The organism is Ottowia thiooxydans (assembly GCF_040548795.1).
GTDB classification, from domain to species: domain Bacteria; phylum Pseudomonadota; class Gammaproteobacteria; order Burkholderiales; family Burkholderiaceae_C; genus Ottowia; species Ottowia thiooxydans_A.
The window spans coordinates 628,390-684,307 of record NZ_JBEPSH010000001.1 but is presented as its reverse complement, the minus strand read 5'-3'; the positions used below and the strand labels follow the sequence as shown (position 1 = coordinate 684,307).

At 57.0% G+C, this 55,918-nt stretch carries 55 protein-coding genes (2 of these 55 running past the window's edge); 25 read left to right on the top strand and 30 right to left on the bottom strand.

Annotated elements, in window-relative coordinates:
• The 4 genes in view from ABIE13_RS03155 to ABIE13_RS03140 are tightly spaced (at most 56 nt apart) and all read left to right on the top strand, a layout consistent with a single transcriptional unit that may run on beyond the window.
• Positions 1 to 137, top strand: partial view of a DNA polymerase III subunit delta' gene (locus tag ABIE13_RS03155; protein WP_354441052.1) — the 3' portion only. It extends 862 nt beyond the left edge of the window; the window shows 137 of its 999 coding nt (coding positions 863-999); its start codon lies off the left edge, out of view; the stop codon is at positions 135 to 137.
• Between the two features lie 6 nt (positions 138 to 143).
• The gene (locus tag ABIE13_RS03150) at positions 144 to 485 is read left to right on the top strand and encodes a PilZ domain-containing protein (protein WP_354441050.1); all 342 of its coding nucleotides are present in this window, start codon (positions 144 to 146) and stop codon (positions 483 to 485) included.
• Between the two features lie 56 nt (positions 486 to 541).
• A complete protein-coding gene (locus ABIE13_RS03145; RefSeq protein WP_354441048.1) occupies positions 542 to 1,348 on the top strand; it encodes a TatD family hydrolase in 807 nt (268 codons plus the stop codon).
• Positions 1,345 to 2,013, top strand: a complete 669-nt coding sequence (locus ABIE13_RS03140; protein WP_354441046.1) for an ankyrin repeat domain-containing protein — start codon at positions 1,345 to 1,347, stop codon at positions 2,011 to 2,013. Before ABIE13_RS03145 ends, ABIE13_RS03140 begins: the two co-directional genes overlap by 4 nt.
• A 33-nt stretch (positions 2,014 to 2,046) precedes the next feature.
• On the opposite strand, the gene ABIE13_RS03135 is transcribed toward ABIE13_RS03140, so the two are convergent.
• Both ABIE13_RS03135 and ABIE13_RS03130 read right to left on the bottom strand, forming a co-directional pair.
• Positions 2,047 to 2,829 carry a 4'-phosphopantetheinyl transferase family protein gene (locus ABIE13_RS03135; protein ID WP_354441044.1) on the bottom strand — a complete coding sequence of 261 codons (783 nt, stop codon included), beginning with the start codon at positions 2,827 to 2,829 and terminating at the stop codon, positions 2,047 to 2,049.
• Complete coding sequence (locus ABIE13_RS03130) at positions 2,829 to 3,596, bottom strand: metallophosphoesterase (RefSeq protein ID WP_354441042.1); 768 nt, start codon at positions 3,594 to 3,596, stop codon at positions 2,829 to 2,831. Before ABIE13_RS03130 ends, ABIE13_RS03135 begins: the two co-directional genes overlap by 1 nt.
• A 191-nt stretch (positions 3,597 to 3,787) precedes the next feature.
• Between ABIE13_RS03130 and ABIE13_RS03125 the strand changes: the two genes are divergently transcribed.
• Positions 3,788 to 4,156, top strand: coding sequence for a DUF3703 domain-containing protein (locus ABIE13_RS03125; RefSeq protein ID WP_354441041.1), 369 nt, complete (start codon positions 3,788 to 3,790; stop codon positions 4,154 to 4,156).
• Positions 4,157 to 4,203: 47 nt separating this feature from the next.
• On the opposite strand, the gene ABIE13_RS03120 is transcribed toward ABIE13_RS03125, so the two are convergent.
• Positions 4,204 to 6,111: a hypothetical protein gene (locus ABIE13_RS03120; RefSeq protein WP_354441039.1), complete on the bottom strand. Its 1,908-nt coding sequence runs from the start codon at positions 6,109 to 6,111 to the stop codon at positions 4,204 to 4,206.
• 262 nt (positions 6,112 to 6,373) lie between these two features.
• Between ABIE13_RS03120 and ABIE13_RS03115 the strand changes: the two genes are divergently transcribed.
• Entirely contained in the window at positions 6,374 to 6,640 is a 267-nt protein-coding gene (locus tag ABIE13_RS03115; protein WP_354441038.1) for a hypothetical protein, read from the top strand.
• 268 nt (positions 6,641 to 6,908) lie between these two features.
• Here ABIE13_RS03115 and ABIE13_RS03110 read toward each other — a convergent pair whose 3' ends face one another.
• Positions 6,909 to 7,886 (bottom strand): adenylate/guanylate cyclase domain-containing protein, encoded by a 978-nt coding sequence (locus ABIE13_RS03110; protein ID WP_354441036.1) that lies wholly within the window; start codon positions 7,884 to 7,886, stop codon positions 6,909 to 6,911.
• Between the two features lie 275 nt (positions 7,887 to 8,161).
• Between ABIE13_RS03110 and ABIE13_RS03105 the strand changes: the two genes are divergently transcribed.
• A complete protein-coding gene (locus ABIE13_RS03105; RefSeq protein WP_354441034.1) occupies positions 8,162 to 8,515 on the top strand; it encodes a hypothetical protein in 354 nt (117 codons plus the stop codon).
• 20 nt (positions 8,516 to 8,535) lie between these two features.
• On the opposite strand, the gene ABIE13_RS03100 is transcribed toward ABIE13_RS03105, so the two are convergent.
• Together ABIE13_RS03100 and tadA are read right to left on the bottom strand one after the other, a co-directional pair.
• Positions 8,536 to 9,519 (bottom strand): LD-carboxypeptidase, encoded by a 984-nt coding sequence (locus tag ABIE13_RS03100; protein WP_354441032.1) that lies wholly within the window; start codon positions 9,517 to 9,519, stop codon positions 8,536 to 8,538.
• 160 nt (positions 9,520 to 9,679) lie between these two features.
• Positions 9,680 to 11,062 carry a tRNA adenosine(34) deaminase TadA gene (gene tadA / locus ABIE13_RS03095; RefSeq protein ID WP_354441030.1) on the bottom strand — a complete coding sequence of 461 codons (1,383 nt, stop codon included), beginning with the start codon at positions 11,060 to 11,062 and terminating at the stop codon, positions 9,680 to 9,682.
• A gap of 144 nt (positions 11,063 to 11,206) precedes the next feature.
• On the opposite strand from tadA, the gene ABIE13_RS03090 reads away from it, so the two are divergent.
• The 8 genes from ABIE13_RS03090 (at position 11,207) to ABIE13_RS03055 (ending at position 19,421) form a co-directional block, all read left to right on the top strand.
• Entirely contained in the window at positions 11,207 to 12,322 is a 1,116-nt protein-coding gene (locus ABIE13_RS03090; protein ID WP_354441029.1) for a DUF72 domain-containing protein, read from the top strand.
• Between the two features lie 89 nt (positions 12,323 to 12,411).
• Complete coding sequence (pabB, locus tag ABIE13_RS03085; RefSeq protein WP_354441027.1) at positions 12,412 to 14,169, top strand: aminodeoxychorismate synthase component I; 1,758 nt, start codon at positions 12,412 to 12,414, stop codon at positions 14,167 to 14,169.
• Between the two features lie 106 nt (positions 14,170 to 14,275).
• Positions 14,276 to 14,812, top strand: coding sequence for a TIGR02444 family protein (locus ABIE13_RS03080; protein WP_354441026.1), 537 nt, complete (start codon positions 14,276 to 14,278; stop codon positions 14,810 to 14,812).
• A 175-nt stretch (positions 14,813 to 14,987) separates the two neighbouring features.
• Positions 14,988 to 16,460 (top strand): UbiD family decarboxylase, encoded by a 1,473-nt coding sequence (locus ABIE13_RS03075; protein ID WP_354441025.1) that lies wholly within the window; start codon positions 14,988 to 14,990, stop codon positions 16,458 to 16,460.
• Between the two features lie 53 nt (positions 16,461 to 16,513).
• Entirely contained in the window at positions 16,514 to 16,951 is a 438-nt protein-coding gene (locus ABIE13_RS03070) for a hypothetical protein (protein ID WP_354441023.1), read from the top strand.
• Positions 16,948 to 17,619, top strand: coding sequence for a UbiX family flavin prenyltransferase (locus ABIE13_RS03065; protein ID WP_354441021.1), 672 nt, complete (start codon positions 16,948 to 16,950; stop codon positions 17,617 to 17,619). Before ABIE13_RS03070 ends, ABIE13_RS03065 begins: the two co-directional genes overlap by 4 nt.
• Positions 17,612 to 18,406: a DUF169 domain-containing protein gene (locus ABIE13_RS03060; protein ID WP_354441019.1), complete on the top strand. Its 795-nt coding sequence runs from the start codon at positions 17,612 to 17,614 to the stop codon at positions 18,404 to 18,406. The genes ABIE13_RS03065 and ABIE13_RS03060 overlap by 8 nt, the downstream gene beginning before the upstream one ends.
• Positions 18,407 to 18,440: 34 nt before the next feature.
• Positions 18,441 to 19,421, top strand: coding sequence for a Bug family tripartite tricarboxylate transporter substrate binding protein (locus ABIE13_RS03055; protein ID WP_354441244.1), 981 nt, complete (start codon positions 18,441 to 18,443; stop codon positions 19,419 to 19,421).
• 116 nt (positions 19,422 to 19,537) lie between these two features.
• Here ABIE13_RS03055 and ABIE13_RS03050 read toward each other — a convergent pair whose 3' ends face one another.
• Complete coding sequence (locus ABIE13_RS03050) at positions 19,538 to 20,518, bottom strand: Bug family tripartite tricarboxylate transporter substrate binding protein (RefSeq protein WP_354441018.1); 981 nt, start codon at positions 20,516 to 20,518, stop codon at positions 19,538 to 19,540.
• A gap of 239 nt (positions 20,519 to 20,757) precedes the next feature.
• On the opposite strand from ABIE13_RS03050, the gene ABIE13_RS03045 reads away from it, so the two are divergent.
• From ABIE13_RS03045 to ABIE13_RS03020, 6 genes are all read left to right on the top strand, one after another.
• The gene (locus ABIE13_RS03045; protein ID WP_354441016.1) at positions 20,758 to 21,546 is read left to right on the top strand and encodes an enoyl-CoA hydratase/isomerase family protein; all 789 of its coding nucleotides are present in this window, start codon (positions 20,758 to 20,760) and stop codon (positions 21,544 to 21,546) included.
• A gap of 192 nt (positions 21,547 to 21,738) precedes the next feature.
• Entirely contained in the window at positions 21,739 to 22,884 is a 1,146-nt protein-coding gene (locus tag ABIE13_RS03040) for an acyl-CoA dehydrogenase family protein (protein ID WP_354441015.1), read from the top strand.
• 3 nt (positions 22,885 to 22,887) lie between these two features.
• Positions 22,888 to 23,976, top strand: a complete 1,089-nt coding sequence (locus tag ABIE13_RS03035; RefSeq protein ID WP_354441013.1) for an MBL fold metallo-hydrolase — start codon at positions 22,888 to 22,890, stop codon at positions 23,974 to 23,976.
• 21 nt (positions 23,977 to 23,997) lie between these two features.
• The gene (locus ABIE13_RS03030; protein WP_354441242.1) at positions 23,998 to 26,139 is read left to right on the top strand and encodes an acetate--CoA ligase family protein; all 2,142 of its coding nucleotides are present in this window, start codon (positions 23,998 to 24,000) and stop codon (positions 26,137 to 26,139) included.
• Positions 26,140 to 26,218: 79 nt separating this feature from the next.
• Positions 26,219 to 26,944 (top strand): GntR family transcriptional regulator, encoded by a 726-nt coding sequence (locus tag ABIE13_RS03025; RefSeq protein ID WP_354441011.1) that lies wholly within the window; start codon positions 26,219 to 26,221, stop codon positions 26,942 to 26,944.
• A gap of 135 nt (positions 26,945 to 27,079) precedes the next feature.
• Positions 27,080 to 27,838 carry a sulfite exporter TauE/SafE family protein gene (locus ABIE13_RS03020; RefSeq protein ID WP_354441009.1) on the top strand — a complete coding sequence of 253 codons (759 nt, stop codon included), beginning with the start codon at positions 27,080 to 27,082 and terminating at the stop codon, positions 27,836 to 27,838.
• A 45-nt stretch (positions 27,839 to 27,883) separates the two neighbouring features.
• On the opposite strand, the gene ABIE13_RS03015 is transcribed toward ABIE13_RS03020, so the two are convergent.
• Genes ABIE13_RS03015 through ABIE13_RS02990 form a run of 6 tightly spaced genes read right to left on the bottom strand, consistent with a single transcriptional unit; the run spans position 27,884 to position 35,461 of the window.
• Positions 27,884 to 28,378 (bottom strand): MgtC/SapB family protein, encoded by a 495-nt coding sequence (locus ABIE13_RS03015; RefSeq protein ID WP_354441008.1) that lies wholly within the window; start codon positions 28,376 to 28,378, stop codon positions 27,884 to 27,886.
• A 9-nt stretch (positions 28,379 to 28,387) separates the two neighbouring features.
• Entirely contained in the window at positions 28,388 to 29,386 is a 999-nt protein-coding gene (locus ABIE13_RS03010) for an SDR family oxidoreductase (protein ID WP_354441006.1), read from the bottom strand.
• A 39-nt stretch (positions 29,387 to 29,425) separates the two neighbouring features.
• The gene (gene pdeM, locus ABIE13_RS03005) at positions 29,426 to 30,097 is read right to left on the bottom strand and encodes a ligase-associated DNA damage response endonuclease PdeM (protein ID WP_354441004.1); all 672 of its coding nucleotides are present in this window, start codon (positions 30,095 to 30,097) and stop codon (positions 29,426 to 29,428) included.
• Positions 30,094 to 32,778, bottom strand: coding sequence for a ligase-associated DNA damage response DEXH box helicase (locus tag ABIE13_RS03000; protein WP_354441003.1), 2,685 nt, complete (start codon positions 32,776 to 32,778; stop codon positions 30,094 to 30,096). Before ABIE13_RS03000 ends, pdeM begins: the two co-directional genes overlap by 4 nt.
• Positions 32,766 to 34,436 carry an ATP-dependent DNA ligase gene (locus ABIE13_RS02995; RefSeq protein ID WP_354441001.1) on the bottom strand — a complete coding sequence of 557 codons (1,671 nt, stop codon included), beginning with the start codon at positions 34,434 to 34,436 and terminating at the stop codon, positions 32,766 to 32,768. Before ABIE13_RS02995 ends, ABIE13_RS03000 begins: the two co-directional genes overlap by 13 nt.
• The gene (locus ABIE13_RS02990) at positions 34,433 to 35,461 is read right to left on the bottom strand and encodes a ligase-associated DNA damage response exonuclease (protein ID WP_354441000.1); all 1,029 of its coding nucleotides are present in this window, start codon (positions 35,459 to 35,461) and stop codon (positions 34,433 to 34,435) included. The genes ABIE13_RS02995 and ABIE13_RS02990 overlap by 4 nt, the downstream gene beginning before the upstream one ends.
• 266 nt (positions 35,462 to 35,727) lie before the next feature.
• On the opposite strand from ABIE13_RS02990, the gene ABIE13_RS02985 reads away from it, so the two are divergent.
• On the top strand, positions 35,728 to 36,318 hold the full coding sequence (locus ABIE13_RS02985) for a hemerythrin domain-containing protein (protein ID WP_354440998.1): 591 nt from the start codon (positions 35,728 to 35,730) through the stop codon (positions 36,316 to 36,318).
• A gap of 25 nt (positions 36,319 to 36,343) precedes the next feature.
• Here the strand turns inward: ABIE13_RS02985 and ABIE13_RS02980 are convergent, their stop codons facing one another.
• Positions 36,344 to 38,479, bottom strand: a complete 2,136-nt coding sequence (locus tag ABIE13_RS02980; RefSeq protein ID WP_354440996.1) for a sigma-54-dependent Fis family transcriptional regulator — start codon at positions 38,477 to 38,479, stop codon at positions 36,344 to 36,346.
• A 453-nt stretch (positions 38,480 to 38,932) separates the two neighbouring features.
• Between ABIE13_RS02980 and exaC the strand changes: the two genes are divergently transcribed.
• Together exaC and ABIE13_RS02970 are read left to right on the top strand one after the other, a co-directional pair.
• Entirely contained in the window at positions 38,933 to 40,456 is a 1,524-nt protein-coding gene (gene exaC, locus ABIE13_RS02975) for an acetaldehyde dehydrogenase ExaC (RefSeq protein WP_354440995.1), read from the top strand.
• 179 nt (positions 40,457 to 40,635) lie between these two features.
• Entirely contained in the window at positions 40,636 to 41,013 is a 378-nt protein-coding gene (locus tag ABIE13_RS02970) for a DUF779 domain-containing protein (protein ID WP_354440994.1), read from the top strand.
• Between the two features lie 44 nt (positions 41,014 to 41,057).
• On the opposite strand, the gene ABIE13_RS02965 is transcribed toward ABIE13_RS02970, so the two are convergent.
• The 4 genes from ABIE13_RS02965 to ABIE13_RS02950 form a co-directional block, all read right to left on the bottom strand.
• Positions 41,058 to 41,630: a class I SAM-dependent methyltransferase gene (locus tag ABIE13_RS02965; protein ID WP_354440993.1), complete on the bottom strand. Its 573-nt coding sequence runs from the start codon at positions 41,628 to 41,630 to the stop codon at positions 41,058 to 41,060.
• Between the two features lie 337 nt (positions 41,631 to 41,967).
• The gene (locus ABIE13_RS02960) at positions 41,968 to 43,224 is read right to left on the bottom strand and encodes an MFS transporter (RefSeq protein WP_354440992.1); all 1,257 of its coding nucleotides are present in this window, start codon (positions 43,222 to 43,224) and stop codon (positions 41,968 to 41,970) included.
• A 152-nt stretch (positions 43,225 to 43,376) separates the two neighbouring features.
• A complete protein-coding gene (locus ABIE13_RS02955; RefSeq protein WP_354440991.1) occupies positions 43,377 to 43,838 on the bottom strand; it encodes a MaoC family dehydratase in 462 nt (153 codons plus the stop codon).
• An 81-nt stretch (positions 43,839 to 43,919) separates the two neighbouring features.
• Positions 43,920 to 44,459, bottom strand: a complete 540-nt coding sequence (locus ABIE13_RS02950; RefSeq protein ID WP_354440989.1) for a PaaI family thioesterase — start codon at positions 44,457 to 44,459, stop codon at positions 43,920 to 43,922.
• Between the two features lie 60 nt (positions 44,460 to 44,519).
• Here ABIE13_RS02950 and ABIE13_RS02945 point away from each other — a divergent pair, with 60 nt between their 5' ends.
• Complete coding sequence (locus ABIE13_RS02945) at positions 44,520 to 44,981, top strand: MarR family winged helix-turn-helix transcriptional regulator (protein ID WP_354440987.1); 462 nt, start codon at positions 44,520 to 44,522, stop codon at positions 44,979 to 44,981.
• A gap of 114 nt (positions 44,982 to 45,095) precedes the next feature.
• Here the strand turns inward: ABIE13_RS02945 and ABIE13_RS02940 are convergent, their stop codons facing one another.
• The 12 genes from ABIE13_RS02940 to ABIE13_RS02885 all read right to left on the bottom strand — a co-directional run.
• Positions 45,096 to 45,341, bottom strand: coding sequence for a hypothetical protein (locus ABIE13_RS02940; protein ID WP_354440986.1), 246 nt, complete (start codon positions 45,339 to 45,341; stop codon positions 45,096 to 45,098).
• Positions 45,342 to 45,414: 73 nt separating this feature from the next.
• Positions 45,415 to 46,200: a tRNA-uridine aminocarboxypropyltransferase gene (locus tag ABIE13_RS02935; protein WP_354440984.1), complete on the bottom strand. Its 786-nt coding sequence runs from the start codon at positions 46,198 to 46,200 to the stop codon at positions 45,415 to 45,417.
• Entirely contained in the window at positions 46,197 to 46,802 is a 606-nt protein-coding gene (locus ABIE13_RS02930; RefSeq protein WP_354440982.1) for a class I SAM-dependent methyltransferase, read from the bottom strand. The genes ABIE13_RS02935 and ABIE13_RS02930 overlap by 4 nt, the downstream gene beginning before the upstream one ends.
• A 657-nt stretch (positions 46,803 to 47,459) precedes the next feature.
• Entirely contained in the window at positions 47,460 to 47,879 is a 420-nt protein-coding gene (locus tag ABIE13_RS02925; protein ID WP_354440981.1) for an NUDIX hydrolase, read from the bottom strand.
• Positions 47,880 to 47,993: 114 nt separating this feature from the next.
• A complete protein-coding gene (locus ABIE13_RS02920; RefSeq protein ID WP_354440979.1) occupies positions 47,994 to 48,653 on the bottom strand; it encodes a hypothetical protein in 660 nt (219 codons plus the stop codon).
• Between the two features lie 26 nt (positions 48,654 to 48,679).
• The gene (locus ABIE13_RS02915; protein ID WP_354440978.1) at positions 48,680 to 49,063 is read right to left on the bottom strand and encodes a hypothetical protein; all 384 of its coding nucleotides are present in this window, start codon (positions 49,061 to 49,063) and stop codon (positions 48,680 to 48,682) included.
• Complete coding sequence (locus tag ABIE13_RS02910; RefSeq protein WP_354440976.1) at positions 49,050 to 49,898, bottom strand: DUF3325 domain-containing protein; 849 nt, start codon at positions 49,896 to 49,898, stop codon at positions 49,050 to 49,052. Before ABIE13_RS02910 ends, ABIE13_RS02915 begins: the two co-directional genes overlap by 14 nt.
• Positions 49,895 to 50,197 (bottom strand): iron transporter, encoded by a 303-nt coding sequence (locus ABIE13_RS02905; RefSeq protein WP_354440974.1) that lies wholly within the window; start codon positions 50,195 to 50,197, stop codon positions 49,895 to 49,897. Before ABIE13_RS02905 ends, ABIE13_RS02910 begins: the two co-directional genes overlap by 4 nt.
• Positions 50,194 to 51,867, bottom strand: coding sequence for a PepSY-associated TM helix domain-containing protein (locus tag ABIE13_RS02900; protein ID WP_354440972.1), 1,674 nt, complete (start codon positions 51,865 to 51,867; stop codon positions 50,194 to 50,196). Before ABIE13_RS02900 ends, ABIE13_RS02905 begins: the two co-directional genes overlap by 4 nt.
• A gap of 125 nt (positions 51,868 to 51,992) precedes the next feature.
• Positions 51,993 to 54,416 carry a TonB-dependent siderophore receptor gene (locus ABIE13_RS02895; RefSeq protein ID WP_354440970.1) on the bottom strand — a complete coding sequence of 808 codons (2,424 nt, stop codon included), beginning with the start codon at positions 54,414 to 54,416 and terminating at the stop codon, positions 51,993 to 51,995.
• Positions 54,417 to 54,597: 181 nt separating this feature from the next.
• On the bottom strand, positions 54,598 to 55,731 hold the full coding sequence (locus ABIE13_RS02890; RefSeq protein ID WP_354440968.1) for a FecR family protein: 1,134 nt from the start codon (positions 55,729 to 55,731) through the stop codon (positions 54,598 to 54,600).
• A 105-nt stretch (positions 55,732 to 55,836) separates the two neighbouring features.
• Positions 55,837 to 55,918 carry the 3' portion of a sigma-70 family RNA polymerase sigma factor gene (locus ABIE13_RS02885; protein WP_354440967.1) on the bottom strand. Its footprint extends 467 nt past the window's final position, so only the last 82 of its 549 coding nucleotides appear in the window; the start codon falls outside the window, past its right edge; the stop codon is at positions 55,837 to 55,839.

The window sequence follows — 55,918 nt, the reverse complement described above, 5'->3', positions numbered from 1 at the left end:
TGCCCCTGGGCGCACTTACCCGGTGGTGGGGACAACTCGTTCAGTCCGCAAGAAGCGCCGAACATCCATTGAATCCAGGCTTGGCTGCAGAGTCTCTGGTCAGTTCGGCGCGCGAAGCATTAAACTCCAGGCATTGAACATCTATGGCACGTCCTAGCGTCATCCAGCTCGCCATCAAGGAAAAAGCAGCTTTATACGTTGCTTATATTCCCATGTTCACTGAAGGGGGCATCTTTATTCCCACGGCGCGTGAGCATCGACTGGGGGAAGAGGTCTATCTACTCCTGTCACTGCCTGATGATCCGCAGCGCTACCCGGTGGCTGGGAAAGTCGCCTGGATCACGCCGGCAGATGCGGCAGGCAACCGCACTCAAGGCGTTGGCATTCGCTTTCCAAAGGACGAAAAGTCCGCTCAACTCAAAGCAAAGATCGAGGAAATCCTGGGGGCTTCACTCACGTCGGAGCGACCCACGCAGACTATCTGAAACAAGTTCAGGTCGTTAGGCACGGTTCAGTGGGCGCCACGGTTTTTTAGGTTTTCATGTTTACCGATTCACACTGCCATCTCACTTTTCCGGAGCTCAGCGCTGACATGCCGGGCTTGCGCGCCGCCATGGCGCAGGCTCAGGTCACCCGCGCGCTGTGCGTCAGCACCACTATGGAAGAGTTTCCCCAGGTGCACGCCTTGGCCAAGGCCTACGACAATTTCTGGGCTACCGTGGGTGTCCATCCTGACAATGAAGACGTCCTGGAGCCCACTGAAGACGATCTGGTGGATGCTGCTGCGCTAGAACGCGTGGTCGCCATTGGAGAAACCGGGCTCGATTACTATCAAATGGAAGAACGCAAAGGCGGCCGCTCCATCACCGACATGGAATGGCAGCGAGAGCGCTTTCGCACACACATTCGAGCAGCGCAGCGCACCCGCTTGCCGCTGGTCATTCACACGCGTGCAGCATCTGAAGATACGCTGGCTATCTTGCGCGAGGAGGGGGAGGGCGCGGGGGCCTCAGGTGCAGGAGGTGTTTTTCACTGTTTCACCGAAACACGTGAGGTTGCCAAAGCCGCGCTTGATATGGGTTTTTATATTTCCCTGTCCGGCATTGTTACGTTCAAAAGCGCCAAGGAACTTCACGAAGTGGCACGCATGGTGCCAGATGACCGTCTTTTGATCGAGACAGATTCTCCTTATCTCGCGCCGGTGCCTTTTCGCGGCAAAACCAATTCGCCCGCTTATGTTCCGTATGTCGCAGCGCATCTGGCTCAGCTGCGTGGCACCAGCGTAGACCACATTGCAGCGCAGACAAGCGCCAATTTCACTAGTTTGTTTCCTAAGGTTGTCTCATGAAAAGTACCGCAATTCGCTGCCTACTGGCTTTTTGCATGATCCTGATGGCGCCTATGACCTGGGCGAACGACGCAGATTCATTCATCCGCGCCATCAAGCAGGACAATGACATCGCTATGCGCAATTTGCTGGCGCGAGGCTTTGACCCCAACACCAAAGACGAGCGCGGCGTACCAGGCCTGTATATGGCTTTGCAGGAAGGTTCGCTCAAGGTTGCACGGTTGCTGATCGACTCTTCCCGTCTCAAGCCCGAAACACGCAATCCCACCGATGAGAGCCCACTCATGATGGCGTCCTTCAAAGGCTATCTGGAGTTGGCACAGCGGTTGATACAAAAGGGTGCCGACGTCAACAAGCCCGGTTGGACCCCACTTCACTATGCAGCCACCAACGGCCAGTTGAAGCTCATGGAACTGCTGCTTGAAGAGCACGCTTTCATCGATGCAGAATCACCGAACGGAACCACCCCTTTGATGATGGCGGCGTCCTATGGCGCTCCTGAAGCCGTCAAGCTGCTGATACAGGCCGGTGCTGATCTGCGTATGCGCAATCAGCAGGGCCTGACCGCCCTGGATTTTGCGCAAAAAGCGGAGCGTCCAGACGCGGTTGAGCTTCTCACCGCTGCATTGCGGGCCAGTCCATCCTCTTCGAAAGGAAAGTGGTAACCAACACTGCCCGCAAAGGGGGCAGGCAGGCTTTTAGACTGACATCCTCAGCGTTTGCACCTCTAACGGGGTGAATTCGTCCATGGTTGCCATTCGGCGGAATTTCAGCGCTCTGACCCCTTTAGCGGGTTTCTCCGTGCAAATGGCCAGTTGATAGTTTTCTGGCAACCGCAATTGCCAAAACTGCCATCGTCCGGCGTCATCGCCAAGAACGGGATCAGTGCGCAGACTGACGGTTTCGGGAGTTGGAAACGCGAAACTGAAGCGATCAAGTGGAATAGACAGGCCCATACCACGCGCTTTGATATAGGACTCCTTGAGAGTCCAATAATCAAAAAACCTTTGAGACTGCAGTTCAAGGCCCAGGCTCGCAAGCTCTGCGGCCTCAACGGGAGAAAAGAAGCGCTCGGCCACGCCCAACGCAGCTTTCCTGTCAAGATGCTCCACATCGACACCCATTTCGAATGCCCGGCAAACGGCCAGCACAATCAATCCACCGGTGTGCGATAAATTGAATCGAAGTCCACTGGCCTGCGTGTGCAAACCTGAAATTTCAGGGCGCCCATAGGCATTGTTTTCAAAATTCCATGCCTTCGGGGCGACGTCGGCGTAGCGAGAGAGCACCTTTCGCACCATGGCGCGAGTCACCAGGTAACGGAGGCGATCATCTCCAAAATGAAACCGGGCCTGTTGCTCGCGCTCTGCAGGATTCAATAGCTCAAGCAGGGCAGGGTCGTCGTTCTGGAACTCGCCGTAGTAGGCCAGCCAAAGGTCTACGTGAGCGCCCTGACTTTCGCAGAACTTTGAAGAGTTCATCAAAACCAAGCCTCCTCAATGCAAACCAATTGCTTGGCCGTGATGCGCGTTTCCTGGGGTGTTCCGAACGCATTATTGACATACCGAACGCCTTCCAACTCCACAGACTGGTTGATGTGGCTGTGACCATAAACATGTATCGACGGATCTAGCTGACGCAATTGCTTTTCCAGCCGTGTGGTGCCCAACACCGGGTCCAGAATGCGATGCCGAGCGGAAACGAATGAAGGAATCAGGTCTATCCGCGGCAAAAAATGAGAAACGGTAATTCGCATACGGGCACTGTCTGCACTCGGAACGACGTTGAGCTTTTCGAAATAAGCAGCGACGTCTTCCATCTGGAACCCAGTTGGCCAGCGGCAGGCCCGGTAATCGGTCCATCCTCGAAGCAGTTCACGACCTGGCTCGCCGAAGGAATAGTCATACCAGCCCAAGAGCGGTACGACCAGCAATTGTCCGTGTCGAACTATATCCATCGTTGCTCCGCATTGGATGGCTGTATGCCTTACCTGCTCGAATTTCTCCAGAGAGTCTATGGCCGGTGTCTGCCCGATCACCCAAAGATCATGGTTCCCAGGTACGAAAAGAACCTGCCGAAACCGCTGAGCCAGAGCCGTCAAGCATTCATCAAGCAACTCGCGTTTGTGGCTGACATCTCCAGCGAGAATTAGCAGGTCGTCTACATACTCACCTCGAGAAAGCTGGTGAACCCAGGCCATATTGGGTTGGTAGTCGGCGTGTATGTCTGAAAGGGCGAATATTCGCATCCTGCGATTGTGGCCTGTAAGGCCGTCCATAGCGTGTGCACCAGCTCGAATTCACTCATTTCACCCCGTGAGGCGTCCAGCATGATGCCATCTGGCCTTAGGCGGTTCTAGTTAAGCCGGGGGTTGACTCTGAAGTTACTACAAGGTTTTTAATAGCTGCGATCAACAGCAACATCAGGTCTGGAAGAAGTTTGAACACCTTCGGCAAAAGAATTAGACCTGCAGTGGATGCAGAATTGGCCATCGCCAAATCCTTGGAAGCCTCGGCAAGGGCTGAATCCAGCTTCAAACACCTTGAGCGTGCTCACGTCCTTGGTCAAGCATCTACGGTGCAACATGTACGGGTCCACTTCGAAATGTTGCGCTGGGCTTGGAGAAAGGGCAGGGCCTCAGAAGCTCTGGGCCAGGTCATTCGCATCATCGGCGCAGCCACCAAGACGGCTGCAGGGTGGGTGCCAACTGGCAATACAGGCGGAGCCAATGTCAGCCCGTTCAAGGTCATGCCAGTACCGCAGGACTTGAAAGAAATTATCCGATCTGCAGCGAAACCCAACACGTGACTTAGTCAGGGAAAGAAACGCAGAGCCTGCTTTCGCCTACTGAAACTTCAACGAGCCACCGAACCTCTCCTCTTGCCCGTATCCTTCGCTTGATAGTACGCTCCGCACTGCCAACCTTTTGCCCTGGGAGGCATTTCGCCATGGTTCCCAGTTGTGCGACATACACACGTTGTTTTCTCGGTAACGGTCATGAAGCCCCTGGCATTTTCTTCTTGAATCTGCTGGGCGACGACTTTCAAGACAGCATCGCATGCCGCCACGCGAGTATCCGCTACTCTGGTGTTTCCCAGCCAGGGGGATTTCGGCAAATTCCAAGCGGAGGAGGCATCTGGATAGAGTTCATAGGGATTGGTTTCCAGCACCGGCGGAAACGCTTGTGAATCCTGTGACTGACTACCAGGTGTCCTCGGGTTTTGTGGATCAGAGCGAGCTGCCAACACCAAGTTCTGCGGTCCTGTGCCTGTACTCGTACTTGTCGTCAACTGCTGTGCTTGCTGCACAGCTTGAGCAGCCAACTGCTGCTTTTGTTGTTCAATTTGAGCACGCAATTGTTGTCTATCTTGTTCGGCACGAGCAAGCAACTTTTGGTTTTCCTGGCGAGCCTTCTCCGCTGCCAAAGCTCTTCGTTGCTGCTCTTCCAAGCCTTGCTGCACATTGACCGACATTGATTGTGCAGATCGAATATCTCGAGTGGCGCCCTGGATGCCACCTGCTTGACCGTTCGTAGCCACGTCAGCGAGAAACCCACCGGTCATACGCAATTTTTCGGCGTCTCCTACGCCCTGAGCACTCCCAATGACCGCAGCACCTATTAAGCCTGCGATTAACTGGGATGTATTGCCCGTATTTTGACGTCCCCGAGCCTCGTTCTGAGTGGGGCCGACGCGTTTACCGACCTTCCATTCTCCTTCGTAGCGATCTCCGTCTGCATACCGCATTTCACCCCAGCCATCAAATTCCCCATTCAAAAAGTCGCCTTCGTATCGTTTACCGGATGGCCAAGTATGAACCCCTTTTCCGGATGGTTTGCCGCCTGAAAACTGCCCCTCGTAGCGCTGTCCACTTGGATAAACCAGATTTCCATAGCCGGATTCTTCCCCGTTGAGGAAGTTGCCCTCATAACGCTGACCGGAAGGCCATGTATAAACACCCTTGCCCGCTCGCTTCCCCTCTAAAAATTGCCCTTCATAGCGCTCACCACCTTCGTACAGCTTGGAGCCATGCCCGCTTTCTCTTCCATCCAAAAATTCGCCTTCGTATCGTTGCCCTGTCGGCCAGGTTAAAACCCCTTTACCTGCCATTTTCTCATTCACAAACTGACCTTCATAGCGCTGGCCATTAGCGTAGAACATGACTCCGTGGCCGTGTACTTTTCCGCCCGCCATTTGCCCCTCATACCGATGTCCGGCTACAAATTTCATGATGCCCCGGCCGTGTGGAAATCCGGCATGAAAATCGCCATCGTAATGCTGACCATTGGTCCAGGAATATATGCCTTTCCCCGACATTTCTCCTGCTATAAATTCTCCTTCATACCGATTCCCACTCTGAAACTTCATGGCGCCATACCCGTGTTCCTTCCCATCTAGATAATCGCCCTCGTAACGCTGGCCATCTGGCCAGGTATATATTCCCTTGCCAGTCCGCCTACCATTTAAAAACTGACCCTCGTAGCGTTGCCCACTTGCTGAAACAATGACCCCATGACCGGTCCGCTGGTTGTCGACATAAGTTCCCTCAAAGCGTTGACCGTTCGGGGAAGTCATGACCGCGTGCCCGTGGAATTGTTTGTTGCGTACGCCTCCTTCATACCGTATTCCATTCTCAAAAAGATAGACACCTTTTGAACTGGCTTCGTCGTACATGAGCCATTTGTCCTGTGCATTTGCGCAAAGAATCAGGCTAAACGTTAGAAAAAGCGCATGGATTGCACGAGCGGCGAAATTCTGAGCCATATATTGCGGACGGATTTTGGGATGGGTACGAGCCTATGCTGTGGGCCAACACATGTCTATCACCCGTTCGGGTGATATGGACGTCAGCAGGGCGCGCACAAGCAGTGAGTGGAGCAGGGTGGTTCTTGACTTTAAGCGCAAGCTCCACTCGTACGATTGCAGCACCATTACAAACTCTTTTGGTCGCCAAGAAGCCGTGAAGGGTGGGACTAAGGTGAGGTGTTACCTTACCCCCACGCCTAAAAGCAACCGGAACCGCCTGGTGCTTCGCCGCCGTATCCACCCCACAAGCGGGGCCCTTCGGCGGCTGCGCTCCTGGCTTTCCAACATTGATGGCTTGAAGCCTGGACAACTGGCTTATGGCCTGGCTACCGATTTCCGCGCGTCGATGGAGCATGGACCACGACTTGGTGTCATGCGGGTTAAGGCCATGGCCTTCAGGCCTCCAGAGCTTGCCAGCGGTGATGTGCCAGCCTTGCCAGTCCAGCTCGTAGCGCAGGTGCAGCCGCCTCAGCTTGAAGGCTGCTAACGGCACCGGATGGTGGCCAGACTCCCAGTTATGCAAACAGCACTCGGTGACATGAAGGAACTTCGCGCAGTCCTAGCGTGACATGCCCATGCAGCGGTACATCGAGCGAAGCTTACGGCCTTGGCTGACGCGGGTTTCCCGTACGTGCAGGGGTATCTGTCGTGTTAGAATTACTTCATACGATGTGTATTATGTAAAGTCTCATGCGCAATGAAAAGGCCAGAGTCTCAGTCTGGCCCTTCAGCAGCTCCCTGTTGAGCCGGAACACTTAGTCTGCCCACCCTTTGCCCGAATTCACGCTGAACGTCAGCGTCGGCGCGCTGAAGTCTGTAAATGGTGCACCTAGCGCCATCTCTCCGCTTGAATGCAGGATGTATTGGGTACGGCGAAGCTGAATCTCGGAGCCCACCTTGCCGGAAAAACGGAGCCAGGTGCCGTAGCTGCTAAGGTCTGTCAGTACAAAGGCGCCGTTGAGCCACTCTATCCGTGCATGCTTGCGTGAGACACGTTGATCGCTCACTATAAAGGCGCTGCTGGTCGCGCGCCCCAGTTCGATCGGCATTTCGCTATCCCGAAACGTTCTTTGCGTATCCAGCCAGGAAAGCAATAACGTGCTCTCGGCCTTAGGCGCATCGACGCGACCGAATTCTGTCAGGCTTCCTCGCACGGTCATCAAGTCCGTCGAGACTTCGTCGTTCCACTCAATTTGAAATACGGAATGAGGCTCGGTAATGCCACGGATTTGAATCGTGCCCAGTGTGCGGTAGCGCACGCGCTCCAACACGCTCTCTTGCGCATCGGGAGGCACGTTCTCCCTCGGACCCTGCAACTGCCCAATGACGGATTCAGTGGCCCATATGGAATTGGAGCCGCTCATATCGGATAAGCGGGCGGCGATGTTGATAGGGTCGCCGTAGGCATCGTCACCCATGCGCACCACCAAGCCTGATGCAAGCCCGATCTTCAAGCCCATGCGCAGTGGCTTTGGCCAGGGCCGGATTCTTGCGGTATGTTGTTGCTGAAGAAAGACAGCTGCAGTAGCGGCAGCGGATCCACTATCAAATTCCGCAAGCACGCCGTCCCCCAGGAATTTGACGATTCGCCCATTGTGCGCTTCGCAGACCCTTCCTATCCATTGCGTGAGCTTGGATATCACCCCGGCAACCTCTTCATTTCCCAGAGCCTGAAAGGCGGCGGTACTGTCTGCGAGATCAATAAAGACGATAGTCTGCAGGGGGTTGTCCATAGGAGGCGAGACAGGTGGCGAGGGCGTAGGTTCAACCAAAGAGATACTTTTAGCGCTGCGATGGCGCCCTCTTATGTAAGCCCAATACTTCGCAATGATGGGGTTGAAAAGGAAATTCAACACGCTTGGCGCCAATCGCTGAGCAGTTTTTCAAGCAATCGTCGTAGTTCGACAACGAATAAGCCAACTAGGTAGAAAATATTTCTCCCTCACATCTCGTAGCTGGAGTAGCATTAAGGATTACAAACTTACTAATAACTACGTTCAATCTTGGCATGATTTGGACCGTTACAAACATCTTTGCAGGGCTGCGTGGTAGGCGGTCAGGCCTGCAAACAACCCCTAAACCGCTGCCAAAGCTGCAGGCGGATCGACTTGAGGACATTCGTCTGACAATGCTCGATATGCTGGGTATGGATGGAGCCAAACACTACCCCCAGGTCGTTCGCCGGATCCACCTCAGCGGCGATGCCCAGGCGCTCTGGTATGCACGTGCAGATCTCATGGCCGCGTTGGCTGGCCTGCATAGTGAACAGGTTGCTCATACCAAAATGATTAGCCTATCAGCGCTGTTTGATGGCATGCTGCCCAGGGGGATGATGTCGCGCACCACCACCTTGCGTATGTGAGTTGATTGAAATGCAGGGGATCAGTGCTTGTGGATGTGGCCCCAGAGCAAAAGCGCCTCTCTGTTTTCCACTAGAAGCTCCACATGCAGGCCCACCGGCAGGAGCACCTTGGTAGGGACATGACCAAACGGCAGGCCTGTAAGAACCGGTATTTTCAGTTTCCCTCGCAGCCACTCAACCACTTTGGCCAAGGAGTAGCCTTTGTCGTGGGATGACAAGCTGTAGTCAGTGAACTGCCCTAGGACAATGGCCTGTTGTTGGGCAAGTACGCCAGAAAGCAATAATTGGCTCAACATCCGCTCTATGCGATAGGGGTGTTCGCCCACGTCTTCCAGGAAAAGAACGCCCTTCTTTATCTGAGGAAAATACGGCGTTCCCAGCAGTGAGACCAGCACCGCAAGATTGCCTCCCCAGAGCGGTGCGTGGCGCGCCTGCAGCCCCTCAAGTCCTAGCTTCGCGGAATCTGCGGGAAGACGCCAACCCGTGCCCTCGCCTACTCCATGGATCAAATCGTCGAAGCACGCGAGCATGATCTCGTCCGGGCCATCTTGGCCGGCCCCGGAGGCTTCAGCCTTGCCTTTCAGACTTGCGTCGTCCGAACTACCGAGGGGACCAAAGCCTTCACATAGTGCAGGGCCTGACCAGCTTATCTTTCCAGTCTTGGCTAGCAATGCCAATTGGAACGCGGTGAAATCGCTGAAACCCACAAACTCTGTGCCTTTGTCTATCGACTTGGCAATTTGCCGATACGGCAAGTCAGGCAAAAGACGGGTGAGACCGAAGCCGCCGCGCGATGTAAGCGCGACATCTGCTCCGCTGGCCGCCGCGCGACCGATGGCTGCCAACCGGGTGGCATCGTCACCCGCAAATCGTTGCCAGCTGTCAAGCGCTGAGGGATCTACCTCCACTTCATGGCCAAGCGACTCCAGGCGTTTGACGCCTCGCCGAAAAGCGGCTCGGTCACGCACGGCACCAGAGGGAGAGTAAATATAGATATGTGCCATAGCTTCGGTATTTATTGGAGTTAATTGACTGCGACGGTGAGCCAAGTCTGGACCGCCCTGCCCTCACCCAGGTTGGCAAATCGCCACCGGAGAAAGTTGGACCGACACTGTCTTTCACAGCCCATGAATATATTAGAAAACGTATAAGGCCGTATATTTCTCAGCTCACTGAAAAATACGCGAGCGCGTGTTCGGCAATAAGTTGCCCGGCTTCCGGCGCGAAATGACCGGCTTGCTCCAGGACCCAAGGCGCAGGGCAATTGCGTATCTGAGCTTGCAGCATCTCCATGTCGTGGAGGCTGACCAGGGGATCCTGAGCGCCCAACACCATCAAGCTACGCCCTGCCCACTCGTTTCTTAAGAATTGCAGCGCTCTCTGCAACAAAGCAGCCCTTTCATCCTCGCCAGAGTCCGATGTGGTCAGCGAAAGTGCCCGGATAGCGGCACGAAAGCCGGCGTCCGGGAAAGGTGCCTGATAGGCTCTTTGCTCGTCAGCGGAGAGTTGCGGGTGGCTGAGTGCGACAAGGCTTCCTAAATCCACGCCAGGTTTTATAAGCATCCGGTGCCACTCTAGAGAACCCCCCGACTGGAGTACGTCTGCCTTTGGGAGCGCAGCGTTCATGGCAAGCAGTCCTGCGTAGCGATGCGGGTCCGTCATGGGAAGGGTGAGGCCCAGCAACGCTCCCACGTCATGCCCGATCAGAACAACATTCGTCAGATCCAGCCGCTCAACCAGTTCCAGCAATATTTGCCGGTGCCAAGAGAAGCTGTGTGCAGCCTCTCGTTTGGGCTTGTCGCTCTTGCCGAAACCCGGCATATCGGGCGCTATGACTCGGTCACCAGCGGCAGAAAGCACCGCAATCATTTGGCGATAGAGGTAGCTCCACGTGGGATTTCCATGCAGGCAAAGCCAGGTTCGTGAAGCTGCTTGGTCGCCTTCATCCACGTAGCTGAGTCGCAGGCCTGCCAGGTTTGGAAGGTCACTGATGTACTGGGTCTGCCGCGGATACCCGGGGAGATTGGAGAAGGCAGCCTCCGGCGTGCGTAGCGCGTCTTCTCGAAGAGGATTGCGATTGCCGCGTTTAGGACGGAAAAACTCCCGCAGGAGTTCACCGCACTCACGCTCCAGAACGCCACCTGAAACTTGCGTCTGATGATTCAGTTTGGGCTGATCGAACAGGTTAACAACCGAACCGGCGGCGCCCGTCCGTGGGTCTGGCGCGCCAAAAACCACGCGCTTGAAACGCGCGTGCAGCATAGCGCCAGCGCACATGGAGCAAGGCTCAAGAGTGACATAGAGCTCGCAGTCGTCCAGCCTGTAGTTGCCAAGCTTCAGGGCTGCCGCACGCAGTGCAGCGATTTCAGCGTGCGCGGTGGGGTCGTGCCCCGAGATCGGCGAATTGCTGCCGGTGGCAATCAGCTGGCCGTGGCGCACGACCACGGCCCCCACTGGCACTTCACCCTGCTCGCCCGCCGCCCGTGCAGCCGCCAAGGCTTGTTGCATCCAATGCGCGTCGTCCAGCAGGACCTGTGGTTCATTCATTTCTAGGGGCGCAACAAGGACGCGGAAATCTGATCAATTGTGAATACGATGGAATACGCATAATCGTAGCGCACGCCCAAAAGTTGAGACGAGTCGAAGGCATGCCCTTTTCTACTTCTTCACCCTGACCCAACCCACCGCGACATGGCAGCCTCAGTTGATCAAGCCTCGCTCTTTTCTGAAGACCCGCCTGAGCCTACAAAGACAGACGAATCACCCCCTGAATCATCGGCCACACCGACACCTCCCTCACCAGTGCGTGTTCGCACAGCACGACGGAGCGCAGGTGTTCAGCCTGCGGACGTGTCCGAGGAAGTCATGGCGGTGGCTGGCAGCTTGCCTGGGCAGTTGTGGCTGGGAACGTCGTCCTGGACCTTTCCGGGCTGGACCGGATTGGTCTGGGGCGGACAGTACGCAGACGCCAAATTATCGAAAGAAGGGCTGGCCGCTTATTCAAGGCACCCGCTGCTGCGCACCGTCAGTCTGGACAGAGCGTTCTACAGGCCGTTGAGTGTCAGCCAATACGCGCACTATGCGGCTCAGGTGCCCGAACACTTTCGCTTTGTAGTCAAAGCCCCTAGCCTGGTGGCTGATGCACAGGTTCGCTCCGAAAACGGGCGAGGCATGACGCTCAATCCTGCATTCCTGAATGCGGATCTCGCTGTTCGGGAGTTCGTGGCGCCGGCCCTGGAAGGGCTGGGTCCGAAAACGGGGGCTTTGGTATTTCAGATCAGCCCCCTGCCCCACCAATTACTGTCTCGTATCCCAGAAATCATTGACGGAATCGGCGTGATGCTGGCTGCGCTTCCTAGCCTATCGTCAGTCGCTCCCGATGGGCTTGTGGCTGTAGAAGTACGCGATGCGGAGTTTCTCAGCTCAAGTAATGGGCCGCTATTGGTGCGCATGCTCCGCGAAGCACGTGCTTTCAATCCAACGACCTATTGCCTTGGATTGCACGCCAAGATGCCGCCGATTGAGGATCAGTTACCTATTCTGCGGGCGCTCTGGCCTGGCCCATTGGTCTGTAGATGGAATCTGCATCGCCGCCATGGTGCCTATGGATATGAGACAGCAAAGCAGTCCTATGAGCCTTTTGATCGAATCGTGGATCCTGATCTCGAAACCCGCCACGCATTGGCACGTGTGATCGCAGGAACCACGGGCGCCAAGCAAGCTTCTTACGTGACGATCAACAACAAGGCGGAGGGCTCGGCCCCTTTGTCCATTCTGGAACTCGCCAAGTCGTTGAAGATGGACTAGGGCGTGTTAACAAGCCCTAGTGCGTGTGAACACCCCCCGGTGTGATTCAATCCAAGTATTCTGTTTCTGAGTCAGTCTCTACCCTGTCCGTGCGCGCATTCCTAGATTTCATTTCTCCCGATGCAGGTAAACCGCCGATTCGAGCTGCATTCGAGTCACCCCTGCATGTACTTGAGGCCTCTGTACTGGATCAAGTGCAAGAGGTACTCAGTCAGGCGCAGGATTTTGCCAAGGCAGGATATTGGTGTGTTGGCTTTGTTCGCTACGAAGCTGCAGCGGCTTTCGATGCTGCATTCTCGGTGCATGAATGCTCGTCCAGCCCACTGGCCTGGTTTGCGGTGTTCGAGGGAGTCAAGGCAGATGTAGAGAGTTGGGCACAAGCTCATCAGGAGGCGGCAGAAGTCCAATGGGAAGAGCCTTTGCGAGCCGAAGACGCGTCCGCGGCCATTGAAGACATTCACAGGCGGATTGCAGCGGGTGAGGTTTATCAGATCAACCACACCGCTCGAATGGCAGGAACCCTGCGTAAAGGCACGCCGTTTTCGCTATTTTCAGCATTGCAGCGCGCTCAACCTGGCACTTATGCCGCTTTCATAGACACAGGCAAGCAGCAGGTTCTTTCCGTCTCACCAGAGCTCTTCTTTGATTGGCAGCCTGACGAGAATGGCCGAGGCCCGATTCTGGCCAGACCCATGAAAGGGACGTCCGGAAGGGGCGCAACCCCGCACGAAGACGAACAAAATGCGGCTGCACTTGTATCAAGCACCAAGGAGCGGGCAGAAAACGTCATGATCGTGGACCTGATCCGCAACGATCTGTCTCGCATTGCCGAACTCCATAGTGTGAAAGTACCGCGCTTATTCCACCTGGAGCCCTTGCCCACTGTCTGGTCAATGACCACAGACGTCGTAGGCCGGACGAGAGCGGGAACCTCACTTACGGATGTCTTCTCGGCGCTTTTCCCCTGCGGTTCGGTCACCGGTGCACCCAAGATCCAGGCTATGCGCACTATCCGCGAACTGGAGCCAAACGCGCGCGGCGTCTACTGCGGCGCGATCGGACTTCTGCGGCCCGGTGGCGCCGCAACCTTCAATGTCGCAATTCGTACGCTGGAAATAGAGGGAAAAGACGTTCGCTGTGGAATTGGTAGTGGCATCACGATAGATGCGAAGTTCGACAGTGAATGGAAGGAGTGGCACCACAAAGCAGCTTTCGTGCAGCGGGCAAGCGCGCCGTTTGCACTTCTGGAGACCTTGCGCATTGAAGACGGCGCCGCGCGCCATATGGACGCACATCTGGACCGCATGGCCGCAAGCGCTTCACATTTTGGCTATCCGTGGAACAGGTCCGTGGCGTTGCGTGCTCTTTCGGAATTGACAAATGCTCATCCGCAAGGTGTTCGCCGCGTGCGCCTCTTGTTGCATGCTGATGGCAAGTTGGAAGTCGAGGCGCCAGCGATGACAGACGTTGCAGGGCCTGTTTTGGTCCAGCTTGCATCCAGGCCGCTGCTGGAGGCTCATGGGGAATTCGTTCGTTTCAAAACAACGCGCCGCGCCCACTACGACTCCTTTGCGCCCGCCTCTGGTGCGTTTGATACCTTGCTATGGAATGACGCGTGCGAGTTGACCGAGTTCACTCGAGGAAACGTCGCCGTCAAGCTCGACGGAAGATGGCTGACGCCTCCTTTGAGCTGTGGTCTGTTACCTGGCATTGAACGCGCAATGGCGATTTCGTCAGGGCGGGTTGAAGAAGGCGTGGTGCGCGTAGCCGATCTTTCTCGCGCTGAGTCCATTGTCTTTTTCAATAGCCTGCGAGGGTGGATTCCTGTTCAACTTCCGAATAGGTGATTAGCCACGCTTACGGCCTTTTTGGGGCAATCCACCCTGACTCGCAATTGCGGGCTGCATAGTCCACACGCTGGCTTAGGAACGGATGTAATGGCAATATCTGCACATGAAACTCCCTTCTGATGCTAATAGCGGCGCCGCCACCAATGCCGAAGCGGCGTGGAGATACGCGCTGCAGGTTTATTCCAGGCCGGGCGTTTCTCAGGCGTGCCTTCTCCTGCAGGACGAGTTGGACCTTGATGTGCTGGTCATGCTGCATCTTGCGCATGTGTCCGGCGCCATCGGAGCTCCACCCATTACCTCATCCGATGTGGAAACTGCCGATAACTGCGTACATGACTGGCGCAACACTGTGGTTCGTCCATTGCGATCGGCACGGCGAGCCATCGCGAAGAACGATCCAGAGCTGAGCGATTTGCGAGCCATGATTCAGAAAGCCGAACTGGCAGCTGAGCGGCATGCACTAATGCGATTGGCCGCCCTATCCTTCTCCAAGGGTTCGGGCCAAGCCAAACAGATGACTCCCAAATCGATACGCAACGTCGTTCAGTTCTATGCGTTGCGTGCGAGCAAGTCCCAGTTGCCAAACCGCGCGGATCTGGCTGATGCAATCGAGCTGCTAGATCGCACGCTGTTCGACTGAACTCTTTCCATATAGCGCCTTAGGGCGTGTTAACACGCCCCTAACCGATACATCACTCCATGAGTGAGGATTTTCCGTGCTCGAGTCGTTTTTGCCCTACGCACATATGCGCTTGACAAGCGATTGCATTCTTATATAGTCCGGACAAATGAGATAAAAAACCCACGGAGACAAGATGCAAGCTGTCAAGAGTCTTTCGGCCGCCATGGCCGAAGCAGAAGCAAACGATGACCTGTTGCGCATTACGCGCGAAGCCAATCCCTATCTGGAAATTGCGTCAATTGCCCGGACCACAGACAATGGACCGATGGTGCTCTTTGACAAAGTGAAGGGCCATGAAGGGCAGCGAATCGTCACCAACGTTTTCAGTGATCGCAAGCGCATAGCGCGCTGGTGCGGCATTGATTCGATTGATCTTCCTGAGCGCTTGGCCGATGCGGCATTGAATCCCATTGCCTCCAAGGAAACCTCTGACGCCGCGTGTCAGCAGAACGTGATCACCAGTGGAATTGACTTGTTCAAGACCCTGCCGCTGACGCAACAGACATCAGACGATGCCGGTTATGTGATTACAGGTGGCCTGGCGTTGGTGCGCGATCCGGATACGGGAGCCTTCAACGGCTCATACCATCGCATGCGTGTGCTTGGTCCGAATCTGACTTGCATCACGATTCAGGCGGGGCGTCACCTGCTGGAGATTGCACGCAAATTGCGCGCTCGTGGCGAACGGCGCATTCCCATCAGTGTGAATATAGGCGCAGGGCCTGCTGTTTTGTTGGCATGCTCGGGGAGCACTCAACAAACCCTCACGCCTCTAGGCTACGACGAGATGGGTATGGCCGGCGCGCTCCAGGGGGAAGCCGTGGAGTTCGTGAAGTGCCGCTCACAGGAAGGCGCGTGGAGCCTGGCAGAGGCCGAGTATGTGCTCGAAGGCTATATCGACACTGACCGACTAGCGTCGGAAGAAGACTCGGGCAAAGACGGCGAGAAAGGCATGATGCCTGAGGCCGGTGGCTACATGGGCCGGGCATGGCGTGTATGGGAATTCAACGTCACGGCCATCACACACCGCAACAATCCGGTGTATTGGTTCCCGCTGGCGGTCAATGCGGAGACAACCAACCTCATGGCGCTGCCGGCAGAGGCGTCGGTGTTCGATGCCTGCCGTCGCATCAGCCCGCGCGTATTCGAGAACTGCCACGTGTTGCAGGCCATGCGCGGCTGCCTGGGGGTGGTAATTCGCATCCGGCGGAAGAGTTTTCGCGATGAAGGATTGCAGAACAACCTGGCGTTTGGTGCGCTATCGGCGCACTCCGACCTGGGATGGGTGATTGCGGTAGATCACGACATCGACATCACCAATGCCGACGATGTCATGTGGGCGGTGATTACCCGATCGGACATGCGAGAAGGGTTGATGCTCTCGCCGCGAGCCAAGGTAAGCGGCATGTTGGCTGAGGGGGATGCAGCAGGCACGGGGCGAAAGGTGTACATCGATGCGACGGCACCATTCAGCAGTTCGGACCGCTATACACGAGGAGTCTTTGAGAACGTAGCCATCGAAGAGTGGATCGGCGCGGATGCTGCAGCCAAGCTCCGTGCCCGGCAGCCAGACTATTTGAAGTCGCTGCTGTCGCGCAGCTTTTGATCCAGACAAGAAAGCTGATTTGCATTTTTCACGTTGATTGAAAGGCGAACACCATGAGCGACATCTCCAATCCTCCAGGTACCCCCAAGGCACCTAAGCCCTTCAACTGGGACAAATTCCAGACCAATATGGGCTATACCGACGAGCAGATAGCCGAATTCCGAGCTGATGAGCGTCGCCGTAGAGCTGCAGAGGCCCTGCCTGAAGCAAACCGCCGCACCGTAGTGGCTACGGTGGTCTCCGCGCATGGCTGTGCTGCAGGATTCAAGGATGGCGACCGTATTGAGGTAAGTGCTGCGGGCGTCGTGAAATCCTGCAATATCTGCATCTATGCCGTTGCACCCATGACCATTCACGCGGCCATGGCTCATGACCGCATTGCGGAAGGGCTTGATCCCAACGGCATGTGGTTCAACTCCTATAGCTGCCAGGACGCGGGCTTTTGCAATGGCAGTTGGGGCCAGGTCTGCTTCAAGGTGACTGTGGAATGACAAGCCGCGCCCACGCCTCCGGCAAGAAGCGCGTGGTGGTGGGAATCTCCGGTGCAAGCGGCAGTGCCTACGGCATTCGCCTGCTGGAGATTCTGCGCGCCACGCCCGATGTAGAAACCCACCTCGTAGTCAGTCGCTCCGCTCGGCAGACACTCCAACTGGAAACTTCGTTGACAGCGGCAGACGTCGAGGCGATGGCCGATGTCGTGCATTCCAGTGTGGATATCGGCGCGAGTATTTCATCGGGTTCGTTTCGCATTCACGGGATGGTTGTAGCGCCCTGCTCCATCAAGACCATGTCCAATCTGGCCTGGGGTAACACGGGCGAGTTGATTGCGCGTGCGGCTGATGTCGCGCTTAAGGAGCGGCGCCGCGTGGTGCTCATGCTGCGCGAGACGCCGCTGCATGTAGGACACATTGAGAGCATGTTACGCGTCTCGCAGGCTGGCGCTATCGTGTTTCCACCCGTGCCGGCGTTCTATAACCGTCCGCAAACAGTGGCCGACATCGTCGATCACAGCGTGATGCGCTGCCTTGATCTCATTGACATCGAATGCGAAGCCGCTCCCCGTTGGGGCGAAACCAGTCGCGCCTTGCTGGCTGCGACCACAACAACCGTTCCCGGCGCACAAGCCCATTCCGCACAAGGAGCCATGACCCATGACTGATGCAGTCGCTACCGAGATCAACTACGCGGACCTGGTGGAGCGTCTTACGCAGCGCCTTCGCCTGCGCACAGCACCGCTGGCCTTGAAGCTATTTGAGACCGTGGACGAAATGAAGGCGATCAAGGGTATTCGCTGGCCGGCTGCGGGCGTGCGGTTCTCCATGTGCCAACTTGTCGGACAGGCCCGCTGGCTGGGTTGGACCCTAGGTGCTACGCACGAAAACGTACCGGCCAACAGCAATTGCGGCGGGGTGATGGGCTTAAATGCCCCGGGCACGAAGTACCTGGATGGCAGCATGTTTCATGGTGTGTGGTTTGCCACCATTGAGGCCTCGCGCGAGCATCAGGCCCAGATGCCGCGTGTGCCGCATGGCAAGTATGTGGGTGTCGTGTTGTCTCCACTCGCGTCGGGCCGCTTGATTGATCCAGACACCGTACTGGTCTATGCAACGCCGGGCCAAATGGTCACCCTCATCAATGGCTTGCAGCACCGCAGCTATGTGCGCTACCAATTCGGAACTACAGGGGAATCCGCATGCGCAGACAGCTGGGGTGCGGGGCTGGCAACGCATGAGCCCAGCATGTCCATCCCTTGTTATGCCGAGCGCAAGTTTGGCGGCGTTCAAGACGATGAGATGCTGATTGCTTTGCAGGTCTCTCATCTACAGGAAATCGTCACCGGCCTCGACTGGCTAGCCAGCCATGGCATCCGGTATCCGATTCCCCCCTACGGTATTCAGTGTGACCCGGCTATGGCGTTTCAGGCGAGCTACGCGGGCAAGCTCTGATAAATGGCAAACAAAACCAAGGAGACAAAAAGTGATGCAAAGACGTCTACTGATTCAAGCTCTGGCCGCCGGCGCCACGGCGCCGACTCTCGCCTGGGCTCAGGGTGCGGCACTGAACTATCCCGTCAAGCCAGTACACCTGATCAATCCTTTTTCTGCTGGCGGAGCGCTGGATCAGCTCGCTCGCATGCTGGGCCAGCATCTGAGTGAGAAGCTAGGCCAGCCGGTTGTGGTGGAGAACAAGACCGGTGCAAGTGGCAATATCGGCGCCGAATTCGTGGCGCGCGCCGCGCCTGACGGCTATACCCTGGTGATGGCTTCCAGCGCCACACACGGTATCGCGCCAAGCATGTACGGCGCGCGACTGCCGTTCGATGCTTTAAAGGATTTCACAAGCATCTCCGCCACCGTGGTGCAAAAGAATGTGCTTGTCTTGAATGCGGCAGTCCCCGTGCGCAATGTTCAGGAGCTGATAGCTCTGGCAAAAGCGCAGCCGGGAAAACTTTCATTTGGCTCCTCAGGTGCCGGGACATCACAACACCTCAGTGGAGAACTCTTCAAGAGCTTGGCCAAGGTGGACATGCTGCATGTGCCCTACAAGGGGAGCGCCCTGGCCATGCAGGACTTGATTGGAGGCCAGCTTACGATGATGTTCACCGACATCCCCACAGCTTTGCCTCATATCCGTACAAACAAGCTGCGAGCATTGGGACTGACCGCGGCACAAGCTTCACCCGCGTTGCCAGACGTTCAACCCCTTGCTCAGCAAGGCTTGCCAGATTTTGACCTTAAGGCGTGGTACGGGGTGATGGGGCCAGCGAAAATGCCGGCGGCCGTCGTAACTCGTCTCAATGCGAGCATCGTGGAGTTCCTCTCCAACCCGCGCAATCGCGAGAAATTGCTGGGCATGGGTATGGAGCCACTGGCGATAGATGCACCTCAGTCTGCCACCTTCATTAGCGATGAGCTCAAGAAGTGGACCGAGGTGGTCAAGACAACCGGTGCGAGCGTCTGACGGATCTGACCCGTCGGGCATTAAACGCTTCTCTCGCTCGTAGAAAAATGCCGCCCAGTTGGTGTGACTGGGCGGCATTTATGAGAAGCGTGCTTAGCTGACTGCGTTTTTCCCTCTCACTCAGGTCGAAGGCCTGCGGCCTTTACCATTTCTCCAGTGGCTTTGACTTCTTCTTGAATGACGTTTGCAAACTCGTCCGGGCTGCGCGTGGGAATTTCATATCCCCGCTTGGCCATGTCCTCGCGGAACTCTGGTTGATTGAGCACTGTAAGCACGTCCTTGTTAATCTTGTTGATGATGTCTCTGGGTGTACCTTTGGGTGCGAAGACGCCGTGCCAGGTGGCGACCTTGAAATACGGGTAACCCGATTCGGCAGAAGTAGGAATGTCTGGATAAGCCGGGTCACGCTTGTCGGAGTTGTAGTTGAGCACTTTGGTCTTTCCAGAGCGAATGGCCGCGTCGCCTGACCCCCGCCCGGTGAGAGTCAGCATGGTCTCTCCTGCCATCACGGAGGTGAGCGCCGGACCCAGCCCCTTGTAGGGCACGTGAGTGATCTGAATGTTCTCGCGTTTGTTGAATAGCTCCATGAGCAGGTGCGGTTGTGAGCCGTTGCCATAGGAAGCATACGTGACGCTGCCAGGATCCTTTCGGGCTTGTGCCACCAGTTCCTTGAGCGAGTTGGCGGCCAATGCCTTGTTGGCGAGGACCACCATGTCGATGTCTGCCAACTGTGACACGGGAACGAAGTCCTTGTCCGGGTTGTATGGCAGGCTTTTGAACAGGTAACGATTCCCGACGATGGCCCCATTGGTGGTCACCAAAAGCGTATAGCCATCGGCGGCAGCGCGGGCGACTCGCTGCGTACCGATGATGGAACTGGCACCACTTACGTTTTCAACCACTACCGATTGACCCCAGATCGGCGCAAGCTGCTGCGCTAACTTTCTAGCCAGAATGTCCGTACCACCGCCAGCGGCAAGCGGCACGATGAAGGTGACGGTTTTCTGGGGGAACGCGGGCTCGCTCCATGCAGAGGTGGCGAGTGCCATGGTCGAGATGGCTACGACGCCTGGTAGCAGGAAGAAACGACGCTTCATATGGGAAATCCTCGTGGAATTTGCCAGGCGGCCGGAGTCCCCCTGCCGGGTCTGGCTTGTCTAATGGAGTCGGGGACGTAACGCGTTCTGATCCGGACAATATCTTTTAGATAAGTTCATGTCAATGCAGATCGACGTAGTGAGTTTCCCTATGAAATTTCCATATTTCTCAATTGACGTCCAATGAAAATACCACTATTGTCCGGACATTACTTAAAGCCCGCGAACTTGCTCATCGCATGAACATCACCGATCTGATCTACGAAAAGCGAGATGGGATTGCCTCTATCACCATCAACCGCCCGGAGCGTCGCAATGCGTTGGGTGACACCACTACTCAGCAGATCGTCGCGGTGTGTGAAGACGCTGCGGCCGATGCTGCCGTCCGAGTGGTGTCTATTACGGGAAGCGGTGATGAAGCCTTTTGCTCTGGAGGCGACTTGCGGGACACATTCCAGCGAGGAGCGTCTAACACTGAACAGCAATGGAGCGATCGCATTCGCCAAGGGCCGAATGTGCTCGCTCAATTGCTCCAGAACATGCCCAAGCCGGTCGTAGCGAGCATCAATGGCGTTGCTGTGGGTGGCGGTGCGACGATCGCGCTGGCTTGCGACTTGCGCATTGCCTCAGACACGGCCCGGTTTTGCTTTCCGTTTGTTCGCATTGGTATTACGCCGGAGTTTGGCTGCTCGTATCTGCTGCAGCGCACTGTAGGCCTTGGACGTGCCAATGAACTGCTGCTACTAGGCGATTTTGTGGATGCAGCCACCGCAGAACGCTACGGTTTGCTCAACCGGGTAGTGCCACACGCTGAACTTTTCAAAACGACACAGGAAGTGCTTGCGCGATTGGCTAGTTTGCCTGCGGCAGCTCTTGGCCGCATCAAGACTTTGCAGCGATTTGCGCAAACTGCTGATCTTTCGTCCACGCTTGAGCAGGAGGCAGTTTCACTGGGTGCTTCTTTCATCTCTGCGGAGCACCGTGCGGCGGTCAACAGCTTTCTGAGCCGCAAATCATCGCCCTATTGACGTTTTCGTAACACATGACAACAAACTTTCCGCCGTTCGGGCTGAGCTTGTCGAAGCCTGTCCTGAGCTGGTCGCGGGGCCTTGCGGAAGGCTTCGACAAGCTCAGCCCGAACGGGTATTTGTCTTGATTTAGGGAAACATCAATAGTTGAACCTCGTCGGCGAAAACATTCACTCATCAGGAGACAGTGGCATGGAATTTGGATTCACCGAAGAGCAGCAGATGCTGCGCGAGTCAGTTCGCAAATTCATGAAGAAAGAATGCACACGCGAATACATCCGCGACTGCAGCGACAACGACCGCTTTCCGCATGAGCTCTACGACAAGATGGCTGCTCAGGGATGGATGGGAATTCCCTTCCCCGAAAAATACGGCGGCGCAGGTCTTGGCCCGATGGAGCTGGCGATCTTCCTGGAAGAAGCTGGCTACGGATGGTATGGCGCAGGTACTTCGTACTTCACTTCGGTGGTGCTGGGTGCCTACAACATCATGACCTACGGCACCGAGGCGCAAAAAGACGAGTTCCTTCCCAAAGTAGTCGCGGGGAAAACCAAACTCGCGTTTGCGCTGAGCGAGCCGAACGTCGGCTCTGATGCTGCTGCGGTGGAACTGTTTGCCGAGGAGCGCGGGGATCACTTCGTACTGAACGGCCAGAAAATGTTCACGACCAACGCGCATGTGGCTGACCAGATAGTCACCGTGACGCGCAGCATCCGAAACCCCGAGAAAAAGCACCACGGCATCACCATTTTCCTGGTGGATGCCAAATCTCCAGGTATTGAGATTCGTCCGCTCAAGCAGATGGGGCGCTCTGCCACACACACCAACGAAGTGTTCTTCCGCGATGTGAAGGTGCCGCGTGAGCGCATGATGGGCAAGCTGCATGAAGGCTGGTCCAATCTCAACGGCGGGCTTGGCATTGAGCGGCTGAGCGTCGCGATGATGTACGCAGGCACCTCCCAGGCGATGATCGACTATGTATCGGCCTACGCCAAGGAGCGCAGGCAGTTTGGCCAGCCCATATCCAAGTTCCAGGCTGTGCAACACAAGCTGGCGGATATGCAGATCAAGACCGATGTGGCACGCCTGCTGGGCTACCGTGTGGCTTGGATGCTGGAGCAGAACATGCCTTGTTTCAAGGAAATGTCCATGGCCAAGCTATACGCTAGTGAAGCCATGTTCGACATCGCCAACAACGGCGTACAAGTGATGGGCGGCTACGGTGTACTCAAGGAGTACGACATGGAGCTGTTCTTCCGCGACTCAAGGATTGGCATGATCGGCGCAGGCGCCTCGGAGATTCAGCGCACCATCATTGCCAAGCAAATGGGGCTTTGATTGATGACTGCACCTACATCGAGCCAGGTACAGACGATCAGCCAACGCCTTTGGCGGCGCCGTAATGACTTGCCTGCTCTTCAATACCACGAGGCTGACATTCCAGTGGGCTTACCGGTGGAGCTGACTGAGGGCATTTTTCTAGTGCGCTTGCCGCTACCGTTTGCGCTCAATCACATCAACCTGTATCTAATTCGCGAAGCTGGCGGCTGGACTTTGATTGACACCGGCATCAATACGCAGACTGCCCGTGACCTGTGGGATTCGATCTTTGAATCGTCGTTCTTCACTGAGCATGGGCCGCTGACACGCATTGTCGTTACGCACCATCATCCAGATCATATCGGCATGCTTGGCTGGATAGCGCAGAAATTCCCTGAAGCTCCGGTCTATATGACAGCTGGTGAACTTGAAGTGGCCGGACGCTATTCGGACCCCAAACGCGACGTAGTGGCCGAGCGGACACCGCTTTGGATCGAGCATGGAATACCGGCTGTCGTATCCACAGAGCTGATCAACCACATGCCTCGTTACGGCACTCAGGTCGGCGCGCTGCCGACCGGGGTGCGGGTGCTGGATACAAGTACCTATCTTGAGTTGGGTGGGCAGCGCTGGATACCCATCATCGGACGCGGTCACTCGCCGGAGCATTTGAGTCTGCTGCGAGAAGATGGACAGGTCTTGATTGGCGGCGACCAAGTGCTCCCAAAGATTACTCCCAATATCGCCGTGTGGCCAGGGGGCGATCAGAACCCGCTGTACTCCTATCTGGATACGCTGCGCTTGTTTGAAGGCATTTCCGCATCGACCCTGCTCCTGCCTTCCCACAAACAACCCTTCAACGGGGTGGCGCGGCGCGTGGAAGAGATCCGGGCACACCACGAGGAACGCCTTTCAGTGGTGCTGAACGCCTGTGATCGCCCAATGACGGGTTATGAATTTTTACCTGCTTTGTTTGGGCGCCAATTGCATAACGAGCAGATCGGCTTTGGTCTGGGCGAGGCCATAGCGCATTTGAACTATCTGGAGAGCGTGAGCCTGCTGACATCGTCTGTGGACGACACGGGCTTGCGCCGTTTTGAACGCACTTGAATGAGACACACCGTGAATACGATGACCGAAACCGCCCTCCTCCAATCCGCTGAACATGCGGCGTGCGGCAATGCCCTTTCCTCACTTTTTCATCCGCAATCTATCGCGTTCATTGGTGCTTCCGAACGGCCCAATACGCCTGCATCACGCGGTTTGCGCAACTGTTTGAGGCATGGCTTCAAGGGCGGCCTGTATCCCATCAACCCCAAGTACCCCGAGCTTTTTGGAGTGCCTTGTTACAAGACACTAGCCGACCTGCCTGAACTGCCAGACCTGGTGATGATCGCACTCAGTGCAGAGATGACGCTGAGTGCCGTAGCTGAATGCAAGGCGGCTGGCGTGAAGACCGTGGTCGTCTGTAGCGCTGGCTGGGAAGAACAAGGACCCGAAGGCGTTGAACGTGCGCAGCGCCTGCAGCAAATCATGGTCGGCGCCCAGATGCGTATGCTCGGCCCGAATTGTCTGGGCGCAGGCAATCCGGCGCAAGGGCTCTGTCTGGGATACAACAGCAGTTTTGAATCCATGGCTCATGCGCGCACTGGCCGCGTAGGCTTGGTGACTCAGAGCGGCGCGATGATGGGCGGCCTGCTGCTCAATGGGGAGGACGCAGGGGCCGATATCGGTCTTTACGCGCATGTTGGCAATGCCATGGACATTGGCATGGAAGAGTTGGCGCAGCACATGCTCGAGAACGCGCAGATCGACGTGGTGGCGCTGATGATTGAAGGTTTGCGCCAACCGCAACGCTTTTTGGAGCTGGCGCGCCGCGCACGTGCCATAGGTAAGCCGCTTGTGGTGTTCAAGGCTGGTGCTTCTGAGCTGGGTAGGCAGGCTGTGATGTCGCACACAGGCGCCCTGGCGGGATCGGATGAAGTCTTTGCTGCCGTATGCCGCGAAGAAGGCATTTTGCGAGTTTCGGAAAGTGAGGATCTGCTGTCCACAGCCTCAGCACTTGCGAAATGGAAAAACAAGCGCCCAGTGGGAAAGGCAGGCCTGCTCGTGTTTACGCTCTCGGGCGGCGCGGCTTCGATTCTTGCGGACGAATGCGCTGATGCAGATGTGCCTGTACCTGAACTCTCTGCCGCCACCCTGCAAAAGCTGTCAGCTATTTTGCCGAGCTATGTGAAGGCTTCCAACCCGCTCGATGTGGGCGGTGCGGTATTCAGCGACCCGGAATTGCCTCGTCGAGCGCTGGCCATCGCGTTGGAAGACGAGGCCATAGATTCGGTATTGTGGGTGGGCGTGGGCGCGCCGCGTGATGATCGCTCTCAACTGTGGCTGAATCAGGCGCTCGATGTCATGGCTACAAGCGACAAGGCCAGCATCATCATCCCGGTCTCAGGTTACGTGCAGGAGGCCGGCTTCGAGCGTGCGCGCGCCATGGGTGTTCCAGTGGCGCGCAGCTTGCGAGCATCGGCACAGCTCAATGGCTTCGCGCGCAAGTTCAATCAAGCCACTTATCCGCCGGGTGAGTATGGCGCCGGCATCCCCGAGCTGCCGAAAATCGGGGGGCTGATTGATGAGGTGCAGTCAAAGGCTCTTCTCAAAGCACTCGGCCTGAAAGTCCCGGATTCACGCGTGGCCAACACCGCTGCCGATGTGGAAAGTTGCGCTCGAGAGCTTGCTGGTACCGTGGTTGTGAAGGGGCTTGCACGAGGGATTGCACATAAGAGCGAGCATGGCTTGGTGGCGCTGAACCTTGGCACGCCCGAAGCAGCCCGGGCGGCAGCCGAGAAGATGCAGGCGCAGGCAGCTGAGCTTGAGTTTCTGGGTTTTCTAGTCGAGCGTATGGCTACGAAGGGCGTGGAAGTGGTGCTGGGCATCAAACGAGATCCGGGTTTTGGTCCGGTCTTGATGTTTGGTCTGGGCGGGATTTCCGTGGAGCTATTCAAGGACGTCGCGTTTGGAATGTGTCCTTTGAGTCCCGAATCCGCACGTGAGCTCATCGGTCTGACCAAAGCGGCCGAACTGCTGCGCGGCTTTCGTGGACAGCCCAAAGCTGATGAACCAGCGCTGATTGATGCCATGGTCCGCCTGTCTCAGTTCGCAGCCCATCATGCCGGTCGGCTCTCCGAAATGGATGTCAACCCTGTTATCGTGCTGCCTCAAGGACAAGGCGTGCTTGCTCTCGATGCGATGATTGCGTGTGATGCGGCCCCCTGAAACGACGCAATAGATTGCGGCCTGGCTCCTGTTCCGTTGGGGGTATGCTCGCATCATCAAACAAAAACTGAGATTGAGCTTGGGTAAACCTATATACGTTGAACTGGCCGAGACGCTGCAGCAGCAGATTACTTCAGGGAAATATCCGGTAGGCAGCACTTTGCCGCCAGAGATGACGCTTTGCGAGATCCACGGCGTGAGTCGCTTTACGGCACGTGCGGCGCTGGCCGCATTGCAGCGTCAAGGATTGGTCTCGCGGCGGCCACGCATTGGCAGTGTCGTGATGGCCAGCAATCCCCAAGGCTCCTACAGTGTCCAAACAAACAGCGCAACTGATATTTTGCGTTTCACGTCGACTTCGGATCTGCATCTGGTCAGCACCGAAGATGTGGTTGCCGATGCCATGCTCGCACGTGAATTGGGTGGGAATGTGGGAGAGATGTGGATCAAGGTTTCCACATTTCGCGATTCACCTGACACCAAGGTGGTGGCGTCATGGACTGATTTCTATCTGCGCCCGGAGCATAGAAGCGTGGTTCCGCTGATTGGCAACAAGCGTGGTTCGGTGTGGCAATTTCTCAGCGAGTTGCAGCAGCGGCCCATTGACCGCATTGAGCAGACCGTGGAAGCCTGCAAACTCCCCAAGGAGGCCGCCGTCGTACTTGGGGTCGCACCCAAAAGCCCAGCGTTGCGTACGGTATATCGTCTGTATGCCGAGGGACTTTCGGAGGTCTACTATGTGGCCATTAGTCTCTATCCCGAAGGTCGATTCAAACTGTCGCAGACGCTGAGAAGAGAACGGTAGATAAGTAGCTCGCTCAGAATCTCCAGTAACCGTAAGCTCCAATAAGAATTTGCAGAAATCGCCTGGACGCGTGACGGTTCAATATTTCACGCTAGGGCCGCTGCACGAACTACCTCAAGATTCTCAAACTAGTCAATGCAATCCATATTCTTCTTTGTTGCCCTGGGAGCAATTGTTGCGGGTTTCGTTCAGGGGTTGTCCGGCTTTGCGTTCGGTATGGTGGCCATGTCAATCTGGGCTTGGGTGCTGGAGCCGCAACTTGCAGCAACGCTGACTGTTTTTGGAGCGTTGACGGGGCAGGTATTGGCCGCCTTCAGTGTTAGACGTGGGTTCAGTTGGGGATTGCTCATGCCCTTCGTGCTCGGGGGGCTGATGGGAATTCCACTTGGCGTTCTGCTGCTGCCCTATCTGGACATGGCGTGGTTCAAGGCCATTTTGGGAACTCTGATGGTTTCGTGGGGTTCAGCGATGTTGCTGGCCAAACATCTGCCCAGGATTACCGCGGGCGGGCGGGTGGCCGACGGCGCGATAGGCATGGTGGGCGGGGTACTGGGTGGACTAGGCGGTTTCACGGGCACCGTGCCAACTCTATGGTGTACGCTGCGCGGCTTTCCCAAGGACGAGCAGCGCAGTGTGATTCAGAACTTCAACCTTTCCATGCTGGCGGTGACCATGGGCACCTACCTGGCTACTGGAATAGTCAAGACTGAGATGCTGCCCTACTTCGGGATCGTCGCGGCAGCCATGCTGGTCCCAACGCTACTGGGAACGCGGCTCTATATTGGCATCTCGGAGGCCCGTTTCAAGCAAATCGTCCTGGGACTGATTACTTTGTCTGGCATCGCACTGCTGGCGTCCGCCATTCCTTTGCTCATAAAGAGGTACGCAGCATGAGAGGGTGGCCCCTCGCCGGACGCGCTGACCTTGGCCACCGTTGCTTTACTCGGGATCTTTCCTCCCCTCACGCTCTGCCGAAGGTTCAACGCGCGGCAACGCAGCAAGAATAAGCAGAGTAAGCACTGTCGCCAGCACTGCTGTCGACTCACGCCCCAATCCGCATGCAACCCCAATTGCGGCCGTCATCCAGATCCCCGCTGCGGTAGTCAATCCTTCGACCTGCTTTTCCGACTGCCGTTTGATGATAGCCCCTGCACCCAGGAATCCGATTCCGGTGACCACCCCTTGAATGACACGACTCATATCCGCAATCTGAAGGCCACCCAGGCCTGGAGCGAGTATCAGGAGCGCGGCTCCCATAGCCACCAGCATATGCGTGCGAAGTCCGGCAGCCTTTCCCTTGTGTTCTCTTTCGTAGCCTAGTGCGCCACCCAGCAACGCGGCCAGCAGCAGACGCGTCAATACGCGGGTGATCTCGGATACATCGGTAATACCGGCGAACTCCGATGACACCACTTCAATGACTTGGTTCCACATGGTTTGCTTTCAAATGGCGCCGACGCTGCCAGTAATGGGAAGAACAATGCCTGTGATGTAGCCGGACATCACGGGGGAAGCTAAAAACACATAGGCGGGCGACAATTCTTCAGGCTGAGCGGCCCGCTTCATATCCGTATTTTTTCCGAACTCGGCCACGTCTTCAGCGGCCGCATCCGCGGGGTTCAATGGCGTCCAGACTGGGCCAGGCGCAACAGCGTTGACGCGTATGCCCCGCGCAAGGAGGTTTTGCGCCAGTGACTTGGTCAACGCGTGGATAGCTCCCTTGCTCGCGGAGTAGTCCAGCAAATGCGCACTACCACGCAAGCCCACGACCGAACCTGTGTTGATAATCGCAGAGCCCTTCTGAAGGTGTGGTACGGCCGCACGCGTCATGTGAAAGTAGCCACCAATATTGGTCTGAAGGGTTTCGTCCAGGCGCTTGGCAGACACATCCGAGATGGACTTGGCATGCTGCTGAAAGGCGGCGTTGTTGACGAGCACGTCCAATTTCCCGAACTCCTTCACGGTTTTACGCACCGCCCGTTCACAGAAACTTGCCTTCTTGACGTCACCCTGTATCAACAGGCAGCGCCTGCCTTCATCTTGAACGCACCTGCGGGTTTCCTCCGCATCTTCGATCGAGCTGAGAAAGACGATGGCCACATCTGCGCCTTCTCGGGCATAAAGCACGGCAACCGCACGGCCTATACCTGAATCACCGCCGGTAATGAGGGCTACGTTGTCTTCGAGCTTTCCGCTGCCTGCGTAGTCTGGAGCCATGAAACGCGGCTGCAATTTCAGATCAGCCTCGCTGGCTGGTTTGGCAACGTGTTGGGCCGGCATTTTCACAGGTTGTCGCCGCGCGCCAGCCTGAACGGCCGCCTTGCGCTTTCCGCCTGACTTCGGCTTAGCTTTGCTGTCCTTGGCATCTTGCTTTTTTTGTATGGCGCGCTGCGTGGTAGCGGTGGCGCTGGATACCCGAGATGATTTGGACTTAACCGTCATGATTTTTCTCCGATTATTGGTTGGTCGGCGAGAAGCGATCTACTGGACACGTGCGATCAGTCCGGGGTCCTCCGCAAAGACCCACACGCGGCTTGATGAAGAATGGCAAGTCATACCTGCCGTGAATGCCGAAAAAGCAGGCAATACAAGCTGAGTTCCTTCTTGCACCAAGGCTGGAAGCGCGCGCCGCCAACCAGGTGCCTTGAATATGGGATGCACGTGGCCGTGCACATTGAGAAAGTGCTCTGGTGCCAGGGCGACAGGAAACTTGGGCTCATGGCTGAGCAACACCGGACCTACCTGAACGAAGGACACAACTTGATCAAGCTGCCAATCTGCAGCGTTGATGGATCTGTCGTGATTGCCCCTTGTCAATATCAGATCCACGTCGCGGTGAGCGTTCCGAAAATGACTCCAGGCTAAGCGGGTATCGTCTCCGACAATACGGCCATGTACAAAATCACCCAGAACAACCAGCGATCTGGGCTGGACTTCCTGCAGCAGATGGTTTAGTCGCATGAGGTCGTGGCGCTGAACAGCCTGAGGCACGGCAATCCCGAAGGCGCGAAAGGTGTCGCTTTTTCCCAGGTGCAGGTCTGCAATCATGAGCATGCGCTCACGCGGCCAGTACAGCGCTCGCCCGGACAAAGCGATCATGGCTTCACCGGCCACATCGATTTCAAGACTCTGGTGCTGCACGGAATCTTTCATGCGGCTTTGCTCCTTGAAGCAGACACCTTGCTTGCACTCAAATTGGACGGCTCTGCGTCTACCTGCAGTGCCGCGCGTTTGACTCTTTCCGTCCAGGTTTCATTGGAAATCTGGCCTCTGAAGCTTTCGGCCCAAAGGCCGAAGGAAAACGGGGTATGTTTGACTGGACGTGTGTGCACTCGTTCAAGTTGGCTGAGACGCTTAAGGATTTCTCTAAGCGTCGGAAGGTGCAACTCCTGCTCCAGTGCTTCTCGCCTGGCTTCGCCCAGCAGAATATGCTCAGGGTCGTATTTGCTCAGGACATCAAAAAGAAGGCCTGCGGATACCTGAAGCTGCCGGCTGGAAACCCGAGAACCGGGGATCCGGCTCGTTACCAGTCCTGCGATTTGCGCAATGGCCTTGAAACGTTTGCGCGCTAGTTCGCCAAAATTGACGGCTTCCTGGAGATCTTCTTCCAAGCGCGCCGTGCTCAACAGTTCGGGCCAGTCAAGTCGGGATTCATCGACAGGAATCTGCGGTTGCAGCATGAAGCCGACTTCATTCGTGGTCCATGAAAAAGTATTGCTTTGAAGCTTGGCCAATCTGGTGGACAGCAATAGTGCCAGCCCTTCATGAACTACGCGGCCAGCAAAGGGGTAAATATAAAAACCAGGCGCATTCTTGACCCCGCGTGCTGTTGAGCTCTTTCCACGCGCACCGCCTACATGTTCTATCAGGAGTTCGTCGATGCCAGGTACGTGCGAACGCTGCTGCTGCAACTCAATGAGAGGCATCAGGTGCCGAAGTTCTGGTGTCATGGCCCGGTGCGGTAAGCCGGGCCTGGCTTCGGCGGCTTCCGCCAGAAGGACCTGCATTCGCTCGCCTACTCGCAAGGACATGGTCAGCAAAGTCCCCGCCCAGGAGGGCGTATGGGTTCCGATGCTGGAAGAACGGCGCACCCAGGCTGTGGTCCCCTCAACCCGAACAAATTCAAGGCTGCGGCCAGCAAAGTTGAAGATATCACCGGGCTGTAGCCGCGCTATGAAAGCCTCTTCGATGGAGCCTACCCGCGCTCCGCGAAGATAGCGCACGCTGAAGGCGGACTGCGTCACTATGGTGCCAATACTCATTCGGTGGCGCCGAGTCACCACCTGATTCGCCGGTTCGTAGCGATTGTCTGCGCCTCGCTTCAGTCGCTCGTATTGCGGGTAGGCAGCCAATGAATCGCTGCCTCGAATGAGAAAGGCAAGCACGGCCTCCCATTGGGCTAACGTGATTGCTTCGAACGCTGCAGAGGTCTTGACCTCCTGCAAGAGTGCGTGCGAGTCGAATCCGCCAGCGAGCGCCATGGACATGACATGTTGACTCAGGACATCCAGTGACAGCGCCAGCGGCATACGGCTTTCATAGATCCGCTGCTGCGCCAGCTCTCGGGTGGCGGCAAATTCGCACAGATCCATGGCTTGAGTAGCGACACCATCCAGGTGAACCGCCGCTCCGGGCCGGTGCCGCGCTCGCCCGGCTCGCTGAACGGTTCGAGACACGGACCGAGCACCACCGACCTGTATGACGCGATCCACCGCAGGAAAATCCACCCCCAGATCCAGACTGCTGGTGGCGACCACGCATCGCAGCTTGCCTTCTCGCAAGCCATTCTCCACCCCCTGGCGGACTTGCAAGTCAAGCGAACTGTGGTGGATAGCCAGCGTTTGCGCTGTCTCCGGCCAGATAGAGTTGAGGGCGCTGAACCACAGCTCGGCTTGAGAGCGCGTGTTGGTAAAGAGGATGCTGGTTCCGGTGGACAGTACGAGCTTGGAGACTTCTCCCAGGTTCGCGAGCCCCAGGTGCCCCGCCCAAGGCAAGCGTGTGTTGGCAGGCGGCAAGATGGAATGCAGGTGAAATGGCTTGGCACGTGTGTCTTCGACAATCGTCATTTGGGCCTTGGGTCGTTCGCGCACAAGAACCTGAAGCGCCTGATCCAGATTACCAATGGTGGCAGAGAGTCCCCAAATCTGCATATCAGGCGCCAGGGCTCTAAGACGCGCCAGATTCAGTTGCAGCAGAACACCTCGTTTGCTGGGAAGCAGCTCATGCCATTCGTCAACCACGACACTTTGAAGTCCCGAAAAATGCTCGAGACTGCGCTCGTGACTCAGAAGGATGGCCAATGATTCTGGCGTGGTGATCAACATCTGCGCGTCGCCAGTTTGAGACAGGCGTTTGTCTTGAGCGCTGGCGTCACCGGTGCGCAGGGCAACTTTCCAATCGGGCAGGAGCTCCTGCACGGGACGGGTGATGCGTTCGCGTGTGTCGCTGGCTAGCGCACGAAGAGGTGTGATCCATAGCAGGCGAAATCCTGGTGTCTCGGCCTTCGAAGCTCTCGGTCTTGATGCAGTGCCGCGTTTTTCCTGTGCCTGTTCCTGTGATTTCGCCACATCTGCCGATTGAGAGGCCAAGGCAGCCAGGATGGGCCCGCCCAATGCAGCGATGGTCTTGCCGCTGCCAGTGGGCGCGCTAATGAGACCACTTTGGCCCTGCACATGGGCGTCCCATGCTTGCTGCTGAAAGCGTGCTGGTGCAATCCCTTGCGATTTCAACCACCGTTTCCATACCCGCATGGCACCCGACACGCCCAGCTTGGCCCCTGCCTTTTCCGGAACTTCGGATAGAGGTGTACCTTGCACTGGACTTATTCTCGGCATAGGGCTTGGAGTGCTGACAGATGGTCCGCCTGACTCGGCGGCTTGTCCTCTCTCCAGCGAAGAATGCGTGGAAATCGAACTGCTACGCCCGATTTGTGGCGTGCTGAACGGTTGACGGCTTCAAAAGCGAGTTCGAACACGAGCTCCGGCTTGACTGATCGGACCGGGCCAAAGCGCTCGATGGTGTGGCTGCGAATCCACCTGTCGAGCTTGAGGATCTCCGCGTCATTAAGACCTGAATAGGCCTTTGCAACAGGGACCAAAGCGCCCTCCTCTCCCCATACGGCAAAGGTGTAGTCCGTGTGTAGAGTGCTTCTGCGGCCGCTACCGCTTTGGGCGTAGATCAAAACGGCGTCAATGGTGAAGGGGTCTATCTTCCATTTCCACCAATCGCCTCTTTTTCTCCCCTCTTGGTAGGGAGAGTTCAGCGCTTTGAGCATAAGGCCTTCGGCGCGTTGTTCGGCGGATCTGGCGCGGGTTTGACCCAGCTCAGGCCAGCCATTGAATTCGACCACTTCGGACAATCCCAAAAGCGAGCTTTGAACTTCGCTCTGCGCAAGAACGCGTTCCAGTTCAATCCTCCGCTCAGCCAGTGGTCTTGAGCGCCAATCTTCTCCGTTGGACTCCAACAAGTCATAAAAGAGGATTCGGACGGGCGTTTCCTTCAGAAGTTTGGCCGAAGGGCTTCGCTTCTGAATGCGTTTTTGCAAGGCCACGAATGCGCGCGGGAGGTTTGCCGCCTCATCCCATGCAAGCAATTCTCCGTCCAACACCACTCCTGGAGGCAGTCGAACGGCCTGCGCCTCCAGTTCCGGAAATCGACCATCCAGGCGCTCCTCACCCCGGGACCAGAGGTAAGGCGCATGACCCTCTCGGTACACCAGTTGCACCCGGATGCCATCCCATTTCCACTCGGCCTGCCAGGCCCCCGGCGAGCCCAGCGATTCGGCCTCTGCAGTTAGCGGGGAAGCCAGAAAAAATGGATAAGGTTTATCCAATGAACGCGCTGAAACACTCGTATCCATGAGAGTCTCATAGGATTGAGCAGAAGGCAGCCACTCTCCCACCATTCGGTGGGCCATATCTGCGGTGCTGATGCCCGCAAGTCGGGCTAGACTGACCTGGATAGTTCGGCGTGACACACCGACGCGCAGCGACCCAGTGAGCAGCTTATTGAACACGAGCCTGGACTCCGTGTCGAGGCACAACCATGCAGTGTGAATAGCGCTCTTCCTTATCTCAGGCGTTTCACCGGATAGCGGCAGAAGAAATTTCTCGATCCAGTCGGCAAGTGAGCTCGCTTTGTCTGGTACCGACCACGCCGCCTCCAAAGATTCCGCCTTATGCATCGGCGGCAAGCTCGGCCCTTGTGCAGCCACCAGCAGCGCGAGGGTTTCGGCCAAATCGCCAACCTGACGATAACTGTCCTCTACAAGCCAGAGCGGGAGCGCGGTGAGCTCACTGACCCACTCCCTCAGCTCGGTGGTTTTGGCCACACGGTGCCGTCCGGCATTGACTTTGCCCCCTCCAAGTACGTGTATGGCCCAACTGGCCTCCGTACTGCTCACGCTGGCGAAGTACGCTTGCACAGCGTCCTCGCGAGCGCGTGTTCCTGAAGACTGGTCCAGAACTTGATACAACTCTGCGAAGCGATTCATGCGGAAGCTCCTGCATCTCCTGCATCGACAAGCTCCTCCTCGTCTCCGTAAACAGTGCGAAGCCGCTCAGCTTGCAGGCCTAGGTCGCGTTCAAGGAAGGGAATCAGCGCGTCTGTATTGCCGTGCGTTGCCAACACCCGCTTTGCGCCTGATTCACGAATAGTGTTGACCAGGGATCGCCAATCCGCATGATCTGAAATGACGAAGCCTCTTTGCAAATTGCGGCGACGGCGGTTTCCGCGCAGTTGCATCCAGCCAGAAGCCAGCGCCTGTTCGAAGTGACGAAAACGCCTGGTCCACGCCGAATCCTGGGCGGACGGGGGAGCCAGTATCAGGCGACCCGAAAAATCCGTTTCCACAGGCAAGTCAAGAACCAGCTCTGTAGGCGTCAGGGAAATACCTGCCTGACGATAGATCTCTACGCCTTTCGCCATGGCTCCATGCAGCAACACTGGCAGATCGAGCAAGCCATCCAGTTCCGCCAGGATGCGCTGAGACTTGCCCAATCCGTACGCGTAGAGGATGGCCGCCTTGCCTTGGGCTTCACATTGCTCACGCCACTGAAGAACTCGGGCTATCTCGTCTCTGGTGTCCGGCCATGCGTACACGGGGAATGCAAAGGTCGCTTCACAGATAAAGACATCACAAGTGACCACTTCGAATGGCGCGCAAGTGGGGTCTGGATCGCGCTTGAAGTCACCTGTGAAGACCCAGACCTCACCTTGGTGCTCTACACGCACTTGCGCTGAACCGAGAATATGGCCTGCAGGGTGAAGCGATACGGTAACGTCACCGAATTGACGGGTCTCACCGTAGGGCATGGTGTGAATTTTCTGATCGCCCAGGCGCCAATTCAGAATAGGCTCACTTTCACGCGCGCACCAATACTCCTGCATCCCAGTGTGCGCATGGTCGCCATGGCCATGGGTCACAAACGTTCGGTGAACAGGCTTCCACGCATCTATGAAGAAGTCTCCCGCTTCGCAGTAAAGGCCACGATCCGTCAACTCGATCAGTTCCGCCATCGGAGGTCCATGACGATGCAGCTTTGATGTCTTGTCATGCCCGCATTCTGGCAACGGAAATGCACGCGTAGCGTAAGCGGAAGCCGCGTCAAATGTATGAAATCGGCCTTGCTGCCTTCTACGACATCGCTTTCAGCATTTTTCTTACACGTCTGCGTGTGCGTGGGGATGATGATTGTTGCCATCTGCCCATAACTACAGACCAGCGCATTGAGCCAGGTGTGATCACTCCTTTTACGACCACCCCCCGCTAAGCGCTTTCAAAAATGCACCCACAAACATTTCAAGCTCAGGCCAAGGCCAAATCCATTGCCAAGGCAAAGGCCATCGTTCCCGACCTGCCCGTCAGGCTTGGAAGCACTCCTGCGACCACCTTCCGCGGCAATCCCGATATTTTCGGCCGCCTTGTGGAAGATCACGATATGCATCGCGCTCTCTTCGCCATGATTGAAGAAACTGAAGGGAAGTCGCCTGAAAGGAAGAAGCTTTTCAGGGAGCTTGTAAAGGAAATCAAGGCCCACTCAGCCGCAGAAGAGCAGGCACTTTGGTCTACAGTGATGCGAAATCCCAAGACCACTGACGACGCAAGACATGCGGTCAGCGAGCATAAAGAGCTGGACGAAATGCTAGCTGACCTTGCCGCACGGGATATGGCTTCTCCGACTTGGATGCGCCGTTTCAAGAAGGCGAAGGACGAGTATCTACACCACGTCAGGGAAGAGGAACAAGAACAATTTCTCGCGGCACAGAAACATCTGTCCACCGCTGATGTGGCTTACATGAAGCGAGTGTTCATTGCGCGCAAGCGCGATGAAAAAGCCTCAGTCAAGATCGATAAGAAGATCAAATTAAACTAGAGCTGGGCCTTTCCAAAGCCCTCGGCTAATCGAGCAGCCCCGGGGGAAGCAGATGCTTCTTTCGGTAGATGGTGTTGCGCGATATACCGAGAGCTTTGGCCACGGCAGAAATATTTCCTTTGTGCTCACGCAAAGACTGAGCCATGGCCTGAAGAGCCAAATCCTGAAGGCTTTGCACGGGACTTGAGCTCTCGTTAGATCCTATGAACTGAAGCGATGCAGGGGCGTCATGGTTCTGAGCGAGTGACAACCGATCCACGGCTTGAGCTTGCAAGATGACGTCACGCACGTCTTCAAAACCCACCTCTTCCAGAAAGTCATCAGGGAGATGACCGCGTTCAATTAGCCGATCCTCTCCCACCATCACAACCGCTGTCCGCAACAGGTTATGCAGTTGGCGAAAGTTGCCTGGCCAGTGATAGCGATGGAACATATCAACAACGTCCCCGGAAATAGCCACCGGATCGTTGCCTTCGCAGAGGCTATCAATAAGCCGGCGCATCACAAAATCAAAGTCCGTGCGGTCACGCAGTGCTGGCAATTTGACCACCAGGCCGTTAAGACGGTAATACAGGTCTTCTCGGAAGTCTCCAGCGAGGATCATGGACTTGGGATTCTTGTGCGTGGCACTGATCACCGCCAGGTCGACATCTATTTCCTTGCCCGAACCAAGCGGGCTTACTTTTCGCTCCTGAAGCACGCGCAGCAGTCTCGCCTGTAGATGCTTGGGCATGTCACCGATCTCATCGAGAAACAGGGTTCCGCCGCTGGCCTGAAGAATCTTGCCCGGAGAGCCTTTTTTGCGCGCACCCGTAAAAGCGCCCTCCTCGTAGCCAAATAACTCGGCTTCAATCAAAGTGTCCGGAATGGAGGCGCAGTTGACAGAGACAAAGGGTCCCCCTCTTCGCTCGGAATCACTGTGGACGGCTTGCGCAAGCAGGTCTTTGCCTGTTCCGGTCTCACCCAGAATCATGATGGGAATGTCGCGACCAGACAGCAAGCGGAGCTTGCGAATGACCGCTGAGACCTGAGCGTCCCCTGTGTCCAGATACTGCAATGATGAAAAACGGGGTTTGCGCACCGCAGGAGATGCCGAAGGCCTTGTTGCCGCAGTCCCCGCTGATGAGCGAGGCGCCGCCCAGGTTGGTTCGCGTTCCAATTGAGCGCGGCACCAGACACTCACGCCGTTATGCATGCAAAATTGTTGGGGTGTCGGCAGGCCCCCCCAGGATTCTTCTACTAGAGAGGAAATCGGCAGCCCGAAGAGCGACGAAAAAGTATGCGCCTTGAGTGCGTTGAAAGGCAGTCCGAGTTGAAACTGAGCGCTGCGGTTGGCAGACAGAAAGCGGCCATCGGGCGTGAAGGCCGCGATACCTTCCACCAGAGTGCCCAGGAACTCGGGCCGCGCGTGAAAATGCAAGCGGATGGCCCTCGGAAATACACCGGCAAACATGTGGTTCTCAATCATCTGAGCCGACATACGCACCAACGCCAGCGTGTGCTGGTGGTATCCCCGCCGATCCCCCGAGACATCGAGAGCGCCTATGACCTGACCGTGTGGGTCATAAATAGGAGCGCACGAGCAAGTAAGGAAATGGTTGGCTTCCAGGTAGTGTTGGTCACCATGGACGGTCAGGGCCTCACCCTCTGTGAGTGCAGTTCCCACCGCGTTCGTGCCTTTGCCGCGTTCAGACCAATCCATACCGGGCGTCAAGGCAACGCGCTGAGCTTTTTCCAGAAAGTCGTTGTCACCCAATGAATGGAGAATCATTCCTGAAGCAGAGGTAAGCAATACCATGCTATGGGTGTTGGCTATCTGCCCGTAGAGGGTTTCCATCACGGGAGCCGCGTGCTGAAACAAGAAGTGGTTTGCTTCCAGTTCGCTTCGCAACAGCGAGGTGTTGGGACTGGCGAAATCAGGGATGTCACCGCTACCCAAGCCGTGCGCGCGGGAACGCTCGTGCGCCAAGGGAATATACGCATCGGCCCTGCCCTCGCCGTTCGCGCCAGGTGGTGTGACCGAGTGGCCGACCTCCTTGCTTTGTACTCCCGCGTACAGATAGTCGCCCGCACTTTGGGGCGAAGTTCTCCAGCGCCCGGCCCTGCTGGAGGCGGCATTCGTATGCAAGTCGCTGAGCAACGGAGCCTTGTTGTGATCCATCCGCGTTTCCTGAAGAACTGTCAAAGCACTGACAACTGGGCTAGGGCGTGGTGACTGCGGCTCGTCAGAGCCTTACGCGGGAGCGAACTTACTTGTGAACGCGCCCTAAACCCTTGGGTCCCACACTATCACAATTGACTGAGTTTTGGACGCCGAGTTGATTACAAGGCCCGGTTTGAGTCAAGCGGTGCTGCACTTTTCTCTACGGGGCGGCGGGTACAGATTGCTCCATTCTGAAACAGTGAGCCTGCGCTGTGATGGAACGTGTTGCTCCAATTCGGACGAGGTACATGGGCCTGGAGCTTGTTCCGCCACGCGGTTTCCGGCAAAACTACAGTGTTTACCCTGAGTCTTCAGGTCATCTAACGCCATGGCATCGGTCTTGCAATGAGATGAAGTGTGCGGAGTGTTCCGCATCCCCCAGTTGAACCTCTTACCAATAAGGAGACCTCCATGGCAATTTATGCAGCCCCCGGCCAGGCCGGCGCAAAAGTCGAGTTCAAAGCCCGTTACGACAACTTCATCGGCGGCAAATTCGTGCCACCGGTCAAGGGTCAATACTTCGACGTCATTACCCCGGTCAATGGCAAGATTTATACGCAGGCTGCTCGCTCGGGAGCGGAGGACATCGAGCTGGCACTGGATGCAGCCCACAAGGCCGCTGATGCGTGGGGCAAAACGCCTGCAGCTGACCGTGCCAATGTGCTGCTGAAGATTGCTGACCGGATTGAGCAGAACCTGGAGGTGCTGGCATATGCAGAAACCGTGGACAACGGCAAGGCTATTCGCGAGACGCTGGCAGCCGATATTCCACTGACGGTGGACCATTTTCGGTACTTCGCCGGCGCCCTGCGCGCGCAGGAAGGCGGCCTCAGCGAACTGGACGAGACCACGGTGGCTTACCACTTTCACGAACCGCTGGGCGTAGTGGGTCAGATCATTCCATGGAATTTTCCTATTCTCATGGCCGCGTGGAAGCTGGCCCCTGCTCTGGCCGCTGGAAACGCGGTCGTGCTGAAGCCAGCGGAATCAACGCCGGTTTCCATTTTGATTCTTGCAGAACTGATCAGTGATCTTTTGCCGCCGGGCGTGTTGAACATCGTCAACGGCTTTGGCCGCGAAGCAGGAATGCCGCTGGCTCAAAGCAAGCGTATCGCGAAAATTGCCTTCACTGGATCGACCAGCACCGGCCGCGTGATCGCTCAGGCAGCGGCCAACAACCTGGTTCCGGCCACCCTGGAGCTTGGTGGCAAATCACCGAACATCTTCTTCGCAGACGTCATGGACAAAGACGACGCGTTCCTGGATAAGGCGATCGAAGGGCTGGTGCTCTTTGCGTTCAATCAGGGCGAAGTCTGCACCTGCCCGAGCCGAGCGCTTATTCAGGAGAGCATCTACGACAAGTTCATGGAAAAGGTTCTTAAACGGGTGGCAGCCATCAAGCACGCCAACCCGTTGGATAGTGACAGCATGATGGGTGCACAGGCGAGCAAGGAGCAACTCACAAAAATCCTGTCCTACCTGGAGCTGGGCAAGCAAGAAGGTGCGCAAGTACTTGCCGGGGGTGAACAGGCTAAGTTGGGTGGCGATCTCGAAGGTGGCTACTACGTACAACCCACTCTGTTCAAAGGCCACAACAAGATGCGCATCTTCCAGGAAGAAATCTTCGGCCCTGTCCTGGCTGTCACCACTTTCAAGGACGAGGCAGAGGCCTTGGAAATCGCCAACGACACACTGTATGGTCTGGGTGCCGGCGTGTGGACACGCAACGGAAACCTGGCTTTCCGCATGGGACGGGCTATCAAGGCTGGCCGTGTGTGGACCAATTGCTACCATGCCTATCCGGCGCATGCTGCCTTCGGCGGGTACAAGGAGTCGGGCATTGGCCGCGAAAACCATAAGATGATGCTGAACCATTATCAGCAAACCAAGAACTTGTTGGTGAGCTACAGCGAAAACAAACTGGGATTCTTCTAAGAGCCTGTTGATAGCCTCTGCGCGAGTGCAGACCCCGTGTTTCAGGCGGCGTGCAACGAACACCATCGCACAGTGAGGAGGCTCTGAACAGGCTCTAATAGATCGTTTTCGTCGCTATTTTTTTCCAGGGGCGAAGCGATTCGCCCTTTTCCTCTTGATATGGCAGTGGAGGTCTTCTTATGGTCGAACGCGTCATTGCAACTCCTGCCGCCCTGGCGCTCATTGAAGAGATGAAAGCGCTGCATGGCCAGATCATGTTTCACCAGTCCGGCGGTTGTTGCGACAACAGCGCTGCCAATTGCTATCTACCAACAGATTTGACCATTGGCTCCCAGGACATCAAACTGGGAGAAGTGGGTGAGGTGCCCTTTTACATAGGCAAACTTCAGTATGAATACTGGAAGCACACCCAACTCATTCTGGATGTCATTGAAGGCAGTGGTGGTACCTTTTCGCTGGAAGGAAATACCGGACGGGCTTTTCATACCCGCTCTCGGTTGTTCACCGATGACGAGTGGGCTGAGATTGAGGCAATAGTCGAGCGTGACCTGGCCTGAGGATCCGAATCGGAACCTTCAAGCTTTTGGTTAACGCGCCTTCCTCAATGGGAACTCTGAATCTGGCTCAGCCGGTAGACCGAGGCTGGCGGGATGTTGGTGAGCGTGCCGCCAATCCACTGTGCTTGCAGGCCAAGGCGAGTCAATAGCTTGCGCGGCACAGGGCAACGCGGTCCGTAGGTGAACTGGTAGAAAGCACCGTCCGGTTTCATTTTGCGAAAAGCGCCCCTCAAAATGGCAGCCGACTTAAGCGGGTGCATGGTCAATAGTGGCAGTCCGCTGACGACAGCACCTGCGGGCCGGCCCTCAAAGATGTCGGCGGTGCGCAGTCGCGCAGCATCCATGCGCAGAGTGCAGGCTCTCGGATAGCTCAAGCGAAGTGCTTGAGCAAACTCTGCTCCGAACTCGATCAGTGCAAGATCTTCCTGCCTGATGCCGCGATCAATCAAGGCCCGCGTAAAAACCCCGCTGCCCGGCCCCAGTTCAATCACTGGCCCGGTGTCTGGGGAAATCTCCGAGGTGATGAGTTGAGCGAGCGCCTTTCCTGAGGGGACGACGGCGGCCACTCGCAAAGGATTCTTGAGCCACGCTTGAAAAAAATCGAACGCTTCGGCCATAGGTTATTGCATCATGGAATAGGAGTTGGAGCAGCATTCCAGGCTCATCGCAGGCAAGCTGACAACGCTGGTCCTCGATGCACGGAGGTGCTCCCGCCGCATGTTAGCGCACTAACACCCCATATCGTGAGCCCCATTCGTTACCGTTTCAAACGCAGTACGGCGACGTATTGAGTCATTGGCGTGAATTTGAAACCAACGATGTATACGTTCGTTTCAAACCATTCCCCTGTGCGAGGCTAATTCCAATTATGAATCTCAGGTATGACTCAAAACTTGCTGTGCAGTCCCACGGTGACCGCACGTCCTGCCCCTGGAAAAACCCGAAGTTGCCCACTCAAGCGGTCGCAGGGCGCAAGCTGAGTTTGGCTTCCCGAATGGGAAGATGGATGAGAGCAGCGCCTGCAGCAAGCGCAATGTCGATGTACCAGACCCAGTCGTAGCTGCCGGTGGCCTGGAACACCTGGCCGCCCAGGTAGGCACCAGCAAAGCCGCCTATCTGGTGCGCCAGCATCAAAACACCAAATAACATGGCCATGTTGGAGGGACCAAACATCTTGGCGACCAGCCCAGCCGTGGGGGGAACTGTAGAGAGGTAAGTCACCCCCATCACTGCTGCAAATATGAGCATGATGGCCGGCGTCTTGGGTGCCAACAGGAACACCAGCACTGCCAAACCGCGAACAGCGTAGAGCATGGAGAGAAGAGACTTCATGCGCCAACGCCCTACTGCCCAGCCCATAGCCAGGCTCCCGACAATGTTGAATAGGCCGATCATGGCCAGGGACCAGCCCGCGATGGCTGGCGGTAGGCCGCAGGCTTCGACGACACCAGGCAGATGAGTTGCCAGGAACGCCACGTGAAAGCCGCACACCATGAAGCCCAGCGCGAGAAAACCGTAGCTCGGCGTTGCCAACGCCTGGCTCAGCGCTTCGCGTGCGGTGAGCGCCTTTTTGCCAGAAGCCGCTGCTGCGGCGGCGGCCATGGCTTTGGAGTTGCCCTTGAGCATCCAGATGGCAGGCAACGCCAGAAGGACCAGCACGCCCAGCCACTGCATGGAGGCGGCCCAGCCAAGAGTTGCCGTCAAGCCGATCGCGATGGGAGCCATGGCGAATTGGCCGAACGATCCGCCAGCGTTGACGATGCCCGAGGCCATGCCTCGTCGTTCAGCGGGCACCAGCCGAGCCGTAGCTGCCATCAATACCGACGGTCCGGCCATGCCGGCCCCACCGGCAGCCAGTACGCCAATGGCGAAAATCAGGCCCATGGTGGAGGTCATGAGCGGGGTGATCACCGTCCCGATGGCCACCAGCAAAATGCCTATGAAAATGACGCGTCCTGTGCCAATGCGGTCGGCCACGGCGCCCGCAAATGGTTGAGTCAGGCCCCACCATAGCTGCCCGAAGGCAAACGCCAGACTGATATTGCCAATGCCGAGGCCGGTGGCTGTGTTCAAGGACGACAGGTACAAGCCCATCGTGTTGCGCACGCCCATGGAGAGCGCGTAAGTTCCTGCGGCCGCAATGAGCACGAGCCACAGGGCATGGCGAGAAAACCTGGACGTGGCTGGCAAGTGACGACTGGATTGACTCATGGAGTTCTTTCGAAATTTCTCACTGCACCAGCTTTAAGCCTCCGCAAGCTGAGCAGACCAAGCACTTTCGCTGAATGCGCTTCTCGGACCTATGGCATGACGCTGTCCTTCACATCTTCTGAGCTCTCGCCAAGCCCGCTGCTACAGGGCATTCACTGCGCTGAATTGGGACGTCTCTGGACCACTAGATTGCCGACCGAGGTCTGAACTACATGGCCGTCCTGGTTCAATGTGTTGGTGCGAACCTTTACCAGACCTTGCTCCGGACGAGACTTTGAGGGCCGCACCTCCAGAATCTCGCTTTCAACACGCAATTCATCACCAGGACGCACGGGTCGAGGCCAGCGCAGTTCATCGAAACCAGCCCCTACGATGCCACCCGCAGGTTTGAAGTCGCTTTCGACCAGCAAGCGCATGGTAATGGCAGCTGTGTGCCAGCCGCTGGCGGCCAGGCCGCGAAAGATCGAGGCGGTCGCAGCTGTCTCATCCAGGTGAAAAGGCTGTGGATCGAACTCCGAGGCGAAAGTCTTGATTCGGCTCTCTTCCACGCGAATACGCGTGGCACCGCCCAGTCGCTGGCCGGGAGTGAAATCTTCCAGATAAAGAGTACTCATGGAAATTCCGTCAATTAAAAGTGCTTTGAAAATTGACTCTGCACGGAATGCAGAATCTTTGCAGCTGTCTTCATGCTTCTATCAAGACGCTGACTGAGGGACATCGAAGATGAGACACGTGGTGCTGGCGTGGGCGTACAACTTGCCATCCGGGCCGACAATGCGCGCCTCGGACGTGGCTACCTGGCGCCCGGGGTGGACAATCTTGCCTTCAGCGCGAACAAAAGGCACTCGGTCATGGAGTGGACGGACAATGTTCACCTTCAACTCCAGAGTGGTGTAGCCCTTTCCCGCAGGGAGTGTCGTATGGACTGCGCAGCCCAAAGCCGAGTCGAGCAGTGTGGCGAACCATCCGCCGTGCACCGTACCCAATGGGTTGTAATGCCGACGCTTTGGCCGGCCTTGAAACACCGCTGAACCAGGCTCCATGTGGATTGGCACGAAGTCCAGTGTCTCCCCAATGGGCGCAGGAGGCAGATCCCCTGCGAAGATGGCCTCGAAGATTTGCATACCCGAGAGATCCGTCGCCTTCAGTTTGGGTTTGGAGTCAGGCGCAGCCAAACGCGCACGAACACGCGCCTCATCAGCCTCCCAAAGTGCAACAACTTTTTCGACATCCATGTATATCTTCCCTTCAGGATTAATATTGTATATGCAATAGTTGCAGGTACAATGTATCACATGAATAGCGCCCTCAAGCCACAAGGTTGTACTAACCTGAAGCTACGTCAACTCACTCGTTTGGCCACCCGGCACTACGACCAGTATGTTGCGTCCGCTGGACTCAAGAACACGCAATACGCTTTGTTGTCTCATGTTGTGGGGCTGGGCCCTATCGAGCCCGGTGAACTAGCCAGACGCATGCAGATGGATGCGTCCACGCTGACGCGCAATCTGCAACCGCTCTCTGCACTGGGACTGATAGAGGTACGTGCGGGCAAGGATGCGCGCAGCCGGCTCGTGGAGGCTACCTCAGCGGGTCGGGCCAAGAGAAGCGAGACTCAGCTGGCGTGGAAGGCCGCGCAGGTCGCGCTGAATGAACGCTTGGGCGAAGACAGGGTTGCCGCACTGCATGAGCTACTCGATGCCTGCATTGGTTGCTTTGACGAATCCGTCGAGACCGGGGCAGCCTCATCAGGGTAGCCTGCTCTTTCCGCGCACCCGTGGTCAGCCAGTCCTGTTACGTCTCAGGAGGCCAAGCTTCGAAAGCACCGATTCAAGGGGCTGAAAGATAAGCAGATGAAAGGCCCGGGGAGCCTAGATCTTCACAACCGACCAGCCCGCATGCAGGTTCTGGGTGTCGTTCTCGTAATCCCAAATCGTCGCACAACGCTCGCACTGATATCGAGTAACAGTGACCAACCCAGACGCGCGCTCCTCTTTACGATTGCGACGCTGGGCCAATTCGGCGTGGCCTGGGGCACGGCGCCAATTAAGCTGGATTCCGGCGCAGGAATCACACATGGGCGCCTGATCTGGCTCCGAAGGTGGGTGGGAAGGCATAAAGTATGAGAGAGGGAGTACTGGCCATTGTGCCGCATACAGGCCACGGCACGGCCTCAATGACCAGCAGACTTCAGCTTGCCGGAAGATGCGTGCGTGCATTCCGCCAGGCTTGGCAGGCTGGGCTGTCCATGTTCGCCGGCAATTGTTGCTTGGCCTGCAAATAGTAGTGGGTAAATAGATCCAGATAGGCTTCGAGTGTCTGCGCGGCCCGAAGATCGCCACTAAGCTCCAGACACATAGCTGCAACCTCGGCCGTACAAAAGTGGTCACTGCGCGTGGAGCGGCGCAAGCGATAGCGAGATAGCCGCTCAGGTTGCAGGCTCAGCACCGGAAAGCGATCCAGATATGGGCTCTTGCGGAACATTTTTCGCGCTTCGGACCAGGTCGCATCAAGCAGAACAAACAAAGGGCGCTTTTGCGCGACCCCGTCCGACTCTTGTTTTGGTGCGTCAAGCGAATGCAGCACACGCTCGGCACTCACATATTCACCAGGAAAGACAATATACGGCTGCCACTCGGGGTCAGCAAGCAACGCCAATAGATCGGCGTCCACTTCAGTCCGTGCCCAGCCGAATGCGAAGGTGTCTGCCACCACATCGGCCACGAGCCAGCCCGTGTTACTGGGTTTGAGGGGCTCAGTGTCTGCGAGTAAAAGGCAAACGCCCGCCTGCGTTGCCTGGGTGGGGCGCTGCGAGCACAGGCAATGACTAGGCCGCAGGCGGCAGCCAGTACAGCGCTCCCCGCGCACTCCCCCACGGGCCATGAACGGCTTGGTGCTACGCGCAATTCGACGCGTACGCAGCAGCGAGACCGCATGCGGTGCGAGCGGAGGAGAGCTGATGTGGTCGGGTTTCAACGGGCCGCGCTTTCAAGCTCAAACAGCGGCACCGGCGCGTCGCGATTTAGCCAGACGCCGCCGCCGAGCTCATTGAAACTCCGCGACAGCCCACGCCGGTAGAGCTGAGCACGATGCCGGAACAGGCGCGGATCTGTCAAGGTTTCATCGAGGGTCTCGCGCTCCCAGTCCTCATGGGAGACAGCCTCTATGTAGAGCGCGCCCTGGCTCAGCGCGCCAAAGTTGCGCAGTGCGAGCTTGAGGTCTTCCGGGCTCAGGTAAGGCAGTACCCCCTGACAGATAACAAAATCAAACGGCTTGTTCGCACGGTAGTCAACCACCGAACCACGCTCCCAGCCAAAGCGCTCGCACAGATAGGCGCTGAACTCCACGCCATGAAACCTGGCCTGAGGGAAATGCCTTGCAATCACGTCGCGCCACAGCCCAATTCCGCAACCCACATCCAGCACCCTGTGCACCGGCAGTCGCAGATACTTTAGATAACTGCACACAAAGCTACCCAGCCGCTCGATGTGCATAGGGTCAACCACGCTCGTTTTCTTATCGAAATAGTAGCGCTGGTAATACGCTTCGTCGAACCAACTATCGCTCGCAGACTTCACGGACTTTCCTCTAAAACCAAAAGCAAGAAATTCATAGACGGATACTTGACCAGCGCGATCACAAATGCGGGGCGGGAATTCTGCGTGACCGAAAGGCCCCGCTTTGCACGCGACGGTTATGCCATGGGAAAGAAGCAACGCTGCGAACCGCGCTGGCGTCGTGGCATCTTCTTTCCAACAAGGCTGGAAAGATGAATAACATGTTCCCAGACGCTGGAGTATCGCCAATCGCAGGATCAGGAGCGAAAGAGCATGCCAAATTGGGCATGCTCCGGCAAAGTCAACAAGATGGAACACCTCTCACGGTGTCCTGTTGTCTTGCGTTGTCTTGTGAGGCTTGCGCGAGCCTACTCCAAATGTTGAGGCTGCATGACATGCAGCGTTCATTGCGCAGTTCGGGAAAAAAGTGCATGGCTGGCCGATAGAACCGATGGCTAGCAAAATCGGCCGCAGCGGCTATGAAGCCCTGGGCCGTCCCACGATGAACTGCCTGACAAGAAACTCGGTCTGAGATCCTTGTCCATGAGGTCATCATACCATCAATTGAGAATGCTTATCATTTATAACCCTTCCGCGCGATGTACCTTCGATAAGCGCGGCTAATTAGGCATTCATGCCTGCGCGCAGGCCTGCCTTCTCAGTCGACGTGTTTGTCCTTCAGCCCACCGCAATAGGCGGCTTGGCGCACAAAGGCAAAAGCAGGTCTCGCGTCAGTGGCGCTAAAACCAAATCTCCAGGGGCATCAGGATTCACCCACATGGCGTCTTCAATCTCTGCAGCGGGAAAGACATCAGATGTCACGCGCAGATGAAAGACCTCGGCTACGACTGTATTGCCGGGCTCATTAGCTGCAACGGCAGAATATTGCCCAAGATACAAAAGCTCGTCCGGTTCCACGGATAGAGCGAGCTCTTCATGAAGTTCGCGGCAGAGTGCATGGCCCGCAGACTCCGCAGGTTCCATCTTGCCGCCGGGCTGCATGAATGCTGAAGTTCCAGCCTTCCTCACCAACAAGGTTTGGCCGTCCGAACGAGTGATTATGGCCGCAGCGATGCGTATTTGTTTATTCCCGGTCATTGATCGTTCACTTGGCGCGGTGCATATCGACGGCGGGATGTTAACTCCGCCCGGATCGGACTAAACAAACCTGCTTCGCAGAAGTATCAAGTGGTGCGGCGCATGTGGACGAGATCACCGGGGGACCTCGAAGCTGAGTGTTGCCGTGTGACGAACGTCGTCATACTTTTTCCCCCCTAGCGTCACACTGCCGTTGTCAATACGCGCAGTGACTTCAAGCACATACAAACCGGGAAACGATGGTGTGAAACTTACCGTGCCGTCTTCAGCTGGCGACAGCACGCGGCGCCAGCCTTCGGTGGTGTCTACGTTCACTTGGCTGGCAGTCACAGGGCGACCCTTGAACATCAGGCGAAAAGTGTTGCCTCCCGATACCGTGGGCACCAGCTCAAGGTCGTTGATAGCCTTGATTTCATTTCTTCCCAGTCGAGTCTGGTAATAGGTAAGCACGCCGTCCGATCCGGCGTGCGTTGCGGTAAACCGCATATCGTCCTTAATGCCCTCCCCTGTTGCAAGCTTGAAGTGATCCGAAGCCTGTTCATGGTGGGGTGCCGGCTTGCCCTCGGGCACTACAACCCGCACATCCGTCAGCGCGGGCAGCTTATCCAGGGGCTTGCTCAGTTCGCCTGCGTACACATGGACGCCACTGCTACGAAGTTGCAACCAAAGATAGTCCGCATATGCCAGCGTGGTGGCGAACAGACCGGAAACCCCCAAAACCCCTGCGCCTAGTCGACGCAGGAAATGGTTCCTGGAAGATCGCGTATGCGTCATGGATTCTCCTGATTACTGATACGGGTTTATGGATATTTCATCCAGAGCGGTATGCGTTCACGTGGCGGCGAGGTGATCTCATCTTGTTCCACGGTGATCTGCAAGCCTGGTCCGGTGTCAAACAAGACGTAGAAATTCTTTGCAGGCTTCTTGAATGTCCAAGTGGAATCCTTCCCAAGCTTGCCTTCCAGCAGCGTCGGGCCATCCACTGCGATCACTTGCATGCGCGAGCCGGGCATCTCGTCGCCATCGTTGCTGGCACCCCGACAGCGCACAGTGGTTTCGTCCAGCAGAAAGCAACGCGCAACGGGCTCATGGGCATGGGCATTGAAGGCGCCCAGGGTAGTCAAACTCATGACTAAGCCCGTCACCCAGTGCATCTTCTTTTGCTTTGGGTCAATGCTGCGCATGAGCCCTCCTCCTTTCGTCGAACCAGGCGACCGTGGACGGCGAGACTTGTTCTATCCGCCATGCTCTCTGGTGCACCTGGCCATCCTTGCCCACCACCGTAAGCCATAACTCGCTGCCCGCTTGGGTGGTGCTGGGCAGCGGAATCTCCACCCGCCTCTCCCAGCGCTGGCCCGTAAAGCCCATGCCCGTGGCGTATGCCGATCGAGGCTTGTGCACTTTCAGGTAGGCCTGTCGAATCTCGTTGTCGCAGGTGTCGCAAAAGCGCAAGCGGTATTGCTTCATCGGAACGTCCATTTCCATGACTTCGGGCGGGCTTTGGTAGGCCTCAGCCAGAGTAAAACGCCAGGGGCCTATGGAGGCCTGCAGCGCGCCTGGGTTTTTGAGAGGCTGCGACTCCGTGCGCGCCAGGGCAATGGAGAACCCTGCGATTGTGGTCACGAACAGGCCCGAAGCGATCCAACGCTGAACACGGGACTCCGAGATGGGTTGAACGGACTCCTGATTGGGCTTAGGCAGGCGTGTCGGCTTGTGTCGTACCGGCGGCTGCCAGGGCCATTTGGGGAAAATGAAGACCCAGGCCAGCGCCGCGATGCTCAGCCACCCTAACCAGAGGGTCACGCCCACGCCGATGTCCAGTACCGCAATGGCCCAGGCCAGCGAGAGGCTGAGCAGCAGCCATCCGAAGATCCGAGCAAGCAGTCGCCAGCGCGGTGCAGGCAAATAGCCCAGCAGGTGTTCGGAATAGCGCTCAGTAGCCAGTGCGAGTGCAAAAAAGCCTGTCAGGCTCACGGCCAGGATGCCCAGGTGGGCGCCTGTCAAGATGGGAGCGTTCATACGCCTGCTCCGCGGATGAGCCACCATGACAGCGCCGTACAGACAGCCGTTCCCAACGCCATGCCCATCCAGGCTCGGCTGGCGCTGCGGGTGTAGAACGCCCAGATCACGGCGACGGTGTAGACCACAAAGCTCAGCATGGTGGCCCAGAGCACGGCTTGCGCTTTAGGCGCAGGCCAGACGAGGCCCAAGAGTACGGTCGCCACCGAAGACAACGCGTAGCCGCCCAGCGCGGCGGCTGCCACTCGCGAAGCGACGGACCAGCGGTAGGCAGCGGTGGGTGTGGAGGGCTTGCTCATGCAACGCCTCCTCTGCCAATACCTTTGACAATCCCTTTTGCAAGCGCCTCTGCCTCTTGCACAACAGGTATGCCGGGCTGCTCGGGCTTCAGGCGCCGCTGCACCTTGAGCGCTATGACGGCGATCAAAGCGGACAATGCCAGCATGGTCAAATCAAAGCCCGCGAACTCCCAGTCGCCCGCGCTCAGGCTGCGGCCCAGATGGCGATCCGTGGTTAGTGCATTGATCAGCGGTACGAGCGCATAGGCCAGGCAGCCAACCCAAAGAAGCTCGATCCAGGCTCGGGTAAGCGGCCGCGCCAAGGCGTAGAACAAGCTGCCCAGCCACACTGCGAACAGGGTATGGAATTCCCATGCGGCGCGATCAAACAGCTCGACTGGCAGCAGTCGGTTGGCCCAGAAGTAACCTGCCACAGCGAGGGGCAAGCCGGCGATGGTGGCAACGTTCAAGTTCTCTACGAGCCTGACCCCAAAATGTTCAGCGCTCGCTTGGCCGCTGGAGAGATGGTGCTTGCGGCGCTTGACCGTCCAAAGGACCAGGCCGGTGGCAATCATGGCGCAACCGAGCAGTCCGGCTATGAAGTACAGCCATCGGCCCCAGATGCCGGCAAACAGCCCTTCGTGCAGATCGAGAGTGACACTTTGCGTGAGCGCTGCGCTGCCGCCAGGGCGCGGCTCGTCGGGCAAGGCCTTTCCCGTTTCCGCGTGAAAGCGAAGCGTAGGCGGGTTCCAGAAGTCCACGCTACCGCCTTGCGCTTTTGCCAGAATGATCTCCGGAGGTTTTCCTTTCAGGTGCTCAATAGTGATCGTCGCCAACCCGCCCTCGCCCCAGGTAGTGCTGGCTGCAGCCAGCACCGGCCCCCATGAAGCGGCTGGTCGGTTGATGGGAAGGTGATGATGTTCCGTCTGCTCTTGCAGCTCCTGGAAGAATGCTTTGCGCTCCACAGGACCACTGCCGTAGATGACATCCCGACCTGCGGGCATATAGGAGTACATGAAAAAGATCAACCCGCTGTAGGTGATCATCAGGAAAAATGGCAACGCCATCACGCTAATGGCGTTGTGTGCGTCCAGCCAGCTTCGCTGACCCTTGCCGGGGCGGAAAGTGAAAAAGTCCTTGAAAATCTTCTTGTGCGTTATGACGCCACTGACGATGGCAATCAACATGAGCATGGTGCAGGCGCCGACGATACGAATGGCCCACTCGTAGGGCATATAGTGAAGTTCGTAATGCATTCGGTACAGGCCAGTACCGCCAGAAGTAGCGCGCGGTTCTGCCTGTGCGGGAAGCACTGCACCCGTGTGGGGGTTCAGTCTTTCGATGGTGGTGGCGCCGAAGTCGTGGCCAGCTTCGGGCATTTGCTCCCAACGGATCGCAAGCTCTTGCCAACCACGAGGAATCAATGTTTCGTGCGGTAGCGTGATGCGCCAACTGGCCGCGTCAGGAGCGACTTTTTCCAGGCGCTCAAGGGCCGCGGCCAGCATGGTGGCTACAGGCGCCGTCTGCCCCACTGGCTGCGCCATGGGTTGTTCAGGCTGCATCCAGCGAGTGATCTCGTGCTGAAAATAGCCGGCTGTTCCTGTCACGAAGACAAAAAACAGCACCCATCCCACCACGAGGCCCGACCATGTGTGCAGCCAGGCAGCGCACTGCCGGAGGCCTTCTTTCATTGCATTACTTTCTTGGCTTATTGCGCGAAGGGGATTTCCACACGATCATGCTCAGCCCAAAGCCTTGGCCATAAGCTGAGAAGGTGTGAAGGAATCTCTCTGTCGCACGTTCGCTGAGCCTGCCGTTACAGCTTGGGCGTGTACTTCAAGGTCAACATGAAATTGCGCGGGTCGCCATAAGTACCGCCTGTGTACCCAATGAAGCCCGGCTGCAGGTAACGCCTGTCGAACACGTTGTTCACGTTCAATGCCAGATTGAGCTCAGGCGTGAACTGATAACCCACACGCAGACTTGCCGTGGCAAAACCCGCCACGTTGAACGAACGGTTGTAGTCGAGCGTATGGCTTTGGGCGTTCACGCCAGCGCCCACCGTGAGCCGGCTCCACTCACCTGGAAACCTATAGGAAACCCATGCGCGAAGCAGATGTTTGGGGGTCCATGTGCTAAATACCTTGCCTTGGTTGGTGGGATCACTCAGGAACCTGGTGGTGTTGTAGGTATAGCCGACCATCACCTGCAGATTTCTGAGCACTTCTCCGCTGACTTCAGCGTCAACACCCTGGCTGCGGACCTTGCCCGAGGGCGTGGAGCAGTACCAGCCATCACAGGCAAATCCCGAGGCGAGATCGTTGACCGCGCGGTTCTTGTGGTCGTAGCGGAATATTGCAAGCGACGTGTTCAGCCGGCCATCGAGCAACTCTCCCTTGATGCCGATTTCGTAGTTCTTTCCAATTGCAGGAGGCAGCACATCGCCCGCGACAGTTCTGGAGGACTGCGGTTCAAACACGCTGGTGTAGCTGCCATATACCGACCACTGCGGCGTGAGTGCGTAGACCAGGCCGGCGTAAGGCGTGATTTCGCCAGAAGTGGATTCAGTGGTTTGCGAGCCAAGCCGATAGTCAGAAAAGGTGTTGTTGTACCAGCTGGCCCGTGCACCCAGTATGGCCGTGAGTGGGTCCGTGAGCCGTGCGCGCCAACTACCGTACACCCCTTTTTGCTGTACGTCATACCCCGAGCGGGACTGCCTACCTCCCGCGGCCAACAGGCTTTCGACCGTTGGCTCAGGACGATGGTGGTCAATGTCGAAGATGTTGGCGCCGTCGGTGAATGTACGGGCATACATGTCCCTGGACCTGTACTTCGAGTAGTTGGCTCCCACGGTGATTTCGTTGCGTAGGCCGAAGGCTTCGAAGCGGCCGTTGACGTAAGCGTCGAGCCCCACTTTCGAAGAGTCGAAGTCGGTGATCCAGTCGTCATAGCTCGGCCCGCTCCCGTCGGGCGCCACTTCTCCGCTCATGCGCTGATGTTTGGAGGAGTTTTTCTCGGTCATGCGCATAGCGGAGACCTTGAGCTTCCAATCCTCATTGAAGCGGTGGTTGATGTCCGCATAAATCGTGGTTTGCTCCACGTTGGATCGGTTCCACCAGGATCCTGTGAACGTGGAACGCGGCAAGCCGACATCGCTGCCCCCGGCATAAAGCGGCACACCCAGAATAAACGGGCGTCCCTTGCTGTCCAAATGGCTGATGCCTACACCTAGCGTCGTGTCAGGGCTGATGTCATAGTCAAGCGCGCCATAGAGAGACCTGGTGCGGTCATTGGCGTAGTCGACGAAAGAGTTGCTTCGTGCCTCATCAAGGACCACGCGGCCGCGCAATGTGCCTTCTTTGTTCAAGGGGCCACCAGCGTCCAGCTGCATGCCATAGCGGTCCCAGGAGCCTGCACGGGCGGTCAACGCTACTGTTTTCTCTGACTGCCCGCGTTTACGCACCAGGTTGACTGCTCCTCCAGGGCTCCCGGTTCCCTGCAACAGCGCTGAAGCACCGCGCAGAACTTCCAGACGATCGTAGAACACCATGTCTTCGGTGCCCCAGTTGCCCAGTGTGTAGTGGTTGCGGGGAATGGCCACGCCGTCGTATTGCCAAGCGTCGATCTGAAAGCCGCGTGCGGAGAGCACCATGCCCTGACCGACACCGGAGATTCCGACGGTACCCGTGGTGTCATTGATCGCATCCTTCAGATCGACTATGCCTCGTTCGTCCATCTGCTTACGCGTGAGCACACTAATGGATTGGGGAATGTCCTTGATGGCCTGGTCGCCCTTGTTGATGCTCACGGCCCGGGCTGCCAGCGAATCCGTGCCTTCTGTGGTAGCGCTGCGTTCCGCCAGGGCGGTTACTGTCACTGAGGGCAGCGTTGCAGCGTCACCTGTCGGCGGCGCCGCCTTGATGACAATGGCGTTGCCTTCCCGAGTGGCCATCAGCCCGCTGCCGCTCAGCAGGCGATCCAGCGCCTGGTTTGGCGTGAGCGAACCCGAGACGGCCGGAGCTCTCTTTCCGCTCACCAATGCCGGCTGCACAATAAGTTGTGCTCCTGTTTGCAGTGCCCAGTCGTTCAGAGCCTGGCTGAGGGGCTGCGCGCTAATGTTGAAGGTTGCTGCCGCCCCGGGCAAGCCAGCACCGGAGCCCTGAGCAAGCAGAGGCCCGGAAGCAAAGGCCAGCGCCACAGCAAGGGCAAGCGGCGCCGGGCGCATCGTTGAAAAAGACATGCAGTCCTCCAAATGTAAAAGCGAATAGTTCTTACTTAGGAAGACGGACTGTGGATTCGATACCCTAGGCCATAGCTCGAAAAAAAATGAGAACGGTTGACGGTGCTGAAGATGACATAGGTTGACCGATGTCCCTTAGCAGGGCCGAAGTCTTACATTGGGGTAGGCGGTACGCCGCGAGCTATCGAACAAGCACGACTTCGGCCAGATCCCCGCTGACCACTTTGAGCTGTACGGGTAACGAGGCAGGCAATAAGCGCCGGAAAGTACCCATGTCGCGTGGGTCGAAAACACCAGTGATGGGCATGGCCGCTACCACCGAATCGCGAATAAGCAGCTGAGGGTCGCCATAGCGGGCGAGCTCAGCCAAAGCGTGGTCCAGGCGCCGGTTGTTGAAACTGACACGATTTGCACGCCATGACGCAATGCCCGCAGCAGGGACACGCGATACGGCAGACATCTCGCCGGAGCGGTCGGCAGAGATTTGCTGTCCCGCCGTGAGAAGGACGGACTCCATCGACAGCTTGGACGGATTCGGTGCGCTGTCTGCTCGTTCCGCAACGCGCTCAACCCGTACCCTGCCCTCCTCTACGGCGACTTCTACGCCCGAGGCGTCTGGCACTTCAGGCGTATGCCGCACGGAAAAGCGCGTGCCGACCACGGTCACACGGAGCGGCCCGGCGAGCACTTGGAAAGGCCGGTCGGCACTGCTTCTAACCGCAAACACCGCTTGCCCCTCTATCAGTTTGACTTCGCGCCGGTGCTGGTAGTAGACAACCTCCAGGCGCGTAGCGGCGTCAAGCCGAAGCCGAGTCCCATCGGGCAAAGGCACTTCAACCTGTTCGCCACGTGAGGTGCTAAAGGCCTGCTCAAACACGGGTTGGGCTTGCCATTGGTTCCACGCGAGAAGGCCAGTGCCACCCGTGACAGCGGCAATTCCGGCTATGGCCAATGCAGGAGCGAAGATACGTCGGCGCGAGGCCGTGGGTTGTGGCGCACGGGGCTGACGGCTGGTGCCCGCAGCTTGCGCTGCAACTTCTGCTGAACTGGTGCTGCGGGCAAGGTCCATCGCCTTGTCAAAAGCCAGATTGCGCAGCAGCAGCTTGCGCATGTCCCGAGGAATCTCGCCCGTAGCTTGCCACTCGCTTTGCCAGTGGTCAAAGGCGGTCCGGTGCGCGGAGTCTCTCGCCAGCCAGGTCTGGAAGCTCTGCTCATCTTCGGCGCTGAACCGCTCATTGCAGCGCCGAACGAACCAGTCCAACGCCTCATCGCGCTTAAGCGAAGAGTCGGCTGCCTGGAAGGTTGAGTTGCTCATGGGATCTTGGTTCTTATTTAAGTAGACGTACGAGCCGTCAAATACCCTAGGGAAGCCAGGAAACCTCCCACTTTGGAAGTTGGCGTCTGGTAATGAGGTCTGCAATCAATCATGCCGTGAGCGATTCAGTTTTCTTCTCACCGCGCCAACTGATTCACTTTCGCCGGCAGACTGCGCACGAGCGCGT

Bases quoted from the DNA above. Each gene is read 5' to 3' on its own strand.
- ABIE13_RS02915 (WP_354440978.1), bottom strand. From the start codon at position 49,063: ATGCGCAGCATTGACCCAAAGCAAAAGAAGATGCACTGGGTGACGGGC.
- ABIE13_RS03050 (WP_354441018.1), bottom strand. From the start codon at position 20,518: ATGAAGCGTCGTTTCTTCCTGCTACCAGGCGTCGTAGCCATCTCGACC.
- ABIE13_RS02890 (WP_354440968.1), bottom strand. From the start codon at position 55,731: ATGAGCAACTCAACCTTCCAGGCAGCCGACTCTTCGCTTAAGCGCGAT.
- ABIE13_RS03105 (WP_354441034.1), top strand. From the start codon at position 8,162: ATGATTTGGACCGTTACAAACATCTTTGCAGGGCTGCGTGGTAGGCGG.
- ABIE13_RS03080 (WP_354441026.1), top strand. From the start codon at position 14,276: ATGAAACTCCCTTCTGATGCTAATAGCGGCGCCGCCACCAATGCCGAA.
- ABIE13_RS02985 (WP_354440998.1), top strand. From the start codon at position 35,728: ATGCACCCACAAACATTTCAAGCTCAGGCCAAGGCCAAATCCATTGCC.
- ABIE13_RS02895 (WP_354440970.1), bottom strand. From the start codon at position 54,416: ATGTCTTTTTCAACGATGCGCCCGGCGCCGCTTGCCCTTGCTGTGGCG.
- ABIE13_RS02925 (WP_354440981.1), bottom strand. From the start codon at position 47,879: ATGACCGGGAATAAACAAATACGCATCGCTGCGGCCATAATCACTCGT.
- ABIE13_RS02970 (WP_354440994.1), top strand. From the start codon at position 40,636: ATGGTCGAACGCGTCATTGCAACTCCTGCCGCCCTGGCGCTCATTGAA.
- ABIE13_RS03015 (WP_354441008.1), bottom strand. From the start codon at position 28,378: ATGTGGAACCAAGTCATTGAAGTGGTGTCATCGGAGTTCGCCGGTATT.
- ABIE13_RS03145 (WP_354441048.1), top strand. From the start codon at position 542: ATGTTTACCGATTCACACTGCCATCTCACTTTTCCGGAGCTCAGCGCT.
- tadA (WP_354441030.1), bottom strand. From the start codon at position 11,062: ATGAATGAACCACAGGTCCTGCTGGACGACGCGCATTGGATGCAACAA.
- ABIE13_RS03010 (WP_354441006.1), bottom strand. From the start codon at position 29,386: ATGACGGTTAAGTCCAAATCATCTCGGGTATCCAGCGCCACCGCTACC.
- ABIE13_RS02920 (WP_354440979.1), bottom strand. From the start codon at position 48,653: ATGACGCATACGCGATCTTCCAGGAACCATTTCCTGCGTCGACTAGGC.
- ABIE13_RS02910 (WP_354440976.1), bottom strand. From the start codon at position 49,898: ATGAACGCTCCCATCTTGACAGGCGCCCACCTGGGCATCCTGGCCGTG.
- ABIE13_RS03040 (WP_354441015.1), top strand. From the start codon at position 21,739: ATGGAATTTGGATTCACCGAAGAGCAGCAGATGCTGCGCGAGTCAGTT.
- ABIE13_RS02955 (WP_354440991.1), bottom strand. From the start codon at position 43,838: ATGAGTACTCTTTATCTGGAAGATTTCACTCCCGGCCAGCGACTGGGC.
- ABIE13_RS03150 (WP_354441050.1), top strand. From the start codon at position 144: ATGGCACGTCCTAGCGTCATCCAGCTCGCCATCAAGGAAAAAGCAGCT.
- ABIE13_RS03130 (WP_354441042.1), bottom strand. From the start codon at position 3,596: ATGCGAATATTCGCCCTTTCAGACATACACGCCGACTACCAACCCAAT.
- ABIE13_RS02965 (WP_354440993.1), bottom strand. From the start codon at position 41,630: ATGGCCGAAGCGTTCGATTTTTTTCAAGCGTGGCTCAAGAATCCTTTG.
- ABIE13_RS02980 (WP_354440996.1), bottom strand. From the start codon at position 38,479: ATGGATCACAACAAGGCTCCGTTGCTCAGCGACTTGCATACGAATGCC.
- ABIE13_RS03075 (WP_354441025.1), top strand. From the start codon at position 14,988: ATGCAAGCTGTCAAGAGTCTTTCGGCCGCCATGGCCGAAGCAGAAGCA.
- ABIE13_RS03035 (WP_354441013.1), top strand. From the start codon at position 22,888: ATGACTGCACCTACATCGAGCCAGGTACAGACGATCAGCCAACGCCTT.
- ABIE13_RS03060 (WP_354441019.1), top strand. From the start codon at position 17,612: ATGACTGATGCAGTCGCTACCGAGATCAACTACGCGGACCTGGTGGAG.
- pdeM (WP_354441004.1), bottom strand. From the start codon at position 30,097: ATGAAAGATTCCGTGCAGCACCAGAGTCTTGAAATCGATGTGGCCGGT.
- ABIE13_RS03030 (WP_354441242.1), top strand. From the start codon at position 23,998: ATGACCGAAACCGCCCTCCTCCAATCCGCTGAACATGCGGCGTGCGGC.
- ABIE13_RS02945 (WP_354440987.1), top strand. From the start codon at position 44,520: ATGAATAGCGCCCTCAAGCCACAAGGTTGTACTAACCTGAAGCTACGT.
- ABIE13_RS03070 (WP_354441023.1), top strand. From the start codon at position 16,514: ATGAGCGACATCTCCAATCCTCCAGGTACCCCCAAGGCACCTAAGCCC.
- ABIE13_RS02960 (WP_354440992.1), bottom strand. From the start codon at position 43,224: ATGAGTCAATCCAGTCGTCACTTGCCAGCCACGTCCAGGTTTTCTCGC.
- exaC (WP_354440995.1), top strand. From the start codon at position 38,933: ATGGCAATTTATGCAGCCCCCGGCCAGGCCGGCGCAAAAGTCGAGTTC.
- ABIE13_RS03020 (WP_354441009.1), top strand. From the start codon at position 27,080: ATGCAATCCATATTCTTCTTTGTTGCCCTGGGAGCAATTGTTGCGGGT.
- ABIE13_RS02990 (WP_354441000.1), bottom strand. From the start codon at position 35,461: ATGGCGGAACTGATCGAGTTGACGGATCGTGGCCTTTACTGCGAAGCG.
- ABIE13_RS03120 (WP_354441039.1), bottom strand. From the start codon at position 6,111: ATGGCTCAGAATTTCGCCGCTCGTGCAATCCATGCGCTTTTTCTAACG.
- ABIE13_RS03140 (WP_354441046.1), top strand. From the start codon at position 1,345: ATGAAAAGTACCGCAATTCGCTGCCTACTGGCTTTTTGCATGATCCTG.
- ABIE13_RS02940 (WP_354440986.1), bottom strand. From the start codon at position 45,341: ATGCCTTCCCACCCACCTTCGGAGCCAGATCAGGCGCCCATGTGTGAT.
- ABIE13_RS03065 (WP_354441021.1), top strand. From the start codon at position 16,948: ATGACAAGCCGCGCCCACGCCTCCGGCAAGAAGCGCGTGGTGGTGGGA.
- ABIE13_RS02905 (WP_354440974.1), bottom strand. From the start codon at position 50,197: ATGAGCAAGCCCTCCACACCCACCGCTGCCTACCGCTGGTCCGTCGCT.
- ABIE13_RS03000 (WP_354441003.1), bottom strand. From the start codon at position 32,778: ATGCCGAGAATAAGTCCAGTGCAAGGTACACCTCTATCCGAAGTTCCG.
- ABIE13_RS03100 (WP_354441032.1), bottom strand. From the start codon at position 9,519: ATGGCACATATCTATATTTACTCTCCCTCTGGTGCCGTGCGTGACCGA.
- ABIE13_RS02900 (WP_354440972.1), bottom strand. From the start codon at position 51,867: ATGAAAGAAGGCCTCCGGCAGTGCGCTGCCTGGCTGCACACATGGTCG.
- ABIE13_RS03110 (WP_354441036.1), bottom strand. From the start codon at position 7,886: ATGGACAACCCCCTGCAGACTATCGTCTTTATTGATCTCGCAGACAGT.
- ABIE13_RS03045 (WP_354441016.1), top strand. From the start codon at position 20,758: ATGAACATCACCGATCTGATCTACGAAAAGCGAGATGGGATTGCCTCT.
- ABIE13_RS03135 (WP_354441044.1), bottom strand. From the start codon at position 2,829: ATGAACTCTTCAAAGTTCTGCGAAAGTCAGGGCGCTCACGTAGACCTT.
- ABIE13_RS03055 (WP_354441244.1), top strand. From the start codon at position 18,441: ATGCAAAGACGTCTACTGATTCAAGCTCTGGCCGCCGGCGCCACGGCG.
- ABIE13_RS02995 (WP_354441001.1), bottom strand. From the start codon at position 34,436: ATGAATCGCTTCGCAGAGTTGTATCAAGTTCTGGACCAGTCTTCAGGA.
- ABIE13_RS03090 (WP_354441029.1), top strand. From the start codon at position 11,207: ATGGCAGCCTCAGTTGATCAAGCCTCGCTCTTTTCTGAAGACCCGCCT.
- ABIE13_RS02950 (WP_354440989.1), bottom strand. From the start codon at position 44,459: ATGGATGTCGAAAAAGTTGTTGCACTTTGGGAGGCTGATGAGGCGCGT.